The organism is Citrobacter sp. CK180 (assembly GCF_030333655.1).
Lineage (GTDB): Bacteria > Pseudomonadota > Gammaproteobacteria > Enterobacterales > Enterobacteriaceae > Citrobacter_B > Citrobacter_B koseri.
In genome coordinates this window covers 44,169-101,839 of record NZ_JAOWFM010000051.1, presented here as the reverse complement: position 1 = coordinate 101,839, position 57,671 = coordinate 44,169, and the positions used below count along the sequence as shown (strand labels likewise).

General features: G+C 55.5%; 52 protein-coding genes and 1 pseudogene (1 of these 53 only partly in view). 26 read left to right on the top strand and 27 right to left on the bottom strand.

The genetic code is table 11. From position 1 onward, the window contains the following. The 5 genes from OGV50_RS13085 to OGV50_RS13065 form a co-directional block, all read left to right on the top strand. Positions 1 to 761 carry the 3' portion of an ABC transporter permease subunit gene (locus OGV50_RS13085; protein ID WP_049011261.1) on the top strand. It extends 235 nt beyond the left edge of the window, so only the last 761 of its 996 coding nucleotides appear in the window; its start codon lies off the left edge, out of view; it ends in the stop codon at positions 759 to 761. Between the two features lie 101 nt (positions 762 to 862). Next, positions 863 to 1,804 (top strand): ABC transporter substrate-binding protein, encoded by a 942-nt coding sequence (locus OGV50_RS13080; RefSeq protein ID WP_115626246.1) that lies wholly within the window; start codon positions 863 to 865, stop codon positions 1,802 to 1,804. 125 nt (positions 1,805 to 1,929) lie between these two features. After that, complete coding sequence (locus tag OGV50_RS13075; protein WP_286488582.1) at positions 1,930 to 2,610, top strand: D-lyxose/D-mannose isomerase; 681 nt, start codon at positions 1,930 to 1,932, stop codon at positions 2,608 to 2,610. A gap of 14 nt (positions 2,611 to 2,624) precedes the next feature. Next, on the top strand, positions 2,625 to 3,485 hold the full coding sequence (locus OGV50_RS13070) for a ketose 1,6-bisphosphate aldolase (protein WP_200091065.1): 861 nt from the start codon (positions 2,625 to 2,627) through the stop codon (positions 3,483 to 3,485). After that, the gene (locus tag OGV50_RS13065; RefSeq protein WP_110494792.1) at positions 3,482 to 4,477 is read left to right on the top strand and encodes a carbohydrate kinase family protein; all 996 of its coding nucleotides are present in this window, start codon (positions 3,482 to 3,484) and stop codon (positions 4,475 to 4,477) included. Before OGV50_RS13070 ends, OGV50_RS13065 begins: the two co-directional genes overlap by 4 nt. Positions 4,478 to 4,545: 68 nt before the next feature. Here the strand turns inward: OGV50_RS13065 and OGV50_RS13060 are convergent, their stop codons facing one another. Continuing rightward, positions 4,546 to 5,277, bottom strand: a complete 732-nt coding sequence (locus OGV50_RS13060; RefSeq protein WP_153258694.1) for a response regulator transcription factor — start codon at positions 5,275 to 5,277, stop codon at positions 4,546 to 4,548. Between the two features lie 289 nt (positions 5,278 to 5,566). Between OGV50_RS13060 and fdhF the strand changes: the two genes are divergently transcribed. Then, positions 5,567 to 7,714, top strand: coding sequence for a formate dehydrogenase subunit alpha (fdhF, locus tag OGV50_RS13055; protein ID WP_077956844.1), 2,148 nt, complete (start codon positions 5,567 to 5,569; stop codon positions 7,712 to 7,714). Positions 7,715 to 7,896: 182 nt separating this feature from the next. Then, entirely contained in the window at positions 7,897 to 8,586 is a 690-nt protein-coding gene (gene yjcO, locus OGV50_RS13050) for a Sel1 family TPR-like repeat protein YjcO (RefSeq protein WP_286488581.1), read from the top strand. A gap of 103 nt (positions 8,587 to 8,689) precedes the next feature. Here yjcO and gltP read toward each other — a convergent pair whose 3' ends face one another. The 7 genes and pseudogenes from gltP to nrfA form a co-directional block, all read right to left on the bottom strand. Next, a complete protein-coding gene (gene gltP, locus OGV50_RS13045; protein ID WP_024130825.1) occupies positions 8,690 to 10,003 on the bottom strand; it encodes a glutamate/aspartate:proton symporter GltP in 1,314 nt (437 codons plus the stop codon). Between the two features lie 346 nt (positions 10,004 to 10,349). Next, entirely contained in the window at positions 10,350 to 11,081 is a 732-nt protein-coding gene (gene nrfG / locus OGV50_RS13040) for a heme lyase NrfEFG subunit NrfG (RefSeq protein WP_081353146.1), read from the bottom strand. Beyond that, positions 11,078 to 13,292: pseudogene (nrfF, locus tag OGV50_RS13035) on the bottom strand (heme lyase NrfEFG subunit NrfF). The gene nrfG and the pseudogene nrfF overlap by 4 nt, the downstream one beginning before the upstream one ends. Positions 13,293 to 13,310: 18 nt before the next feature. Continuing rightward, positions 13,311 to 14,267: a cytochrome c nitrite reductase subunit NrfD gene (nrfD, locus tag OGV50_RS13030; RefSeq protein ID WP_286488580.1), complete on the bottom strand. Its 957-nt coding sequence runs from the start codon at positions 14,265 to 14,267 to the stop codon at positions 13,311 to 13,313. Continuing rightward, positions 14,264 to 14,935 carry a cytochrome c nitrite reductase Fe-S protein gene (nrfC, locus tag OGV50_RS13025; RefSeq protein WP_012134582.1) on the bottom strand — a complete coding sequence of 224 codons (672 nt, stop codon included), beginning with the start codon at positions 14,933 to 14,935 and terminating at the stop codon, positions 14,264 to 14,266. The genes nrfD and nrfC overlap by 4 nt, the downstream gene beginning before the upstream one ends. Further along, a complete protein-coding gene (nrfB, locus tag OGV50_RS13020; RefSeq protein ID WP_024130827.1) occupies positions 14,932 to 15,498 on the bottom strand; it encodes a cytochrome c nitrite reductase pentaheme subunit in 567 nt (188 codons plus the stop codon). The genes nrfC and nrfB overlap by 4 nt, the downstream gene beginning before the upstream one ends. A gap of 112 nt (positions 15,499 to 15,610) precedes the next feature. After that, positions 15,611 to 17,047 (bottom strand): ammonia-forming nitrite reductase cytochrome c552 subunit, encoded by a 1,437-nt coding sequence (gene nrfA, locus OGV50_RS13015; RefSeq protein WP_012134584.1) that lies wholly within the window; start codon positions 17,045 to 17,047, stop codon positions 15,611 to 15,613. A gap of 435 nt (positions 17,048 to 17,482) precedes the next feature. On the opposite strand from nrfA, the gene acs reads away from it, so the two are divergent. The 3 genes from acs (at position 17,483) to actP (ending at position 21,538) form a co-directional block, all read left to right on the top strand. Continuing rightward, complete coding sequence (gene acs, locus OGV50_RS13010; RefSeq protein WP_012134587.1) at positions 17,483 to 19,441, top strand: acetate--CoA ligase; 1,959 nt, start codon at positions 17,483 to 17,485, stop codon at positions 19,439 to 19,441. Positions 19,442 to 19,577: 136 nt separating this feature from the next. Next, a complete protein-coding gene (locus OGV50_RS13005; protein WP_024130828.1) occupies positions 19,578 to 19,892 on the top strand; it encodes a DUF485 domain-containing protein in 315 nt (104 codons plus the stop codon). Then, positions 19,889 to 21,538 (top strand): cation/acetate symporter ActP, encoded by a 1,650-nt coding sequence (gene actP / locus OGV50_RS13000; RefSeq protein WP_012134589.1) that lies wholly within the window; start codon positions 19,889 to 19,891, stop codon positions 21,536 to 21,538. The genes OGV50_RS13005 and actP overlap by 4 nt, the downstream gene beginning before the upstream one ends. A 39-nt stretch (positions 21,539 to 21,577) precedes the next feature. On the opposite strand, the gene OGV50_RS12995 is transcribed toward actP, so the two are convergent. Together OGV50_RS12995 and OGV50_RS12990 are read right to left on the bottom strand one after the other, a co-directional pair. Next, on the bottom strand, positions 21,578 to 22,267 hold the full coding sequence (locus tag OGV50_RS12995) for an LrgB family protein (RefSeq protein ID WP_012134590.1): 690 nt from the start codon (positions 22,265 to 22,267) through the stop codon (positions 21,578 to 21,580). Next, a complete protein-coding gene (locus OGV50_RS12990) occupies positions 22,260 to 22,670 on the bottom strand; it encodes a CidA/LrgA family protein (RefSeq protein ID WP_012134591.1) in 411 nt (136 codons plus the stop codon). The genes OGV50_RS12995 and OGV50_RS12990 overlap by 8 nt, the downstream gene beginning before the upstream one ends. Positions 22,671 to 22,773: 103 nt before the next feature. Here OGV50_RS12990 and OGV50_RS12985 point away from each other — a divergent pair, with 103 nt between their 5' ends. Beyond that, the gene (locus OGV50_RS12985; protein ID WP_200091059.1) at positions 22,774 to 23,661 is read left to right on the top strand and encodes a LysR family transcriptional regulator; all 888 of its coding nucleotides are present in this window, start codon (positions 22,774 to 22,776) and stop codon (positions 23,659 to 23,661) included. 91 nt (positions 23,662 to 23,752) lie between these two features. Here the strand turns inward: OGV50_RS12985 and OGV50_RS12980 are convergent, their stop codons facing one another. The 5 genes from OGV50_RS12980 to soxR all read right to left on the bottom strand — a co-directional run bounded on the left by OGV50_RS12980 (position 23,753) and on the right by soxR (position 29,322). Further along, positions 23,753 to 24,247: an REP-associated tyrosine transposase gene (locus OGV50_RS12980; RefSeq protein WP_200091057.1), complete on the bottom strand. Its 495-nt coding sequence runs from the start codon at positions 24,245 to 24,247 to the stop codon at positions 23,753 to 23,755. A gap of 155 nt (positions 24,248 to 24,402) precedes the next feature. After that, positions 24,403 to 26,049: a Na+/H+ antiporter gene (locus OGV50_RS12975; RefSeq protein WP_012134595.1), complete on the bottom strand. Its 1,647-nt coding sequence runs from the start codon at positions 26,047 to 26,049 to the stop codon at positions 24,403 to 24,405. Positions 26,050 to 26,201: 152 nt separating this feature from the next. Next, the gene (ghxP, locus tag OGV50_RS12970; protein WP_024130830.1) at positions 26,202 to 27,551 is read right to left on the bottom strand and encodes a guanine/hypoxanthine transporter GhxP; all 1,350 of its coding nucleotides are present in this window, start codon (positions 27,549 to 27,551) and stop codon (positions 26,202 to 26,204) included. Between the two features lie 325 nt (positions 27,552 to 27,876). Next, the gene (locus OGV50_RS12965) at positions 27,877 to 28,545 is read right to left on the bottom strand and encodes a glutathione S-transferase family protein (protein ID WP_012134597.1); all 669 of its coding nucleotides are present in this window, start codon (positions 28,543 to 28,545) and stop codon (positions 27,877 to 27,879) included. Between the two features lie 318 nt (positions 28,546 to 28,863). Continuing rightward, positions 28,864 to 29,322, bottom strand: coding sequence for a redox-sensitive transcriptional activator SoxR (gene soxR / locus OGV50_RS12960; RefSeq protein ID WP_049011570.1), 459 nt, complete (start codon positions 29,320 to 29,322; stop codon positions 28,864 to 28,866). Positions 29,323 to 29,408: 86 nt separating this feature from the next. On the opposite strand from soxR, the gene soxS reads away from it, so the two are divergent. Continuing rightward, positions 29,409 to 29,732: a superoxide response transcriptional regulator SoxS gene (gene soxS / locus OGV50_RS12955; protein WP_012134599.1), complete on the top strand. Its 324-nt coding sequence runs from the start codon at positions 29,409 to 29,411 to the stop codon at positions 29,730 to 29,732. A 2-nt stretch (positions 29,733 to 29,734) separates the two neighbouring features. Here the strand turns inward: soxS and pdeC are convergent, their stop codons facing one another. Further along, positions 29,735 to 31,321, bottom strand: a complete 1,587-nt coding sequence (gene pdeC, locus OGV50_RS12950) for a cyclic di-3',5'-guanosine monophosphate phosphodiesterase PdeC (RefSeq protein WP_200091055.1) — start codon at positions 31,319 to 31,321, stop codon at positions 29,735 to 29,737. Positions 31,322 to 31,897: 576 nt separating this feature from the next. On the opposite strand from pdeC, the gene OGV50_RS12945 reads away from it, so the two are divergent. The 12 genes from OGV50_RS12945 (at position 31,898) to OGV50_RS12890 (ending at position 44,061) form a co-directional block, all read left to right on the top strand. Then, a complete protein-coding gene (locus OGV50_RS12945) occupies positions 31,898 to 32,179 on the top strand; it encodes a YjcB family protein (RefSeq protein WP_012134601.1) in 282 nt (93 codons plus the stop codon). 156 nt (positions 32,180 to 32,335) lie between these two features. Further along, positions 32,336 to 32,854, top strand: a complete 519-nt coding sequence (fecI, locus tag OGV50_RS12940; protein ID WP_286488579.1) for a ferric citrate uptake sigma factor FecI — start codon at positions 32,336 to 32,338, stop codon at positions 32,852 to 32,854. Beyond that, complete coding sequence (fecR, locus tag OGV50_RS12935) at positions 32,851 to 33,807, top strand: ferric citrate uptake sigma factor regulator FecR (RefSeq protein ID WP_115182205.1); 957 nt, start codon at positions 32,851 to 32,853, stop codon at positions 33,805 to 33,807. The genes fecI and fecR overlap by 4 nt, the downstream gene beginning before the upstream one ends. A gap of 97 nt (positions 33,808 to 33,904) precedes the next feature. Next, positions 33,905 to 36,220 (top strand): TonB-dependent Fe(3+) dicitrate receptor FecA, encoded by a 2,316-nt coding sequence (gene fecA / locus OGV50_RS12930; RefSeq protein ID WP_047459636.1) that lies wholly within the window; start codon positions 33,905 to 33,907, stop codon positions 36,218 to 36,220. A gap of 100 nt (positions 36,221 to 36,320) precedes the next feature. Next, positions 36,321 to 37,223 carry a Fe(3+) dicitrate ABC transporter substrate-binding protein FecB gene (locus OGV50_RS12925; RefSeq protein ID WP_114647569.1) on the top strand — a complete coding sequence of 301 codons (903 nt, stop codon included), beginning with the start codon at positions 36,321 to 36,323 and terminating at the stop codon, positions 37,221 to 37,223. Beyond that, positions 37,220 to 38,206, top strand: a complete 987-nt coding sequence (fecC, locus tag OGV50_RS12920) for an iron-dicitrate ABC transporter permease FecC (RefSeq protein WP_286488578.1) — start codon at positions 37,220 to 37,222, stop codon at positions 38,204 to 38,206. The genes OGV50_RS12925 and fecC overlap by 4 nt, the downstream gene beginning before the upstream one ends. Next, the gene (gene fecD, locus OGV50_RS12915; RefSeq protein ID WP_286488577.1) at positions 38,203 to 39,159 is read left to right on the top strand and encodes a Fe(3+) dicitrate ABC transporter permease subunit FecD; all 957 of its coding nucleotides are present in this window, start codon (positions 38,203 to 38,205) and stop codon (positions 39,157 to 39,159) included. Before fecC ends, fecD begins: the two co-directional genes overlap by 4 nt. Further along, on the top strand, positions 39,160 to 39,927 hold the full coding sequence (fecE, locus tag OGV50_RS12910; protein WP_286488576.1) for a Fe(3+) dicitrate ABC transporter ATP-binding protein FecE: 768 nt from the start codon (positions 39,160 to 39,162) through the stop codon (positions 39,925 to 39,927). A gap of 455 nt (positions 39,928 to 40,382) precedes the next feature. Continuing rightward, positions 40,383 to 43,112, top strand: a complete 2,730-nt coding sequence (locus tag OGV50_RS12905) for a cation-transporting P-type ATPase (protein ID WP_502873424.1) — start codon at positions 40,383 to 40,385, stop codon at positions 43,110 to 43,112. A 229-nt stretch (positions 43,113 to 43,341) separates the two neighbouring features. Next, positions 43,342 to 43,512, top strand: a complete 171-nt coding sequence (locus tag OGV50_RS12900) for a hypothetical protein (RefSeq protein WP_286488575.1) — start codon at positions 43,342 to 43,344, stop codon at positions 43,510 to 43,512. Beyond that, complete coding sequence (locus OGV50_RS12895; protein ID WP_286488574.1) at positions 43,509 to 43,856, top strand: hypothetical protein; 348 nt, start codon at positions 43,509 to 43,511, stop codon at positions 43,854 to 43,856. Before OGV50_RS12900 ends, OGV50_RS12895 begins: the two co-directional genes overlap by 4 nt. 70 nt (positions 43,857 to 43,926) lie before the next feature. Then, positions 43,927 to 44,061, top strand: a complete 135-nt coding sequence (locus tag OGV50_RS12890; RefSeq protein ID WP_286488573.1) for a hypothetical protein — start codon at positions 43,927 to 43,929, stop codon at positions 44,059 to 44,061. Here the strand turns inward: OGV50_RS12890 and OGV50_RS12885 are convergent. Continuing rightward, positions 44,058 to 44,489, bottom strand: coding sequence for a universal stress protein (locus tag OGV50_RS12885; protein WP_012134612.1), 432 nt, complete (start codon positions 44,487 to 44,489; stop codon positions 44,058 to 44,060). The genes OGV50_RS12890 and OGV50_RS12885 overlap by 4 nt on opposite strands. A gap of 260 nt (positions 44,490 to 44,749) precedes the next feature. Then, positions 44,750 to 45,286, bottom strand: a complete 537-nt coding sequence (gene ssb1, locus OGV50_RS12880; RefSeq protein WP_047459655.1) for a single-stranded DNA-binding protein SSB1 — start codon at positions 45,284 to 45,286, stop codon at positions 44,750 to 44,752. Positions 45,287 to 45,536: 250 nt separating this feature from the next. Here ssb1 and uvrA point away from each other — a divergent pair, with 250 nt between their 5' ends. Continuing rightward, positions 45,537 to 48,359 (top strand): excinuclease ABC subunit UvrA, encoded by a 2,823-nt coding sequence (gene uvrA, locus OGV50_RS12875; RefSeq protein WP_012134614.1) that lies wholly within the window; start codon positions 45,537 to 45,539, stop codon positions 48,357 to 48,359. 95 nt (positions 48,360 to 48,454) lie between these two features. Here the strand turns inward: uvrA and OGV50_RS12870 are convergent, their stop codons facing one another. From OGV50_RS12870 to dnaB, 5 genes are all read right to left on the bottom strand, one after another. Continuing rightward, the gene (locus OGV50_RS12870) at positions 48,455 to 48,811 is read right to left on the bottom strand and encodes an MmcQ/YjbR family DNA-binding protein (protein ID WP_012134615.1); all 357 of its coding nucleotides are present in this window, start codon (positions 48,809 to 48,811) and stop codon (positions 48,455 to 48,457) included. Positions 48,812 to 49,013: 202 nt separating this feature from the next. After that, on the bottom strand, positions 49,014 to 49,727 hold the full coding sequence (gene aphA / locus OGV50_RS12865) for an acid phosphatase AphA (protein ID WP_012134616.1): 714 nt from the start codon (positions 49,725 to 49,727) through the stop codon (positions 49,014 to 49,016). 306 nt (positions 49,728 to 50,033) lie between these two features. Next, positions 50,034 to 51,227: an aromatic amino acid transaminase gene (gene tyrB / locus OGV50_RS12860; RefSeq protein WP_200091036.1), complete on the bottom strand. Its 1,194-nt coding sequence runs from the start codon at positions 51,225 to 51,227 to the stop codon at positions 50,034 to 50,036. A gap of 148 nt (positions 51,228 to 51,375) precedes the next feature. Further along, positions 51,376 to 52,455, bottom strand: a complete 1,080-nt coding sequence (alr, locus tag OGV50_RS12855; RefSeq protein WP_049011986.1) for an alanine racemase — start codon at positions 52,453 to 52,455, stop codon at positions 51,376 to 51,378. Positions 52,456 to 52,573: 118 nt separating this feature from the next. Next, the gene (dnaB, locus tag OGV50_RS12850; protein ID WP_012134629.1) at positions 52,574 to 53,989 is read right to left on the bottom strand and encodes a replicative DNA helicase; all 1,416 of its coding nucleotides are present in this window, start codon (positions 53,987 to 53,989) and stop codon (positions 52,574 to 52,576) included. 81 nt (positions 53,990 to 54,070) lie between these two features. Between dnaB and OGV50_RS12845 the strand changes: the two genes are divergently transcribed. Continuing rightward, complete coding sequence (locus OGV50_RS12845; RefSeq protein ID WP_012134630.1) at positions 54,071 to 55,054, top strand: quinone oxidoreductase; 984 nt, start codon at positions 54,071 to 54,073, stop codon at positions 55,052 to 55,054. Positions 55,055 to 55,230: 176 nt separating this feature from the next. Here OGV50_RS12845 and pspG read toward each other — a convergent pair whose 3' ends face one another. The 4 genes from pspG to OGV50_RS23670 all read right to left on the bottom strand — a co-directional run. Beyond that, entirely contained in the window at positions 55,231 to 55,473 is a 243-nt protein-coding gene (gene pspG, locus OGV50_RS12840; protein WP_012134631.1) for an envelope stress response protein PspG, read from the bottom strand. Between the two features lie 162 nt (positions 55,474 to 55,635). Continuing rightward, complete coding sequence (gene dusA, locus OGV50_RS12835) at positions 55,636 to 56,673, bottom strand: tRNA dihydrouridine(20/20a) synthase DusA (RefSeq protein WP_286488572.1); 1,038 nt, start codon at positions 56,671 to 56,673, stop codon at positions 55,636 to 55,638. 214 nt (positions 56,674 to 56,887) lie between these two features. Beyond that, on the bottom strand, positions 56,888 to 57,574 hold the full coding sequence (locus tag OGV50_RS12830) for a DUF2931 family protein (RefSeq protein WP_286488571.1): 687 nt from the start codon (positions 57,572 to 57,574) through the stop codon (positions 56,888 to 56,890). Continuing rightward, the coding region (locus OGV50_RS23670; protein ID WP_502873425.1) for a hypothetical protein at positions 57,571 to 57,671 on the bottom strand (101 nt) is incomplete at its 5' end. The genes OGV50_RS23670 and OGV50_RS12830, both read right to left, overlap by 4 nt.

The window sequence follows — 57,671 nt, the reverse complement described above, 5'->3', positions numbered from 1 at the left end:
GCATCGACCTCTCCGTGGGGTCGATTCTCGGCACCACCGCCGTGGCGGCGATGGTGGTCTCTCTGATACCGGAGTTCGCCATGCTGTCGATTCCGGCGGCGCTGATGCTCGGCCTGGGGCTGGGGCTGGTTAACGGCGCGCTGGTGGCCTTCGCCGGGCTGCCGCCCTTTATTGTCACGCTCGGCACCTATACGGCGCTGCGCGGCGCGGCCTACCTGCTGGCGGACGGCACCACGGTGATCAACTCCAATATCAGCTTCGAGTGGATCGGCAATAACTATCTTGGCCCGATTCCGTGGCTGGTGGTTATCGCCCTCGCGGTGATCGTGCTGTGCTGGTTCATTCTGCGCCGCACCACGCTGGGCGTACATATTTATGCCGTGGGCGGCAACATGCAGGCGGCGCGTTTAACCGGCATCAAAGTGTGGCTGGTGCTGCTGTTTGTGTACGGCATGAGCGGCCTGCTCTCCGGGCTGGGCGGAGTAATGAGCGCCTCGCGTCTCTACAGCGCCAACGGCAACTTAGGCATGGGGTATGAGCTGGACGCCATCGCGGCGGTGATCCTCGGCGGCACCAGTTTTGTCGGCGGGATCGGCACGATCACCGGCACGCTGGTGGGCGCGCTGATCATCGCCACCCTGAATAACGGCATGACGCTGATGGGCGTCTCTTACTTCTGGCAACTGGTGATCAAAGGGGCGGTGATCATCATAGCGGTGCTGATCGACAAATACCGTACCCGACACCATCAAAGTGCATAGACAAGCTTGCCGGATGGCGGCGCAGGCCTGCCCGTTCGCAGGCCGGATAAGCGCAGCGCCATCAGGCTTATAACAACAATACCCTACGTGAGGAAAAGAGTATGCGTTTGAAACCATTAGTGACCGCGCTCTGTGCTGGCGCGTTACTGGCCGCATCGCCGTTTGTACAGGCCAAAGAACTGAAATCCATCGGCGTGACGGTGGGCGATCTTGCCAACCCGTTCTTCGTGCAGATAACAAAAGGGGCGGAGCTGGAAGCGCGCAAACTGGCCGGTGATGGCGTAAAAGTGACGCTGGTCTCCAGCGGCTACGATCTGGGTCAGCAGGTTTCGCAGATCGACAACTTTATTGCCGCGAAGGTGGATATGATCATCCTTAACGCCGCAGATTCGAAAGGGATCGGCCCGGCGGTGAAACGGGCGAAAGACGCCGGGATCGTGGTGGTCGCGGTTGACGTGGCCGCCGAAGGCGCAGACGCCACCATCACCTCTGATAACACCCAGGCGGGCGAAATGGCCTGTAAATACATTACCGATCGTCTGCAAGGCAAAGGCAATGTGGTGATCATCAACGGGCCGCCGGTTTCCGCCGTGCAGAACCGTGTCGAGGGCTGCCAGACCGAGTTCAAACGTCACCCGGATATCAAGGTGCTCTCCTGGAACCAGAACGCCAAAGGCAGTCGCGAAGGCGGGCTGGAAGTGATGACCGCCCTGCTGGCTGCGAATCCGAAGATCGACGGCGTATTTGCGATCAACGATCCGACGGCGATCGGCGCCGATCTGGCGGCGAAACAGGCACAGCGCAATGAGTTCTTTATCGTCGGTGTGGATGGTTCGCCCGATGGCGAAGAGGCGCTGAAGCGTGAAAATTCCCTGTTTGTGGCGACCCCCGCACAAGATCCGCAGGTGATGGCGGCAAAAGCGGTGGAGATCGGCTATGACATTCTACAGGGCAAACCGGCGCCTGGTGAACCTGTACTGATTCCGGTGACGATGATCGATAAAAACAACATCGGCAGCTACAAGGGCTGGACGGTGAAATAACGGAAAGCGGCCTCTGCGTAGGCCCGATAAGCGCAGCGCCATCAGGCAGTAAACTCATGCCGGATGGCGGCAAAAATGCCTTATCTGGCCTACAAGGCTACATCACAATAAGGAGAATTCTTTCAATGAAACGCTCCGAAATAAACGAAATTCTCGGCCACACGCGGCAATTCTTTTCCATGCATGACGTCCACCTGCCGCCTTTCGCCAGCTTTGCCCCATCGCAATGGCGTCAGCTTGATGCCGCCTGGAGCGAAGTATTCGATCTCAGACTCGGCTGGGATGTTACCGCATTCGGCGGGACAGATTTTGCCGCTCAGGGACTGACGCTGTTTACCCTGCGCAACGGCTCGCCCAAAGGTATGCCTTATGAGAAATGCTACGCGGAAAAAATTATGCATGTGCGCGACGCGCAGGTTACGCCGATGCATTTCCACTGGCGCAAACGTGAAGACATTATCAATCGCGGCGGCGGTAATTTAATCGTTGAGCTGTGGAACGCCGACTCCCGGGACCAGACCGACAATACCGACATCACCATTGTGATAGACGGCTGTCGACAGACCCATGCGGCAGGCAGCCAACTGCGCCTTTCGCCAGGAGAAAGCATTTGCCTGACGCCGGGCCTGTATCACAGCTTCTGGGCGGAAAAAGGGTTTGGCGACGTGCTGGTCGGCGAAGTTTCTTCCGTCAATGACGATGACCATGACAACCATTTTCTCCAGCCGATCGCCCGCTATAACGACATTGAAGAAGATGAACCGGCGCAACTGGTGTTGTGTAACGAGTACCGCCTGTTCTGCTGAACAAGGAGCACATTATGCCGTTGATTTCTCTTGCCGATGGACTCGGCCATGCCCGCAAGCATCGCTATGCGCTGGGGGCGTTTAACGTTCTGGATTCCCACTTTTTACGCGCGCTGTTCGCCGCCGCCAGGCAGGAACGCTCGCCGTTTATCATTAACATTGCCGAAGTCCATTTTAAGTATGTTTCGCTGGACTCGCTGGTCGAAGCGGTAAAATTCGAAGCCGCCCGACACGATATTCCGGTGGTGCTTAACCTCGACCACGGGCTGCATTTTGAATCCGTGGTGCGGGCGTTACGTCTGGGCTTCAGCTCGGTAATGTTTGATGGTTCCACGCTGGAGTATGAGGAAAACATCCGCCAGACCCGGGAAGTGGTGAAGATGTGCCACGCCGTTGGCGTGTCGGTAGAGGCGGAACTTGGCGCGGTTGGCGGCGATGAGGGCGGCGCGCTGTATGGTCATGCCGACGAGTCGCTGTTTACCGATCCGCAGCTGGCGCGCGATTTTGTTGACCGCACCGGTATTGATGCCCTGGCCGTCGCCATCGGCAACGCTCACGGCAAATATAAAGGCGAGCCCAAACTCGATTTCCCGCGTCTGGACGCCATTCGCCAGCAAACGGCGCTGCCGCTGGTACTGCACGGCGGTTCCGGCATCAGCGATGAGGATTTTCGTCGCGCCATTACGCTGGGCATTCACAAAATCAATTTCTACACCGGTATGTCGCAGGCTGCGCTGGCGGCGGTGGAATCACGGATGACTAACCGCCAGCCGCTGTACGATGAGTTCGCCGAACTGCTGCTGGGCATTGAAGAGGCGATCACCGATACGGTATCGGAACAGATGCGCATTTTTGGCAGCGCGGGGCAGATCTGATGGAACGCAAAGGCATTATCGCGGCGGGCAATATGCTGGTCGACCATGTGCACCAAATCGTACAGTGGCCGGAGCGCGGCTGGCTGGCGGAGATCACCCATAGCGAACGTTCGACGGGCGGCGCGCCGCTTAATGTCCTGCTGACGCTGGCAAAGATGCACACCGGACTGCCGTTGCAGGCTGTGGGATTAATCGGCCAGGACGCCGACGGAGACTACATTATGGCGATGCTGGAGCAGTATCACGTCAATCGCCAGCATGTCCAGCGCACCACGTTTGCCCCCACGTCGATGTCGCAGGTGATGACCGATCCCAGCGGGCAGCGCACCTTTTTCCACTCCCCCGGCGCTAACCGTCTGTTGGATCTGCCCGCGTTCGATGAGCTTGATGCCTCGATGAAGATTTTCCACCTGGGCTATCTGCTGCTGCTCGACAGTCTGGATATGCCGGATGATGACTACGGCACCCGCAGCGCACGGCTGATGGCGCAGATGCATGAGGAGGGCTTTGAGACTTCGCTGGATCTGGTGTCCCGCAAAGGCGATCCGCGCTATCAGCCGCTGGTTTTGCCCGCGCTACGCCATCTGGATTATCTGGTGATCAACGAGCTGGAGGCCGGGGAGTTCAGCGGCCTGGAGATCCGCCAGCCCAACGGCGAACCGCATATTCCGCACATCGCCGCAGCCGCCCGCGAATTGCTGGATGCAGGCGTCCGCCAGCGGGTGGTGATTCATTGCCCGGAAGGCGCCTGGGGCGAAACGCCGGATCAACCTGGCGTCTGGATACCATCGCAAAAGCTGGAGCAGAGGGAGATAGTCGGTAGCGTTGGCGCGGGAGATGCGTTCTGCGCCGGTTTTTTGTATGGCTGCCACGAAGCATGGCCGCTGGCCGAGAGCATTAAGCTGGCGCACGCCTGCGCGCGGGTCAGCCTGCTGTGCGCCAATGCGATTGATGGCGCGAAAACGCTTGAGGAGTTGCGAACGCTTTTGTAGCCATTTCGCCTGATGGCGCTGCGCTTATCAGGCCTACAAATACGCCGCCATCCGGCAACTGCGCCTGATTACGCGGCTTTATCGTGGTGCTGCACATCGGCGGCAAAAACATACCCGAGGCCGCGCAGGGTTTTGATCAACGTCGGCTGATGCGGATTGATTTCAATTTTGCGGCGCAGACGCATAATCAACACGTCAATGGTGCGATCAAACACCTCAACGCTGTCGCTGTGCGTTAATTCCAGCAACTGCTCACGGCTGAGCACCCGACGGGCGTTTTGCGCCAGCGCCAGCAGCAAACTGTATTCCCCCTGGGTGAGATCCACCGCCTGCTGCTGCGGATTGTGCAACTGACAGCGCGCGGTATCCAGATGCCAGCCATTGAAAGAGAGGCCGGACATCTGCACGCTTCCGCCTTCGGCGATCAGCACGCCAACCCGACGGAGTACGGCTTTCATTCGCGCCACTACCACGCGCGGGTTAAACGGTTTGCTGATGTAGTCATCAGCGCCCATCTCCAGCCCGACCACCACATCCGACTCGCTCCCCAGCCCCGTGAGCATCACCACCGGCAGCGTAGGCCTGATCTTCTGTACCTGCTGCAACACCATCAAACCGTTCGTGTCGGGCAGCATCATATCCAGCAACACCAGCGCAATCTCCGGCTGGGTTTCGACACACGCCAGCGCAGCCTGCCCGGTATGGCAGACCGTCACCGCAAAAACGTGCTCGTTCAGGACATCCTGCAACAATGCGCAGACCGCCGCGTCATCATCCACGACCAGTATGGCTGGTTTCATCACCCTTCCCCATTTCACATCCCCTACAGATGAGTGTGATTGATTCTGCCCGGAGTGACAGATATTGCGCAGCAGGAGATGCAGGAAACATAACCCTGGTCACACTGCCGGGCCGTCACCGCTTTTCCTGTTCGTCACGTCAAAACTGACGACAGCCTGTTTTTCGTCAGGGTTTTGACCAAATTTTACCCGTAATATCAGGGAAAGACCCCAATAAAAACATGGCATAAAAGATGCATAATGAGGCCGACAGCGCGTATGCGCGATTTGATTAACTGGAGCGAGACCGATGAAAAAAGTCGTCACGGTTTGCCCGTATTGCGCATCAGGTTGCAAAATCAACCTGGTAGTCGATAACGGCAAAATCGTCCGGGCAGAGGCGGCGCAGGGGAAAACCAATCAGGGTACTCTGTGTCTGAAGGGCTACTATGGCTGGGATTTTATTAACGATACCCAGATCCTGACCCCGCGCCTGAAAACCCCTATGATCCGTCGCCAGCGTGGCGGCAAACTGGAATCCGTTTCCTGGGATGAAGCGCTGAACTACGTCGCCGATCGCCTGAGCGCCATCAAAGCGAAGTATGGCCCGGACGCCATCCAGACGACCGGTTCGTCTCGCGGCACAGGTAACGAAACCAACTATGTAATGCAAAAATTCGCGCGCGCCGTTATTGGTACCAATAACGTTGACTGCTGCGCTCGCGTCTGACACGGCCCATCGGTTGCAGGTCTGCACCAGTCGGTCGGTAACGGCGCAATGAGTAATGCGATTAACGAAATTGATAACACCGATTTAGTGTTTATCTTCGGCTATAACCCGGCGGATTCCCACCCTATCGTGGCGAATCATGTGATTAACGCTAAACGCAACGGCGCGAAAATTATCGTCTGCGATCCGCGCAAAATTGAAACCGCGCGCATTGCCGACATCCACATCGCGTTGAGAAACGGCTCGAATATCGCGCTGCTCAACGCTATGGGTCATGTCATTATTGAAGAAAATCTGTACGACCAGGCGTTCGTCGCCTCCCGTACTGAAGGCTTTGAAGAGTACCGTAAGATTGTCGAAGGCTACACGCCGGAATCCGTTGAGGATATCACCGGCGTGAGCGCGCACGATATTCGCAAGGCGGCGCGTATGTACGCCGAAGCGAAAAGCGCCGCAATCCTGTGGGGCATGGGCGTGACCCAGTTCTATCAGGGCGTGGAAACCGTGCGTTCGCTGACCAGTCTCGCCATGCTGACCGGCAACCTCGGTAAGCCAAGCGTGGGCGTAAACCCGGTTCGCGGCCAGAACAACGTTCAGGGCGCATGTGACATGGGCGCGCTGCCGGATACCTATCCGGGCTATCAGTACGTGAAAGACCCGGCTAACCGCGAAAAATTCGCCAAAGCCTGGGGCGTGGAAAGCCTGCCAGCGCATACCGGCTATCGCATCAGCGAACTGCCACACCGTGCTGCGCATGGCGAAGTTCGCGCGGCGTACATTATGGGTGAAGATCCGCTGCAAACCGATGCGGAACTCTCTGCGGTGCGCAAAGGGTTTGAAGACCTGGAACTGGTCATCGTGCAGGACATCTTTATGACCAAAACCGCGTCGGCGGCGGATGTTATCTTACCGTCTACGTCGTGGGGCGAGCATGAAGGGGTGTTTACCGCTGCTGACCGTGGTTTCCAGCGCTTCTTTAAAGCCGTTGAACCGAAGTGGGATCTGAAAACGGACTGGCAAATCATCAGTGAAATCGCCACCCGTATGGGCTACCCGATGCACTACAACAACACCCAGGAGATCTGGGATGAGTTGCGTCATCTGTGCCCGGATTTTTACGGGGCGACTTACGAGAAGATGGGCGAACTGGGCTTCATTCAGTGGCCTTGCCGCGACACGTCGGATGCCGATCAGGGGACGTCTTATCTCTTCAAAGAGAAGTTCGACACCCCGAACGGCCTGGCGCAGTTCTTCACCTGCGACTGGGTCGCGCCGATCGACAAACTCACCGAAGAGTACCCAATGGTGCTGTCTACGGTGCGTGAAGTCGGCCACTACTCGTGTCGCTCGATGACCGGGAACTGTGCCGCGCTGGCGGCGCTGGCGGATGAGCCTGGCTATGCGCAAATCAACACGGCCGACGCCGCGCGTCTGGGCATTGAAGATGAAGCGCTGGTCTGGGTTCATTCACGTAAAGGCAAAATTATCACCCGTGCGCAGGTCAGCGATCGTCCGAACAAAGGGGCGATTTACATGACCTACCAGTGGTGGATTGGCGCCTGTAACGAGCTGGTGACGGAGAACTTAAGCCCGATTACCAAAACGCCGGAGTACAAGTACTGCGCCGTGCGCGTCGAGCCGATCGCCGATCAGCGCGCCGCCGAGCAGTATGTGATTGATGAGTACAGCAAGCTGAAAACCCGTCTGCGCGAAAGCGCAATGGGGTAATCTGCCGAATGGCGGCATGAGAATGCCTTATCCGGCCTACGACCTGTTTCCCCTGTAGGCCTGATAAGATGCATGGGCATCGCCATCAGGCATTTTCCTTGCAACAGCCTCCACCGGAGGCTGTTTTTTTATCCATACGATCTCTTTATACTGTCTACTCCGTACCCTAAATAAAACTCAAAATGAAACCACTTCTTGCATTGATGTTCTTAATGACATTCTTTGCCCATGCCACCGATACTGAGCCTGGCAGCCAGTATCTGAAGGCGGCGGAGGGCGGAGACCGACGCGCACAGTATTTCCTTGCCGATACCTGGTTCAGTTCCGGCGATCTCAGCAAAGCGGAATACTGGGCGCAAAAAGCCGCAGACAACGGTGATGCGGATGCCTGCGCATTGCTGGCGCAAATCAAAATCACCAACCCCGTCAGTCTGGATTATCCGCAGGCTAAAACGCTGGCCGAAAAGGCGGCACAAGCGGGCAGCAAAGCCGGAGAAATCACTCTGGCGCGCATTCTGATCAACACCCAGGCGGGGACGCCTGACTATCCAAAAGCCATTTCACTGTTGCAAAACGCCTCAGAAAACCTGGAGAGCGATTCTGCCGCCGATGCGCAGATGCTACTCGGGCTGATTTATGCCAACGGCGTGGGCATTCCTGCCGATGACGATAAGGCGACCTGGTATTTCAAACGCAGTTCCGCCATTTCCCGTACCGGCTACTCCGAATACTGGGCCGGAATGTTGTTCTTAAACGGCGAACAGGGCTTTATTGAGAAGAATAAACAGAAGGCGCTGCACTGGTTGAATCTGAGCTGTACGGAAGGGTTTGATACCGGCTGCGAAGAGTTTGATAAGTTAACCAACGGGTGAATGTAATATTGCCGGATGGCGGCGCAAGCGCCTTATCCGGCCTACAGACCACAGCTTCCCGTAGGCCGGATAAGCGTAGCGCCATCCGGCAATCTGTCATGAATTACTGATTCGCGGTCTTATCAAATTTGCCCAATACCTCGCGCTCATACGCCAGCGCTTTCTTACGGTCAAACTTGTGTTCCCACTTGGCGATAACCAGCACCGCCAGCGCATTACCCACCACGTTCAGCGCGGTACGCGCCATATCGAGGATACGGTCAACACCGGCGATAAACGCCAGCCCTTCCAGCGGAATGCCCACGCTACCCAGCGTCGCCAGCAGCACCACGAAGGAAACGCCCGGCACGCCCGCAATCCCTTTCGAGGTGACCATCAGCGTCAGCACCAGTATGATTTCCTGCCACAGCGACAGGTCGATACCGTACAGCTGCGCGATAAAGATCGCCGCAATACTCTGGTACAGCGTTGAGCCATCAAGGTTGAAGGAGTACCCGGTCGGCACCACAAAGCTGGTGATCGACGCCGGAGCGCCATAGGCCTCCATCTTCTCGATAATGCGCGGCAGCACGCTCTCAGAGCTGGCAGTGGAATAAGCCAGAATCAGTTCATCTTTCAGGATACGAATCAGAATCCAGACGCTCAGACCGCACAGACGCGCCACGATGCCCAACACCACCAGCGCGAAGAACAGAATCGCGAAGTGTACCAGCAGCACCAGTTTCGCCAGCGGCCACAGCGACGCAAAACCAAAGTTCGCCACGGTCACGGCGATCAGCGCAAACACCCCGACCGGCGCGTAACGCATCACCATGTGGGTCACTTTAAACATGGTTTCTGAGATGGAGCGGAACACGGTGACCAGCGGTTCACGGTGAGTCGCAGGCAGGGAAGACAGACCCAGACCAAACAGCACCGAGAAGAAGATAATCGGCAGCATGTCGCCCTTCGCCATCGACGCGACAATGTTGGTCGGAACCAGTGACAAAATCGTGCCCATCAAACCGTGCGCATGGCTTTGTACTTCCGCCGTCGTGCTTTGGTATTTCGAAATATCCACGGTCGCCAATTGCGACATATCAATCCCGGAACCGGGTTGAAACACGTTCGCCAGTGTAATACCGAGGATAATGGCGACGGTCGTGATCACTTCGAAATAGATAATGGTTTTGGCACCGATACGCCCTAACTGTTTCGCATCGCCGACACCGGCAATACCGACAATCAGGGTGGAAATAACAATCGGAACGACGATCATTTTGATCAGATGGATAAAGATATCACCCGCCGGTGACAGCAGGTTGGCAACCAGCCATTCGCGGCTGTCGCTGTGATAATGCAGATAACTGCCCAGAAGAATACCCAGCACCATGGCCAGCAAAATCTGCCAGGCCAGGCTGATTTTCAAGTTTTTCATAACAACAGACTTCCTCAATGAAGCGCCGTTCTGCATTCAAAAAAGGATGAGAACAGTACATACTGAAAGGGTATGAATTGTGTTGCGTTCGTTTGTGGAGTTTTTTAACGCGCATAATCAGTACCATTTGCATGGCATACTGCGCAACCCTTTCAGAACAGGGCATCTAACTGATTTTATGCATAATAACGCGAGTTTATCGCGATCATCATGAATAACTATTTGTTATGGAAAGATTTTTATTTCCTCAAAAACGAATAATACCTTTCTGGAATTATTTTAACGCCACCGTTCATTCGCTTACTTTTTAAACAGCAAAAACGACACAAATCACAAAAAAACAAAATTATTTCTGACGATTCTGCAACAACTTCGCCATATTAATAGCGTCAATGAGTTGCACGCGATTAACCCTTGGCGAGTTCAAATCCAGTAATTTTTGCCAGAATGCGATGGCCTGCACATAATCAGCCTGCATAAACGCATCAGCGGCCAGCAGCATTAACGCGGTGACTTCCGAAGCATCAAGCGCCAGCGCTTTATCGATCATTTCACGCGTTTCCGGCGTCATATGCTGCCCGGACTGGTAATAGCGCACCGTCGCCAGCGCCGAATAGAGCTCCGCGTTCTCTCCCCGCAGGCGCAGCGCCTGCTGATACGCCAGCAGAGCATTGTCATAGGCATTACGCCAGAGGTAGTACTCGCCCAGCGTCGCCCACTGCGCGCTGTCCTGTGGGTTTGCGCGAATCGCCGCCTGCAACGTCAGTAACTGCTTTTCCGCCGTCGGTTCATCGGTAAACGCCCGCAGCGGATCGGCCAGACGCTGCTGCTCCTGGCGAACGGCCTGCCATTTTGACGACGCCAGATAGCCGCCGACGCAAGCCATCACCATGACGATCGCAACGGCCAGCAGCGCTTTCACCGGCAGCGGGCGCGACGGCGCGTCCGAAGCCACAGGCTCCGCCAAATCATGATGCAATTCCTGTTGTAGCTGCGCCGTGTCCTGACCCGCCAGCGCCTGCTGCGCCTGGCGCTGGCTGTGACGCAGCAGCAGTACGCTCACCTGATGCAGACTCATTCACTCCCCTCCTCTTTACGCTGACGCGCTATCACTCGCCACAGCGCCACGCCCACCAGCAGCAACAGCAGGAAAGGCAGCGCCCATAGCAGCAACGTTTGCCCGGTTAGCGCCGGGTTGTAGAGGACGAACTCACCGTAGCGTTCGGTCATCCAGGCGGTGATTTCCTCTTCGCTTTTACCTTCCGCCACCATGGTATAGACCTGATGGCGCATACTGACCGCTACCGGCGCGTTGGATTCCAGCAAGTTTTGATTCTGGCACTGCGGGCAGCGCAGCTGGCTGGCAATAAATAGTGATTTTTCCTGCTGTTGCGCGTTTTCAAAGCGCCAGGTGTCCACAACCTGGGCATGCGCTGCAAAGGTGATGAAAAACAAAATGATAGCCAAGAGTAAACCTATTCTGCCGGATGGCGCTGCGCTTATCTGGCCTACAATGTGTTGCGCACCCCGTACGCCGCCATCCGGCAACGCGTTGATTAATTTACTCATCACGCTTCCTCCCACGCCAGCCGCTGAGCGCCGCGCCTGCAATCATCAACAGCCCTCCGCCCCAGATCCAGCGTACGCCGGTCTGGACATACAGGCGCATGGCATAGCGATCCTGCCCGGTTTTTTCGCCCATCACCGCATACCAGTCATGCAGCAGATTCCAGCGAATCCCCGGCTCCATCATCTGCTGACGGCGCGCCGCGTAAAAACGCCGCTCTGGCGTGACGCGCCCGATGTGCCGTTTATCCTGCTCAATGGCGATCTGCGCTTTCTCAGTGGTGTAATTGCCTTTCGCCTCCAGATCGAGACGTTCAAAACGAAACGTGTAGCCTGCCAGTTCCACCTGCTCTCCGGGGCGCAGATTAAGGCTGATTTCGTGCCGACTGCCGCTGGAGAAAATAATCCCGGCGGCGACAACCAATACGCCGGTGTGCGCCAGTAGCGCCGGAAGCTGACAACGCACAGACACTTTCCGGCTTCTGATTGTCGCCAGTACGATAACTAACAGCATCAGCAGCCCAAACGGCAGCGTGGCGCGATTAAAATAGGGCGCGCCGACGGAGAGTCGCCCCCAGCCGAACAGGCCGTAAATCATCGGATAGAGCGTCCCGATAAGCACAATCAGCAGCACGGCGCTAAAAAGCAGCAGCGCGGCCAGAATCATCATCTCACGCGACCAACTGCCAAAACGCGCATTCTGGCGGACTTGCTGGCCTCGCCACGCGTACAACCCGAGCGAGGCCAGGCTCAGGAGCGTAAACAGCGCGAACAGCGGCACCGCACGCACGTTGTCCAGCGCAAAGGCATGGACAGAGACCAGAATGCCGGAGCGCACAATCAGCGTGCCCAGCAGGGATAAAATCAGCGTCAGAATCGCCAGCAGCAAAGACCAGTGGCGAAAGATGCCGCGCCGGCGGGAAACGAACAGGCTATGCAGTAGCGCGCTGGCGGAAAGCCAGGGTAATAAAGAAGCGTTTTCCACCGGGTCCCAGAACCACCAGCCGCCCCAGCCCAGTTCGCAGTACGCCCACCACGACCCGAGAATGATGCCCAGCGTCAGCGCGCACCAGCCGGGGAGCGCCCAGCGCCAGCAGACCCAGGCGGTGGCCGCGCTAAAGCCGCCGCGCAGCAATGACGCCAGCGCAACGCCCGCTGCGACCATCAGGCCGCCATAGCCCAGATAAAGCAGCGGTGGATGGAGAATCAGCCCCAGGTGTTGCAGCATCGGATTGAGATCGCGCCCCTCAATCGCGGGCGGAAAGATACGCACAAACGGGTCCGACCAGACCACGACAAACAGCAGCAGCAGGGCGGTCATCATCGACAGAATACAGAGCGTTAGCGGAAAGAGCGCATCGCGCTCGCCTTTGCAACGCCAGGCGAACAGCGCGCTCCAGCCGGAAAGGAACAGCACCCACAACAGCAGCGATCCTTCATGACCGCCCCACACCGCCGCCAGTTTTAATCCCCACGGCAGCAGGCTGTAGCTATGCTGTGCAACGTAGACAACCGAAAAATCGCTGGTAAGAAAACAGAAAACCAGAATAGCGAACGCCAGTAATAACAGCGCGAATTGCGCCAGGACGCCGATTATCGCCAGACGTCTGATGCCCTGCCAGCGCTGGCGCAACCCCACCAGCGTGGCAAGTGGGGTCAACACGTTGACCCCAAGACTCAGCAGTAATGCCAGAAAACCGGCTTCAGGAAGGAATACGTCCAGAGATCACCCTGCCTAAGCTCACGCGACCGTTAGCTGTCCCGCATAAAGAATGAAAAAGCGCAGCAGCAGGACACCGGTCAGGCTGGCGACGCATACCGCCAGCACGCCGTGAAACGTCGAACCGCGATTCGCCCAGGGCTTCAGCAGCATTGGCACAATCAGCCCCAACCCCGCGACGCCAAGCCAGAACCACCATGTCCAGAATCCGCCGCCCAGCGCCGCAGTCAGCGCGCGCATTTTACCGTCATCGCCCAACGCCAGCCCAACGAAGAACGCCGCCAGCAGGAAGATTTCCAGCCAGACGACCGGCGTTTCCATGCGATGCACAAAATGCGCTTCAGTGCTGTGCGGATTGCTGCGATGACGCAAGGCCATCGCAATCAGCGCCACCGCCGCCCCGGAAGAGATCCCCGAGAACAGGAACAGCACCGGCAGGATCGGGTTATTAAGGAACGGATAGGACTTCAGCGCCGACAGCAGGAAGCCGGTATACGCCCCCAGCAGTACCGCCAGCACCAGCATTACCGTCTCAAGCAGGCGATGGAACGGCGTCAGCAACGTCAACGCTTTTTGCACCATCCCCAGACGCGGCAACCAGCGCTGTTGCAGGGCAAGCACCTCTTTTTCAAAGATTTTCGCCAGCCACAGAACCAGCACCACCATATAGAGCTGGAACAGCATGACGCCCATCGACATCACCGACGTGAAGCTGTAGTGGAACATCAGTTTCCAGAAGGTCCACGGGCGCGTCAGGTGAAAGATCAGGATCAGCAGGCCAAGAATAATTGCCCCCGGCCCCACCACCAGCGTCGTACGCAGCAGCGTGCTGTCCGCCCCGCCCGCTTCCGGGTGAATGCGACGCAGCAAAATAGCCAGCGTCACTAACCCGGCAGAAATACCAATCAGAAACAGATAGATGGCGATGGGCCAGTCCCACACCAGCGATTCAAAATGGAAAGCAGAAGCGTGCGTCATTGGCTCACCTCCCCAAATTTAAAGGGAACGCGGTAGACCTTCGGTTTCGTACCCAGCGCCAGCTTGTAGCGGTAGGTGGTTTTCTGCCGCAGCAGACGAGAGATATCGCTGTTGGGATCGTCCAGGTTGCCAAACGTCAGCGCCTTTGTCGGGCAGGACTCGACGCAGGCGGGCAACTTACCCGCTTTCAGGTTGGTTTTCCGGCAGAAATCGCACTTATCCGCCGTCTTGCTGACCGGATGGATAAAGCGTACGCGGTAAGGACACGCCGCAATGCAATACTGGCAGCCGACGCACAGATCCGGGTTCACATCGACGATACCGCTGGCGGCATCGCGGAATGAGGCCCCGGTCGGGCAAACGTCGACGCAGGGTGCATGATCGCAGTGCTGGCACGAATGACGGAAGAATTGATACTTCACGTCAGGAAACGTCCCCTGCGGCTCGCTGCGGATAATCGTCAGACGCGACACGCCCTCCGGCACCTGGTTCACTTCCCGACAGGCATCCATGCAGGCGGTACAGCCGATGCATAATGACTCATCATGCACCATGCCGTAACGCACGCCGTTGATATTCAACGTTTTCGCCACCACGCGTCCTGCTGTTCCGCTGACCGCCACCAGCGCGCCGACGCGGGTGATAAACTGGCGACGAGAGCAACTCATGGATGCTCCTTAAGCAAGGGAACGGACGCCGGGTTAAAGTGCGGATTGGTGCGCTGATCGCTGTGGCAATCGACGCAAATCTTAATCCGTCCTTTCTCATTGAGCGTCTGCATCGTGTCTTGCTGTGGATGCAGCGAATGACAGCTGGCGCACGCCACTTTGGTCACATGGACATCATGCGGCCAGAACGCTTTTTGCAGCTGCTCAGGCAGGTGGCAGGACATACAGACGCTGTTCTGCTGCTCTACCGTATACATCGGGTCATTAAAGCGCATCACATCTTTCACCCCTTCGCGGTGTTTAGGCGATGGCTGACCGTGACAGTTGGTGCACGTAACCGGCAGCTTGTTGTTCGGGTTAACGACAGAAGCGTGCTTACCGTGCATACCCTCGGTATCCGGCTTGTGGCAATCCAGACAAGCAGCATCTGGATTACGCTGCTGGGTGACCGTCCAGCGTTGCTCTGAGTCCTGCGGCGTTGGGGTAGCGGTTATCCCACACAGGCTCCAGAACAGACCTGACGCCAGCACCCCAGCAGTTAATAACGAACGTAATACGCTCATATTCACTCCGTTGCATAATGCCTGATGGCGCTACGCTTATCAGGCCTACAAGACTTCCGTAGGCCGGATAAAGCGCTTGCGCTGCCATCCGGCAAATTTGTCACATGTGAGGTTATTGGCTTAACAGACCGTTTTTACGCGCCTGATCTTCCCATTGCGGAATCACCGTCTTGATGAAGTCCTGCTTCTCGGCGTTGATTTGCTGCATGTTCAAACCAATCGCTTTCTGGGCTTTCTCTTTGGTGGAGATATCCGGCAGCGGGATTTCATGAGTGATGCCTTTACTGCCCAGCAGACGCACCAGTTTGGTACGGGCATCCGCCGCTTTATCCATCGCGCCGCCCAGCATACGCAGACCTTCATCCGGGGCATGCATATGGATGCCGTGCGAGGCAATCGCCAGATCCCAGCGCCACTGCGCATGACGGATATCGTCCAGAATCGGTTTCATTTCCGCTTCTGTCGCGCCCGCATCCCACGCGGCTTTCGCTTCGAAATGCGCGTGTACTAACTGATCTTCAACCTTGATTTTCAGGTCATGAATCGCCTGTTTACGCTCAGCAACCACTTTTTGCAGGGAGGCTTTATCCTGGGTGTGGCAGTTGGCGCAGGTCTGGGCGAAGTTATCAAACGGGTTGCCAATCTTATGGTCGGTGTAGAGTTTGCCTTCGGCGTTTTGCACTTTCGGCATGTGACAATCAATACAGGTCACGTTGTTCTTGCCGTGAATGCCCACGCTCCAGGTTTCATATTCCGGGTGCTGCGCTTTCAGCATTGGCGTTTTCGACAGCGGGTTTGTCCAGTCAGAGAAGGCGATGGCGTCGTAATATTTCTCCATATCCTCGACTTTTGTTCCCTCATCCCACGGGAATTTGACGGCTTTGTTTTTACCGTCAAAGTAGTACTCCACATGGCACTGCCCGCACACCATAGATTGCTGGTCAAAACGACTGGCTTTATCAAACGGTTTGCCGATGGTTTCCATCGCGCGCTCGGCATAAGGACGGGAGAGCGTTAACGCCGGTTTGCCTTTGGCGAAATCGTCTGAGGCGGTGTTATGGCAGTCGGCGCAGCCCAGGGCATTGACGATTTCCGGGCCGCCGCGCGCCCATTTACCGTGGAAGTAGCCGTCTTCGCCATCTTTCTGGATCAGACGCGCCACATCCGGGCTTTTACAGCTCCAGCAGGCCATCGGCAATGGGCCATCTTCGGCATTTTTCGGTGCGCCGGTACGCAGGGTTTCACGCACATCGGTAACCGCATAAGCGTGCCCGCGCGGCTTATTGTAGTCACGCGAGAAGGGGTATCCCGCCCACAGGATCACCAGACGTGGGTCTTCTGCCAGCGCATCTTCACGCGTTGACTGTTCTGACGTCGCTTTCCATGAGAGATATTGATCGGGATGCTGAGGGGCGAAGGTTTCATTCTTCGCTTCAACGGTGACGGTCTTTGCGGGAACGGACGTTTGTTCAGCGTATACAGAGGAAATGAAAAAAAACGGTAATATCAGGCTGAAGAAACGGCGTGCGCGTAATATTGTCCTTGCCATAGAGGTCTCATCCAGATTGCGCCATTGCCTTCAATGGCGGTTCTTTATTTTGTTTTTCCACAACAGCAACCGCACGAATACTGTCATGACATTGCTCCCCTCTATGTGTAACAAAAAACCACATTAAAAATGTTGTCTTTAATCAATTGTAAGTGCATGTAAAATACCACTTTAGAGTTATACCACCCTCCTTAAACCTACTCCTTTCGTTAGCATTCGACGCGGATCACTTTTTCAACAACTCGCCTGTAACTGCATGTTATCGCGGGTATTAATCCATTTTTGCGAGATTCCTTCAAAAATCACTTTGCCGTTTATTTGCACAGTTCCGTTATTGCGTGATCTGCCGCGCAAATACTAAACAAAACTGCCAAAGCCCCTACATTTAACTTTTGTGAGACATATTATTAACATCTTACAAGGAGAACAAAAGCCATGAGCCAAATACATAAACACGCTATTCCCGCAAACATTGCGGATCGTTGTCTGATAAACCCGGAGCAGTATGAGGCGAAATATCAACAATCTATTAACGAGCCAGATACCTTTTGGGGTGAACAGGGAAAGATTCTCGACTGGATTACACCGTATAAAAAAGTGAAGAACACCTCCTTTGCGCCCGGCAACGTGTCGATTAAATGGTATGAAGATGGCACGCTGAACCTGGCGGCAAACTGCCTTGACCGCCATCTGCAAGAAAACGGCGACCGTACCGCCATCATCTGGGAAGGCGATGACGCCACCCAGAGCAAACACATTTCATATCGCGAATTGCATCGCGATGTTTGTCGTTTCGCCAATACGCTGCTGGAGCTGGGCATTAAGAAAGGCGACGTCGTGGCTATTTATATGCCGATGGTGCCGGAGGCGGCGGTGGCGATGCTGGCCTGCGCGCGCATTGGCGCGGTGCATTCGGTGATCTTCGGCGGCTTCTCGCCGGAAGCGGTTGCCGGGCGAATCATCGACTCCAGCTCACGTCTGGTGATCACCGCCGATGAAGGTGTGCGTGCCGGACGCGGCATCCCGCTGAAAAAGAACGTCGATGATGCGCTGAAAAACCCGAATGTGAACAGCGTTGAACATGTGGTGGTTTTAAAACGTACTGGCGGGAAAGTCGACTGGCATGAAGGCCGCGATCTGTGGTGGAGCGACGTGATTGAGAAATCCAGCGCTGACCATCAGCCGGAAGAGATGAATGCGGAAGATCCGCTGTTTATCCTCTACACCTCCGGTTCAACCGGCAAGCCAAAAGGCGTGCTGCATACCACCGGCGGCTATCTGGTCTATGCCGCCACCACCTTTAAGTATGTCTTTGACTATCACCCGGACGATATCTACTGGTGCACCGCAGACGTAGGTTGGGTGACCGGGCACAGCTACCTGCTGTATGGGCCGCTGGCCTGCGGCGCAACCACCCTGATGTTTGAAGGCGTGCCAAACTGGCCGACGCCTGCGCGGATGGCGCAGGTGGTGGATAAGCACCAGGTTACTATTCTCTACACCGCCCCAACCGCTATTCGCGCTCTGATGGCGGAAGGCGATAAGGCGATTGAAGGCACCGATCGCTCTTCGCTGCGCATCCTCGGTTCCGTCGGCGAACCAATCAACCCGGAAGCGTGGGAATGGTACTGGAAGAAGATCGGTAACGAAAAATGCCCGGTAGTGGACACCTGGTGGCAGACCGAAACCGGTGGATTCATGATCACGCCGCTGCCCGGCGCGACTGAACTGAAAGCCGGTTCCGCCACGCGTCCGTTCTTTGGCGTGCAGCCCGCGCTGGTGGATAACGAAGGCCACCCGCAGGAAGGGGCGACCGAAGGCAATCTGGTGATTACCGACTCCTGGCCGGGTCAGGCGCGTACCCTGTTCGGCGATCACGAGCGTTTTGAGCAGACCTACTTCTCTACCTTCAAAAACATGTATTTCAGCGGCGACGGCGCGCGTCGTGACGAAGATGGTTACTACTGGATCACCGGGCGCGTCGATGACGTACTGAACGTTTCCGGCCATCGTCTGGGCACGGCGGAGATTGAATCCGCGCTGGTATCGCATCCGAAGATTGCCGAAGCCGCGGTGGTCGGTATTCCGCACAACATCAAAGGCCAGGCCATCTACGCCTATGTCACGCTGAATCACGGCGAAGATCCGTCGCCGGAGCTGTATACCGAAGTACGCAACTGGGTACGTAAAGAAATTGGCCCGCTGGCAACACCGGACGTGCTGCACTGGACAGACTCACTGCCGAAAACGCGTTCCGGCAAAATCATGCGCCGTATTTTGCGCAAAATCGCAGCGGGCGATACCAGCAATCTGGGCGATACCTCAACTCTCGCCGATCCTGGCGTGGTCGAGAAACTGCTCGAAGAGAAGCAGGCCATCGCAATGCCTTCATAACCCTAACCGTGAAATGCCCGATGGCGCGCTGCTTATCGGGCCTACAGGTTCAACATCGCTTGTAGGCTCGATAAGGCTTCAGCCGCCATCCGGCAAAATAAAAAAATCCCCCTACCTTATCTCTGGAGACTCTGTGATGAATGACAATATTTATCAACGGATAGAAGACAGTGCGCGTTTCAGGGAGTTAGTCGAAAAACGGCAACGGTTTGCCACCATCCTGTCGGTCATCATGCTGGCGGTTTATATCAGCTTTATTTTACTGATCGCCTTCGCGCCGGGCTGGCTGGGCACCCCGCTACACGCCGGCACCAATGTCACCCGGGGTATTCCAATTGGGGTGGGCGTCATTCTGATCTCCTTCATCCTGACCGGTATTTACATCTGGCGGGCGAATGGTGAATTCGACCGTCTTAACAACGCCGTACTGCACGAGGTTAAAGCATCATGAAGAGAGTCCTGACGGCGCTTGCCGCCACACTACCCTTCGCTGCAAACGCAGCGGATGCCATTAGCGGTGCAGTAGAACGCCAGCCAACCAACTGGCAGGCAATCGTCATGTTCCTGATTTTCGTGGTGTTTACGCTCGGCATCACCTACTGGGCCTCTAAACGCGTCCGTTCACGCAGCGACTATTACACGGCAGGCGGGAATATTACCGGCTTCCAGAATGGGCTGGCGATCGCCGGCGACTATATGTCCGCCGCGTCGTTCCTCGGGATTTCCGCTCTGGTGTTCACCTCCGGCTACGACGGGCTGATCTATTCACTCGGCTTCCTGGTGGGCTGGCCTATCATTCTGTTCCTGATCGCCGAGCGCTTGCGTAACCTGGGTCGCTATACCTTTGCCGACGTCGCCTCTTACCGACTGAAACAGGGGCCGATCCGCATTCTGTCTGCCTGTGGTTCGCTGGTGGTCGTGGCGCTTTACCTCATCGCCCAGATGGTGGGGGCAGGTAAACTGATCGAGCTGTTGTTCGGTCTGAACTACCACATTGCGGTCGTGCTGGTGGGCGTTCTGATGATGATGTACGTCCTGTTCGGCGGCATGCTGGCAACGACATGGGTACAGATTATCAAAGCCGTACTGCTGCTGTTCGGCGCCAGCTTTATGGCCTTTATGGTGATGAAGCACGTCGGCTTCAGCTTCAACAACCTGTTCACCGAAGCGATGGCGGTACACCCGAAAGGTTCAGCCATTATGAGCCCTGGCGGTCTGGTCAATGACCCGATCTCCGCGCTGTCATTAGGCCTGGGCCTGATGTTCGGTACGGCAGGCTTACCGCACATTCTGATGCGTTTCTTTACCGTCAGCGATGCCCGCGAAGCGCGTAAAAGCGTGTTCTACGCCACTGGCTTTATGGGTTATTTCTACATCCTGACCTTTATTATCGGCTTCGGCGCGATCATGCTGGTCGGCGCGAACCCGGAGTATAAAGATGCCGCAGGCGCGTTAATCGGCGGCAACAACATGGCGGCGGTTCATCTGGCGAACGCGGTAGGCGGCAACCTGTTCCTCGGCTTTATCTCTGCGGTGGCCTTCGCAACGATCCTGGCGGTCGTGGCCGGTCTGACGCTGGCAGGCGCATCGGCGGTATCTCACGACCTGTACGCGAACGTGTTTCGTAAAGGCGCGACCGAACGCGAAGAATTGCGGGTATCGAAAATTACCGTACTGGTGCTGGGCGTAATTGCCATCATTCTGGGCGTGCTGTTTGAAAACCAGAATATCGCCTTCATGGTCGGCCTGGCGTTTGCTATCGCGGCGAGCTGCAACTTCCCAATCATCCTGCTCTCCATGTACTGGTCGAAGCTGACCACGCGCGGCGCGATGATGGGCGGCTGGTTAGGCCTGGTGACGGCTGTCGTGCTGATGGTTCTCGGCCCAACGATTTGGGTGCAAATCCTCGGCCACGAAAAAGCCATCTTCCCGTATGAGTATCCGGCGCTGTTCTCCATCAGCGTTGCCTTTATTGGGATCTGGTTCTTCTCCGCTACCGATAATTCTGCGGAAGGTAATCGCGAGCGTGAGCAGTTCCGCGCCCAGTTCATCCGTTCCCAGACCGGGTACGGCGTTGAGCAAGGCCGCGCGCATTAATTCAGCGCACTCCTCCGGCCCTCGGGTCGGAGGACAACATCAGAACATCACTTTTGCGACCAGCGGCGCCGCCAGCACCATCATCACACCGGACAGCATCATCACCAGACTGGCGACGACGCCCTCCTGCTGACCCAGTTCATACGAACGCGCCGTACCTGCCCCATGTGATGCCGCGCCAAACCCGGCCCCTTTCGCCATTCCTTCACGAATAGACAGGCGCAAAAACAGCGCATCGCCAACCGCCATCCCGAACACGCCGGTCACCACCACAAAGAGCGCCACTAAATCCGGCTGACCGCCCAGCGGCTCTGCCGCCGCCAGCGCAAATGGCGTGGTGACGGAACGCACGGCCAGGCTGCGCTGAATCTCATCCGGCAGCGTAAACAGGCGCGCCAGCCAGACGGAACTGGTAACCGCCACCACGGTTGCCGTTACCACGCCCGCCGTCAGCGACATCCAGTGGCGTTTAATGATGGCGAGATTATCGTAAACCGGAACGGCAAACGCGATGGTCGCCGGGCCTAACAACCACAGCAGCCAGTGCGATTCGCCAATGTAGTTCTGCCAGGAGATATGGCCAAACACCAGTATCAATACCAACAGCGCGGGCGTGAGCACCAGCGGCATCAACGGCAGCTTACGAAAGCGACGGTACAGCCGCTTATTGACGAAATAGATCCCCAGCGTGATGACCAGGCACAGTACGCTTAGCTGAAAATTACTCACGGTTTACCCTGCTCATCTCATAGCGGTACACGTTATCCACCACCCATGCGGTTGCGCCAAGCACCATCAGCGTGCTGATCGCAATCACGGCGAAGATGCGCCAGCCGTCCATCAACAGCAGTTGCGCATAATTAACGACCGCCACCACGGCGGGGACAAAGAACAGCAGCATTTCCGCCAGCAGCCAGCGTGCGCCCGCGCGAACCCAGTTAAGCGGGATCACCCGACAGACAATCAGCGCCAGCATCAGCGCCATCCCAACCAGATTGGCGGGAAGCGGCAGATGCAGCCATGAAACAAGATATTGAGCAAAAACAAATAAACCTGCATACAGCAGTACCTGAACCGGTATCTGGAGTCGTTGCATAACAGCAGGCGTAACGCGGCTTATCGCCACAGCCATGAGGGAATGTCCTGAAAAATAAAACGGAACGCCAGTATAGAGAGCGCCCGTCCGCTACTGAAATGAATTAAACTCATTGCAGGCATAGTCTTAAGGAATAATCATGGATATCAGAACGCTGCGTTATTTTGTCGAGGTGGTGCGCCAGCAGAGTTTCACCCGCGCAGCGGAGAAGCTATTTGTCACTCAGCCCACCATCAGCAAGATGCTGAAGAATCTGGAAGATGAGCTTAATTGCACGCTGCTGATCCGCGATGGGCGACGTCTGCTGCTGACGGATACCGGGCGCGTGGTGTTCGAGCGCGGCCTGGCGATCCTCGCTGAATTTCGCCAGCTGGAAGCAGAGCTGGGCGATATTAACCATCTCAATAAAGGGCTGCTGCGGCTTGGTATCCCGCCAATGGTCGGCATGCTGATGGCCGGGCCGATTAGCCTGTTTCGCCAGCGTTATCCGGGTGTGGAACTGAAGATTGCAGAATTTGGCGGTTTGACGGTACAGCAGGCGGTAATGAACGGCGAGCTGGATGTGGCGATGACCGCGCTGCCGGTGGAGGAAGAGAGCGGACTGACGACCTTGCCGCTGTTCAGCCACCCGCTATGCGTGCTGGTGCCGCGTTCCGGTAAGTGGATGGCGTGCGAGTCGATTTCCCCCGAAGCGCTGGCGGAGCATCCTCTGCTTATCTACAACGAAGATTTTGCGTTGAATCGCCAGTTGATGCGGCTTTTTAAGCAGCATGATGTGAAGCCGCGTATTGCGGTACGCAGCGGTCAGTGGGATTTCCTGGCCGCTATGGTGCAGGCCGGCATCGGAATTGCGATTTTGCCGGAGCCGATTTGCCAACGGCTGGATAAACAAACCCTGCGTTGGCTCCCGCTGGAGAGTGATTTACGCTGGCAGTTAGGCATGATCTGGCGCGAAGGCGTTTATTTGTCCCACAGCGCCAGGGCGTGGTTGACGTGTTGTGAAGGGTTCTGGTTAACGCAGGAATAATACCTCGCTCGCCGGATGGCGGCGCAAGCGCCTTATCCGGCCTACGGGAATGCATTTTGTAGGCCCGGTAAGCAAAGCGCCACCGGGCAATTTAATCACCGCGTTCACCAACATTAAGCCCGGTAATCTCTCCCGCCCAATCCGCAGGGTATATCCCGTGGCGAACATCGCGATGAAATGTTGAAAAGGGCCAATCCTTTACCTGTTTAACCCAGGCATGTTTAACCGGATTGATATAACTATAATCAACATGCTGGCGATAATCGTATTCATCCCGAATCGTGTGTTCCCAGAATCGAGGTTGCCAGACCTGACGCAAACCCAGCGATTTAGAGAAATGTTTTTTAATTTCGCGCCAGCGAGAGGAGAAATCGAGCTCGTTTTCAGGAAGGGTCCATACACAATGCATATGTTCGGGTAATACAACCCAGGCGTTGATATGAAAAGGTTTACGCTGTTTAACGCTGGCGATGGCATGACGAAGCGCATGGATATGGGACGTAAGAAGACCGCTTTTACGATCCTGAAGATTAACGGTGAAAAACCACGTTCCACCATTAATGTAATAACGACGATAGTTGGACATGTTGGCTCCTTTTCTCCGAGCGTAGAGGGAAAAGGAGAAAGCCAGCAATGAGCAGAGGTAAATTCAGGAAAACGGCTCGCAAAATTGTTGCGCCGCCAGGCAATATCGCCCCCTGTAGGCCCGGTAAGCGAAGCGCCACCGGGCGATACGGGTGCTTACTGATTCTCGATCAACAATGCTTCCAGCAAATCCAGGTCATGCAGCAGTTTTTGCAGGGTTTCGTTACTTATCTCACGCGTCGCGCGCAGGTGGTACAACTCTGCACGTTCCGAGCGTAGCGCCGCCAGGCGGAAGCGCCGTTCGAGGTTCTCTTCCTGCATTGAGCTTTCCACATCGTTACGCCCATCGGCGCGGCGACGCAGGTTACCAATCACACGGGAGCTGACCTCGGTGAGCAACTGGTTATCGATGTTCTCTTCGGTATCTGCCGCCAGACGCTCTTCCATCTTCTGAATCGCGACAATCGCCACTTCCGCCGTGGCGGCGCGGGCGATTCGCTCCTCTTTCTGCTGCTGTGAGTGATCGCCCACTTCCAGATGTTGCAGCAGAATCGGCAGCATCACGACCCCTACAAACAGCGAGAACAAAATCACGCCCGCCGCAAGGAATACCAGCTCATAGCGCGCCGGGAAGCCGTTACCATCCGGCAACAATAGCGGGATAGAGAGCACACCGGCCAGCGTAATCGCCCCGCGTACCCCCGCAAAGGAGGCGATGAGGACTTCACGCATCGTCCAGGCGCCAAACTCCATCGGCTTTTTCTTCAGGAAGCGATTACTGAAGTTCTTCATCGTCCACAGCCAACCAAAGCGCACCAGCATCAGCGCGGCATAAATCAGCACGATATCGGTGAACAGCATCCAGGTTTCAACGTTGGGATCGGCTTCCGCCGCCACCAGCGACGACTCCAGAATCCCTGGCAGTTGCAGACCCAACAGCAGAAAGACCATGCCGTTAAAGACAAACTCCAGCATCGCCCAGGTGCTGTTGGCGCGCAGACGCATCGCCAGCGGCGCGCGACGCATAACGCCGGAGCGGGTGATGGTCATCCCGGCCGCCACAGCGGCAAGAATGCCGGATACGCCGATATGTTCCGCAATCAGGTAGGAGGCGAACGGCAGCAGGAACAGCAAGACGATTTGCGTCGCTGGTTCATCCCCACCCCAACGGCTCAGGAAACGCAGGGAGCGACCGTATAACCAACTGACGACAAAGCCCGCCAGAATACCGCCCACTGCGACTTTGAAGAACTCCACCGTCGCCCCGCCGACGGTAAACACCATCGTCCCCATCGCCACAGCGACGGCAAATTTCAACGACACCAGGCCGGACGCGTCGTTCATCAACGCCTCGCCTTGCAGGATGCCCATAATTTTCTTCGGAATGCGCCCCTCGCCGACAATGCCGGAAAGCGCAACCGCATCGGTCGGCGACAGCACGGCAGCCAGCGCGAAGGCCGGTATCAGCGGAATGCCCGGCACCAGCCAGTAAATCATAAAGCCAATTCCGACCACCGTGACCAGCACCAGCGCCAGCGCCAGACCGAAAATCTCTCGCCCATGTTCGAGAAACTCCCGGGTCGGCGTTTTCCAGCCGTCTGCGAACAACAGCGGCGGAATAAACAGCACCAGGAACAGTTCAGGGTCAAATTCCACATGCAAACCAAACGTCGGCCATGCCAGCAGCGCGCCAATGGCGATTTGCATGAGGGGTAAAGGAAGCTGGAAGGGCAATACACGAGTAAATACCCCCGACAGCGAGACCACAAGGGTCATGATGAGTATTGTGAAGAAGATTTCCATGCGTTCCCTGTTTGCGATATTTCTTATGTTTTAAAACGTGAGGCGTCGTGCCTCAATTCTATCTTCCTCAGAGTAACGCAAAAGACAACGGGATGTGTCCTGAAAATAAAAACGGGCGGCAAAAGCCACCCGTTTTTAGAGGACGCCAGGAATCAGATAGCCCAGCCGCCCGCATAGAAGGCGACCAGCGCTACGGCAATCACCACGGTGCCGACGTTCAGCTTACGCCATTCGCCCGACACAATACGGCCGATCACCAGCGTAGCAAAACCAATCATAATGCCGGTTACGATGTTGCAGGTCAGGACGATAAACACCGCCGTGATCAGACCCGCCATCGCATCCACAAAGTCAGCGAAGTCGATTTTCGCCACGTTGCTCAGCATCAGCAGGCCGACGTACATCAGCGCGGGCGCGGTCGCGTAGACCGGAACCAGATAAGAGAGCGGAGAGAGGAACAGGATCAGCAGGAACAGGACGCCGACGGTGATCGCCGTCAGACCCGTTTTACCGCCTGCCGCCGTACCCGCCGCCGATTCAATGTATACCGCCGCAGGCGCTGCGCCAACCAGACCAGAGAACACGCTGCTCAGGGAGTCGGTGGTCAGCGCTTTGCCGCCATCGATAATCTGCCCGTCTTTATCCAGCAGGTTCGCCTGGCCAGCGACTGCGCGAATCGTGCCGGTGGCGTCGAAAACAGCGGTCATCACCAGCGCCAGCACGCTCGGCAGGACGATCGGGTTCAGCGCGCCCATAATATCCAGGCTGCCAATCAGCGAGTTGCCGTGTTCATCACTTAAAGACGGCATAGCAAAAAAGCCGGAGAAATGGACGGATGGATCGAAGATCAAACCCACAACCGAAATACCAATAATGGTCAGCAGAATGCCGCCCGGCACCTTCAGTTTTTCCAGGCCGATAATGACCGCCAGACCAATCAGCGACATGATAACCGGGAAAGAATCAAAGTTACCCAGCGCGACCGGCAGACCGTCCAGCGGGTTCTTAATCACCAGACCCACGCCATTCGCGGCGATCAGCAACAGGAACAGGCCGATACCGATGCCGGTGCCGTGCGCCACGCCATGCGGCAGATTGCGCAGGATCCAGCTACGGATACCGGTCGCCGAGATGATGGTAAACAGCACGCCCATCAGGAATACCGCACCCAGCGCAACCGGAACGCTAATGTGCTGACCCAGCACCAGGCTAAACGCGGTGAAGGCGGTCAACGAGATGGCGCAACCGATAGCCAACGGCAGGTTCGCCCACAGACCCATAACAATAGAACCGACGCCAGCCACCAGGCAGGTCGCCACAAATACGGCGGCAGGCGGGAATCCGGCTTTACCCAGCATCCCCGGAACCACGATAACGGAGTAGACCATCGCCAGGAAAGTCGTTAATCCGGCAACCACTTCCTGACGGACGGTGCTTCCACGGTGTGAAATTTTAAACCAGGCGTCGAGTGAACCGCCGGTACGCGCTGAAGGCGTAGACATAGAAAACATCCCCTGAGAGTTTATTTTTCGTCGAGTATGCGTGGTGGACAATCCACTGCCAGCGAAACGTCATCTCCTTGTGCTACGTTTGCAACAATAAGGGGTGTCGCAAAAAAGCAAACGTTTAACTCCGCGCATACAAAACGGGTAGTAAAAAAAAGCAAACGATTATCCAGCGATAATACGGGGCTTTTCAACAAAACTTTGCGGCTTTTTGCTTATTTCTTTTCATCACGGTCAATAAATCGCCAGTCGATGCGCAAACGTTATCGTCAATGCGCAATCTGATAACATTTTTTCTCGGGCGGACGACTGACACATCCGTCTATCCGCCAGGGATCTCAAAAGGGCCGCCTTGCTGGATAGCCCTTTGCCACGCCGGGCGCATCTCTACGCGCTTCTTCCAGGCGCTAATGTGCGTCAGGTCGTTAATTCCGCCTCGGCTCAGTAACGCAAACAGAGGAAAACTCATCTGGATATCCGCCATGCTGATATGTTCCCCGGCAAACCAGGGCTGCGCGGCAAGATGCGCATCAATGTAGCGCGCATGCGTCTCCAGTTGCGGGTTGAGATACGCTTTTTGCACGCCCTGCCCCAGAATGCCGCCCAGCGTGCGTAACCCAAATGGCACCGGCGGTTTACCCAGGCTGACAAACACCAGTTTCATTAACAGCATTGGCATTAACGAGCCTTCCGCATAATGCAGCCAGAACCGATACTGCCGTTTTTGCCGGGCATCGGCAGGTTTAAACTGCCCTGCGTGGTCATAGGTTTCCTGCAAATACTCCAGGATGGCGCCGGATTCGGCGAGGATCTCACCGTTATCTTCAATAACGGGCGATTTTCCAAGCGGGTGGATTTTTTTCAGCGCCGGTGGCGCAAGCATGGTTTTTTCACGCTGGTAGCGAACAATCTGGTAGGGCAGCGACAGCTCCTCCAGCGCCCAGAGCACGCGCTGGGAACGAGATTGATTCAAATGATGCACCGTCAGCATGGCTGTCTCCTGTTTTTCATTCAAATTAACTATAGAAAAGAGCGAGAGATGGCGTAAAAATTTCGGCTAAAAAACAGACAATACACTGGCAAACGGGCGGGCATGGCATACAATTACAGTATCAACACAAACCGGAACCTCCACCACGTGCTCGACTGAGGGGTGTTGATGTCGGGGGAAACCCTCCCGTGAACCAACGGGATAGAGCGAAAGACAAAGACCGGAAACAAACTAAAGCGCCCTTGCGGCGCTTTAGTTTTATGCGCGGCGATATGGCGCTCGCCTATCCGGCCTACGCGCGTCCCGGCGAAACGACATTTAATCATCTTCCAGCAATCGCGCCCCTGTTCCCTGCGTACCGAGCTGATCGCCGGGGTTGCGCAGCGGGCAATCGCTACGCGACAAACAGCCGCAGCCGATGCAGCCGTCCAGCTCATCACGCAACGCCACCAGAGTATGAATACGTCTGTCCAGCTCCTCGCGCCATTGCGAAGAAAGCTGCTTCCACTCCTTTGCGCTCAGCGTATGCCCCTCAGGCAATACGCCAAACGCTTCGCCAATGGTCGCCAGTGGAATGCCAATACGTTGAGCAATCTTGATGATCGCCACATAGCGCAGCACATCGCGCTTATATCGCCGCTGATTGCCGCCGTTACGGACACTGCTGATAAGCCCTTTGCTCTCATAAAAGTGCAGCGCCGATACCGCCACACCGCTACGTTTCGCCACCTCACCCGGCGTAAGCAAGGACTTTATACGCGGTAATTTCTTTTCCATAAATCGCTTTACCTCAAGTTAACTTGAGGAATTATACTCGCCCGCAGACAAAACGACGAATCGAACACTGAGAAAGAGGCAGCAATATGTCCCATCAGCAGATAATTCAGACCCTTATTGAATGGATTGATGAACATATCGACCAACCGCTGAACATTGATGTGGTCGCAAAAAAATCAGGTTACTCGAAGTGGTATTTACAGCGGATGTTCCGCACGGTGATGCATCAGACGCTGGGCGACTATATTCGTCAGCGCCGACTCCTGCTGGCCGCCGTAGAGCTACGAACGACCGAGCGCCCCATTTTTGATATCGCGATGGATCTGGGATATGTGTCGCAACAGACATTTTCGCGCGTCTTCCGCCGCGAGTTTGACCGCACGCCCAGCGACTACCGTCATCGTCTGTAACCTTACTGCCCGCGCTGCATCAGGAGTGCGGGCGACTGTTGCAGCCACTGAATAAACGCCTGCGGCGGCATCGCCTTCGCAAAATACCATCCCTGACAATACTGAACGCCGCGCTTGAACAGCCAGTTCACCTGATCTGCCGTTTCCACACCTTCGGCAATGGCCTTCAGGTGTAAACTTTGCGCCATTTCGATGATATGTTCCGCGATCAGATGGCTGGTGCTATTGGTGGTCAGCGTATCGATAAAGGATTTATCAATCTTCAGAATATCGACATTCAATGAATACAGGTTGTGCAGGTTTGAATACCCTGTTCCAAAATCATCAATCGCCACTTCAAAACCCGCCTGACGAAATGCCTGAATAACCGGTGTGGTTTTCGGCACGTCAATAAAGCCGCGCTCCGTCACTTCCACCTTAATTTGTTGCGCAAGAACGGAATGCTGGCGGGCTTTCTCCGCAATTAACGCGATAAGCCGGGAGGAGTGGAAATCAGAAGCGGAGAGATTAATAGAGATATAAAGATGAGGTTGCGAGGCGAGAAAATGTCCCAGATCGTTGAATACTTCTTCCACCACGTAATCGGTAATCTGCGCAATCATCCCCTCTTTTTCAGCCAGCGGGATAAACTCTGCCGGGCTCATCACCTGCCCTTCAAAACCAGGCCAGCGCAATAGCGCCTCCGCCCCCACGCATTTTTCATTTTGAATATCAATAATGGGCTGATAATAAAGACGCAGTTGACGTTTATCGATCGCTCGCTGCAACAAACGGCGCGGTGAATGATATTCCTCGCGCGTACGCGACCACATCAATAACACAATGATACTACAGATAATGCCTAACGGCAGCGTTAACGTCGCCTGATGGTACAGGTTCTGATAGAAACGCGCGTTATCAGTGGAAACAATTATCGCGATCGGACGTTTTTCTGAATGGGCAATAGTATAGAAGCGATTATTTTGCTGAAAGGTAGATTCATCACGGTGCAGCAACGGTAATAATTGTTCGACGTTTGCCTGCTCGCTCACGGAGAAAAAGGAGTTCGTCACCGTATCATATACGCCCCAGGCCAGAGTGGGATCGTCTGACATCACCTCGCTGTAAGACAACGGATTTATTACCGCGACATAGTGTCCTCTTTGCATATACGTCATTTTGTAGCCAGCAAAGAACGGCGTATCACGATAGTAATAAATAGAAACGTCTGGTTCTCGTTTATAATCTGCGGCAGGGATAATATAAGGACTGGCGGTCGCCATTACCGTAGAGCATAAAAAATGATCGTCTTGCGCATAAATTAACTCGCTGATATACAGACGACCACGAATAATATCCTGCATTCGTTTTTGATGCGCAGGAGTACAGGCTTTTCCCTGATACTGCTGTATCGCGTCGCGGGCCAGCTCCACCTGCTGGACAACCAGTTCCGTTTTTTCTAATGCCAGCTCGGCAAAAGAGTGCAGTTGATTACGGGTTTCAGACACCGCCCGCATGTGGGCAAACCATAGCGCCAGCATCACGGGGAGTAATACCACCATGATTGTTCCAAGGAATCTCAGCAACTTTCGTTGCGCGCTATGATTCATTTCGGCCCTGTATCCCTGAATTGTCTGTGCCTGTCATCATCAAGGCGGATGCTATAACAAACAGGTGATTACGTTGCATGAATTAAGCGACATTAGCAACAGACTTTTCCTGGTAAAAGTCTGATATTGACGGATGACGATAATATTTTCCCGTAAGGCAAACTTAAAGTTATGCTTATTTTTATTAGGGAATATTCTAATCCAAAAGGAGTAAGAATTTTCCAGGGTTTTTTCCGATTAATGCAGAAAAATTAAGTTAAATTTCCAGGCTGGTTAATTTTCCGGCGCTAATAAAATGGTAATAAAAATACATCTTCAATAACCAGCCCCATAATCTTCCGGTATAGCCCCCTTCAGATACCCATGTTTAATTTGTGGTTATAAAGCGCACAAAAAAGGGTGCCCTGCACTGGCTAACAAACAATTTATTGTGATATAGTTCACAAAAATGATGAAACAGAAACGTTGTTTCATTCAGTGTCGATGTCATGCCCGTCGATAGCCAGAGTGTACCACGCCTTCCGTGAGCAACGCCGCGCTGTCCAGGGCACCTGCTATTCTCAGAGGAAATGTTTCATGGCTACCATAACCACTGGCGTGGTTCTTCTCCGCTGGCAACTGCTGAGCGCTGTGCTCATGTTTTTAGCCAGCACGCTCAATATTCGCTTTCGTAAATCCGACTATATCGGACTCGCGGTGATCAGTAGCGGCCTTGGCGTCGTATCGGCCTGCTGGTTTGCAACCGGGTTACTCGGCATCACTCTGATGGATGTCTCCGCAATCTGGAACAATATCGAAGCCGTGATGGTGGAAGCCATGAGCCATACCCCGCCAGAGTGGCCGATGGTGTTGACCTGATGCTGATATAAGCCTCCGCCCGGAGGCTTTTTTATTCTCTCAAAAACAGCCAGTTAACCTTTCTCCCGCTAAAATCGCCGTATCATTTATTGTAATGAGAACTATTCTCATATTAACATCCCCGCCGTGATGATTAACTTTTGATACTTTTCCGCTATGCCGACTCCAGTTCAGTGCGCTCCTTTAACGTTTGAATCGCTGTATCGCGCGCATCACGGCTGGCTGACGCACTGGCTGGCGCGAAAGTTACAGTCGGCGTTCGACGCCGACGACGTCGCCCAGGACACCTTCCTGCGTATTATTAACGGTGAATCTCTGACGGCGATTCGCGACCCAAAGTCGTTTCTCTGCACCGTCGCCAAACGGGTGATGATCGACCTTTTCCGCCGCAATGCGCTGGAAAAAGCGTATCTGGAGATGCTTGCGCAGTTACCCGAAACGCTGGCGCCTTCCGCTGAAGAAAAGCAGTCGCATCTCGAAACGCTGCAACTTGTCGACAGGATGCTGGACGGGTTGAGCGCCAAAGCGAGAACGGCCTTCCTGCTTTCTCAGCTTGACGGGCTGACCTACAGCGCCATCGCGCAACGTCTGAATGTTTCCGTCAGCTCGGTGAAAAAGTACATCGCGAAAGCCACGGAACACTGCCTGCTGTTCCGCCTGGAGCATGGCCTGTGAAAACCTCCCTCACCGATGCCCGCCGCCAGGCGCTACGTTCAGCCTCACACTGGTATGCCGTTTTAAGCGGGGAGCGCGTAAGCCCCCAGCAGGAAGCGCGCTGGCAGCAGTGGTATGAACAAGATCAGGATAATCAATGGGCCTGGCAGCAGGTCGAAAACCTGCGCTGCCAGATGAGCAGCGTCCCCGGCAAACTCGCCAGCCACACGCTGAAAGACAGCCGCCTGACGCGCCGCCACGTACTGAAAGGGTTGCTGTTGCTGGTCTGCGCGGGCGGCAGCTGGCAGCTCTGGCGATCGGAGTTGGGCGAAGGCCTGCGTGCTGATTATCGTACCGCCCGGGGGCAGACTCGCCAGCAGACGCTGGAGGATGGCACGTTGCTTTCGCTGAATACCGACAGCGCGGTTAACGTGCGATTTGACAGTAGCCAGCGCCAGATCCAGCTCTGGTACGGCGAGATCGCCATTACCACCGGTAAAGACGCGCTGCAACGCCCGTTTCGTGTACAGACGCGCCAGGGCCAGCTCACCGCATTGGGTACGGAATTTACCGTACGCCAGGACGGCGATGAAACCGTCCTTAGCGTCCGCCAACATGCCGTCGAAGCGATTCTCGCCGGAGATCCACAACAAAAACGGGTTATTCAGCAAGGTGAAACGGTGCGCTTCAGCGCCTCACAGTTTGGCGACGTCGCATCATTGAATGATGAGTCTGCAAGCTGGACGCAGGGCGTATTAAGTTTCAGCGACAAACCTCTGGGCGACGTCATCGCCACACTCTCGCGCTACCGGCACGGCATACTGCGTTGTGACCCGGCCGTTGCCGGATTACGCCTGACAGGGACGTTCCCGCTCGGCAACACCGATGCCGTACTGAATGCGATCGCGAAAACGCTTCCTGTGAAAATTCATTTTGTTACGCGCTACTGGGTCACACTGTCTCCCGCCATTTAAACGATAACGAAAAAAATTATCATTTTTATTGTCCCTTTTGCCCCGCTCGTTCGACTTCATAACTGAATACAAATAAAGAAATGATGATGGAGACGTGATGGCCTTTCATAACACAGCACCTCTGGTGATGGCGATTCGTTTAAGCCTGCTTCCGCTTGCCGGACTGGCTTCACTGCCTGCATTTGCCACGCAGTTCGATATTGCCGCCGGAGACTTAGACAAAGCACTTAATCAATACGCTGCCCGCAGCGGCATTATTATGTCAGTGGATGCTTCGCTCACGCGGGGCAAACACAGCGACGGACTGCACGGCGACTACGCGCTTGAAGATGGCCTGCGCACGCTGCTAAAGGGGAGCGGCCTACAGGAAAAATCGTTAGGCGATAACACCTGGACGCTGGAAGCCGCCCCGGTTGCCAGCGAGGACTCGTTGACCGTAGTCGGCGACTGGCTGGGTGAAGCCCGGGAAAACGACGTGTTCGAACATGCCGGCGCGCGTGACGTTATCCGTCGGGATGATTTCACCAAAACCGGCGCGACGACCATGCGCGAAGCGCTGAACCGTATCCCCGGCGTCAACGCCCCGGAAAACAACGGCACCGGCAGCCATGACCTGGCAATGAACTTCGGTATTCGCGGTCTTAATCCACGCCTGGCCAGCCGCTCGACGGTATTGATGGACGGCATCCCCGTACCTTTTGCGCCATACGGTCAGCCGCAGCTGTCGCTCGCGCCGGTCTCTCTGGGCAATATGGATGCCGTTGACGTGGTGCGCGGCGGCGGCGCGGTGCGCTATGGGCCGCAAAGCGTGGGCGGCGTGGTGAACTTCGTGACCCGCGCGATTCCGCAGGATTTCGGTATTGAAGCCGGCGTTGAAGGGCAACTCAGCCCCACCTCGTCGCAAAACAATCCAAAAGAGACGCACAACCTGATGGTAGGCGGAACGGCGGATAACGGTTTCGGCACGGCCCTGCTCTACTCCGGCACGCGCGGCAGCGACTGGCGCGAACACAGCAACACCCGTATCGACGACGTGATGCTGAAAAGCAAATATGCGCCTGACGAGGTACACACCTTCAATAGCCTGCTGCAATACTATGACGGTCACGCCGATATGCCCGGCGGCCTGTCCCGCGCCGACTACGACGCCGATCGCTGGCAGTCCACGCGCCCGTATGACAGCTTCTGGGGCCGCCGCCAGCTTGCCAGTCTGGGATATCAATACCAGCCCGACAGCCAGCACAAATTCAATATTCAGGGTTTCTACACCCGCACCCTGCGCAGCGGTTATTTAGAGCAAGGAAAACGCATTACGCTCTCACCGCGCTACTACTGGGTTCGCGGCATTGAACCACGCTACAGCCAGAGCTTTATGATTGGCCCGTCTGCGCATGAAGTCGGCGTAGGCTATCGCTATGTCAATGAATCCACGCATGAAATGCGCTACTACACCGCAACCACCAGCGGTCAGTTGCCGTCAACATCCAGCCCTTATGACCGTGATACGCGTTCAGGGACCGAAGCTCACGCCTGGTATCTCGATGACAAAATTGATATCGGCAACTGGACCATTACGCCAGGTATGCGTTTTGAGCACATTGAATCCTACCAGGACAACAACGTTAAAGGTACGCACGAAGAGGTGAGCTACAACGCCCCGCTTCCGGCGCTTAACGTCCTCTACCACCTCACTGACAGCTGGAATCTTTATGCCAACACTGAAGGCTCGTTCGGCACCGTACAGTACAGTCAAATTGGCAAGGCTGTGCAAAGCGGCAATGTGGAACCGGAAAAAGCGCGAACCTGGGAAGTCGGAACCCGATTCGACAACGGCGCGCTGACGGCGGAAATGGGGCTGTTCCTGATTAACTTTAATAATCAGTACGACTCCAACCAGACTAACGATACGGTCACCGCCCGTGGCAAAACCCGTCATACCGGGCTGGAAACGCAGGTACGTTACGATCTCGGCGATATGACGCCCACGCTGGAAAATGTCGCCGTTTACGCTAACTACGCGTACGTTAACGCCGAAATTCGCGAAAAAGGCGACACTTACGGCAATCAGGTGCCGTTCTCACCAAAGCATAAAGGGACGCTGGGCGTGGATTACAAACCCGGCAACTGGACGTTCAACCTGAACAGCGATTTCCAGTCCAGCCAGTTTGCCGACAACGCCAATACCGGGAAAGAGAGCGCAGACGGCAGCACCGGGCGTATTCCGGGTTACATGCTGTGGGGCGCGCGCGTGGCGTATGACTTCGGCCCCGAGATGGCCAACCTGAACCTCGCGTTTGGCGTGAAGAATATCTTCGACCACGAGTATTACACCCGCTCGTATGACGACAACAACAAAGGCATCTATGCCGGACAGCCGCGAACGCTGTATCTGCAAGGGTCACTGAAGTTCTGATTGTTCATTTGTTGCCGGGTGGCGGCGTAAATGCCTTACCTGGCCTACAGAGTGACGTAGGCCAGGTAAGCGCAGCGCCATCCGGCAACCGGAGTTGACTATGTTTGCTTTTATTCGCGTTTATTTTTTCAGCCTGATCGTCCTGGCTGCGCCGGTTTTTGCCGTGACGGTGCAGGATGAACACGGCGCCTTTACCCTGAATAAAACGCCGCAACGGATTGTCGTACTGGAACTGTCGTTTGCCGATGCGCTGGCGGCGGTGAACGTCAGTCCGGTGGGGATCGCCGATGACAACGATCCCACGCGTCTGCTGCCGGAAGTGCGCCAGATTATCGGGCAATGGCAGTCCGTCGGCACGCGCGCTCAGCCGAGCCTTGAGGCGATCGGCGCGCTAAAGCCTGACCTGATTATCGCTGACAGCAGCCGCCACGCAGGGATTTACGCCGCGCTGCAAGAGATCGCCCCCGTGTTGTTGCTCAAATCCCGCAATGAAACGTACGCTGAAAATCTGCAATCCGCCGCGATCATCGGGAAAGTATCAGGTAAAGATGCTGAAATGCAAAAACGGCTGACGTTGCATCGGGAACGTATGCGCGCGTTTGCCGCCCACTTGCCGAAAGGGGCCAGCGTGGTATTCGGCACCTCACGCGAACAGCAGTTTAATCTGCACAGCCGCGAATCGTATACGGGCGGCGTGCTCGCTGCGCTGGGTCTGCGCGTGCCGGAGGCAATCAACTCTGCGCCAATGACCACGATTAATCTGGAGCGGCTACTGGCGCTCGATCCGCAGTGGCTGATTGTCGCGCACTACCGCCAGGAGAGCATCGTTAAACGCTGGCAGCAGGATACGTTGTGGTCCATGCTCCAGGCGTCGCAACACCACCAGGTTGCCGCTGTCGATAGCAATAGCTGGGCGCGGATGCGCGGGATTTTCGCTGCGGAACGCATTGCCGGCGATACGGTGAAAATCTTTCATCACCAGACGCCTGATACCACGCAATGAGGACATTGATCATTTGGGGAGCGCCCGTACTGGCGCTCCTGGCGGCGTTCTGGCTGAGCCTGTTCTGCTACTCGGCGATCCCGATTTCACCCGTCAGTGCTCTGCATGCCCTGTTTCCTTCTTCAACGCCTCCGCTTTCGGAGGCGTTGGTGCGTAATTTACGTCTGCCGCGCAGCCTGGTGGCATTGCTGATTGGCGCCAGCCTTGCCCTGGCGGGAACATTGCTGCAAACCCTGACGCATAACCCGCTGGCCTCCCCTTCTCTGACCGGCATTAACAGCGGTGCGGCACTGGCGATAGCGTTAACCAGCGCATTCAGCCCCATGCTGCTCAGCGGGTATTCCATCGCGTTTATCGCCGCCGCAGGCGGAGGCCTCGCCTGGCTTCTGGTGATGCTGGCTGGCGGCGGCTGGCGACAGGAGCCCGACCGCAACAAACTGATTCTCGCCGGAATCGCGCTCTCCGCGCTGTGTATGGCGCTGACCCGCATCACGCTGTTATTGGCGGAAGACCACGCTTACAGCATTTTTTCATGGCTGGCGGGCGGTATTGCCCATGTGCGCTGGGCTGAGTTCTGGCAGCTCTTTCCTTTTGTTCTGGTGATTATTCCCGCCATGCTGCTGCTGGCGAACGCCCTTAATCTGCTCAACGTCAGCGATGTCGCCGCACACACGCTCGGCGTAAACCTGTTTCGGCTGCGGCTTACCGTCAATATCGGCGTGCTGGTGCTGGTCGGTGCCTGCGTCAGCGTGGCGGGGCCGGTGGCGTTTATCGGCCTGTTAATGCCGCATCTGGCCAGGGCGTGGTCGGGTCACGACCAGCGTAAGTTGCTGCCGATGAGCCTGCTGATGGGCGCAACGTTTATGCTGCTGGCGGATATTCTGGCGCGAGCGCTGGCCTGGCCGGGCGAGCTTCCGGCAGGCGCAGTGCTGGCGCTGATTGGCGCGCCGTGTTTTGTCTGGCTGGCAAGGAGGCGTGGATGAAAGCCTTTATTCTGCTCATCACGTTGCTCCTGCTGAGCATCACCGCGCTGCTGTCATTGCGTCTGGGCGTGGTTCCCCTACCCTGGTCCGCGCTGATCGATGGCTGGCATACCGGTCACGAGCACCACTATGTTCTGACCCAGTATCGTCTGCCGCGACTGCTGCTGGCGATATTCGTCGGCGCCGCCCTGGCGATTTCCGGCGTACTGGTGCAAGGCATCGTGCGTAATCCGCTGGCCTCGCCGGATATTTTAGGGGTGAACCATGCCGCCAGTCTGGCGACGGTAAGCGCACTCATGCTGCTGCCATCGCTGTCGGTCGTCTGGCTGCCGCTGCTGGCATTTGTGGGCGGGCTTTGTGCGCTGATCTTGCTGCGTGCGATTGCGGGTCGCTCCTCCCCCCTGCGTCTGGCGTTAATCGGCGTGGCGTTGTCGGCAACCTGGGCCAGCCTGACGGATTACCTGATGCTCTCCCACCCGCAGGACGTTAACAACGCGCTGCTGTGGCTGACCGGCAGTTTATGGGGACGCGGCTGGTCGTTTGTGTATGTGGCGCTGCCGGTAATGCTGGCGCTTATTCCACTCAGCGCCTGGTTTTGCCGCGATCTGGATCTGCTGGCGCTGGGCGATGATCGCGCCAGCACGCTCGGCGTCCCGGTCAGTCGGGCGCAGCGCCTGGGATTGCTCCTCGCCGTCGCGCTGGCAGCCACCAGCGTGGCAGTTTGCGGGCCGATAGCTTTCGTCAGCCTGGTCGTGCCCCACCTGACCCGACGCCTGCTGGGAGGGCGCCATCACTGGCTGCTGCCCGGCGCTGCGCTAATCGGCGCATTTGTCTTAACGCTGGCCGATTTGCTGGCAAGGATCATTACCCCTCCCACGGAGCTTCCGGCAGGCATGCTCACCGCCATTATCGGCGCGCCGTGGTTCATCTGGTTGCTTGTGAGGATGCGCTAAATGGATATCAGATGTGAAAACCTGACTGCCGGATACGGTGATAAACGCATTCTTGACGGCCTGTCGGTTACGCTACCCGCCGGGCAGATCACCGCATTACTGGGGCCTAATGGCTGCGGCAAATCGACGCTGCTGAAATGCCTTGCCCGCCTGCTCATACCGCAATCCGGTACCTTGCACATTGCGGGTAAGCCACTGTCGGCCTTCTCACCCCGCGCGCTTTCGCGTCACCTGGCGCTACTGCCGCAACAGCACATGACGCCGGAAGGGATCACCGTGCGGGAACTGGTCAGCTATGGCCGCAGCCCGTGGCTGCCGCTGTGGGGGCGGCTTTCTCGCGACGACCATCAGCATGTCAACCGGGCAATGGCGCAGACGCACACTGACGCGCTGGCAGACAGGCGGCTGACGGAGCTGTCCGGCGGTCAGCGGCAGCGCGTCTTTCTGGCGATGGTGTTAGCGCAGAATACGCCCATTGTATTACTGGATGAACCCACCACCTGGCTCGACATTAATCATCAGGTGGAGTTGATGGCGCTCATGCAGATGCTAAAACAGGCGGGAAAAACGGTTGTGACGGTACTGCACGACCTGAATCAGGCAAGTCGCTATTGTGATCATCTTGTCGTGCTGGCGCAGGGGAATGTGATTGCGCAAGGGCAACCTGTTGATGTGATGCAACCAGAATTATTACGCAAGGTATTTCAGGTTGATGCGGAAATTCACCCTGAACCGCTGACAGGAAAACCAATGTGTATTATTCGTTAGTCTGCTAGCCATATTTTTACCTGTCCAGAGCAGTCTGTTCATCCTGTCAGACTGCTCATCAAAAATATATTCTTATGCCCTTTATTTTTATTCTCTGTCATTAACCTTAAGTATTTAAAAGTTATGTAAGGAACACTATATTTAGTGTTTTTCAACCCAGATATTTAACGAAGGCGTAGGTTGAAATCCCGCTAATTACCGCGATGATGATTGCAAAAATAACCAGTAACATCAATCGCCTACCGCTATATATTCCTAACATAATTACCTCCTTTACTAAATTTACACTTCCATCAAAACACTGAAAATATACGCTACAAGCGTTATCTAACCATCAAGATAAAATAATCTTTAACGAAACGCCATTGATTAATGTCAATAATTCAGACTCTTTATTTTAATAGTATAAGCGCGATTCAAAACATTATGCATTTTATACTTCGAGGAATTTTAAATTGACCAGAATGCCGAATAAAAATCGTCTCCATTCTGCGCCATGCGTTGAAAAAAAACCGTACCAGCAATCTGTTAACGAGGTACTTGAAAAAAAGCAGAGTCAGCCTTCCGGGCTGACGCAAAATGAAGCCAGCGCGCGCCTCGCGCAGCATGGGCCTAACGCGCTGCCAGAAAAAGCAGACAAACCGGCATGGTTACGCTTCCTGGCGCATTTCCACGATGTTCTGATTTATGTCCTGATCGCTGCGGCGGTGCTGACTGCTGTCATGGGTCATTGGGTGGATACGGCCGTCATTTTGGGTGTTGCCATTATCAACGCGCTGATTGGCCACATTCAGGAAAATAACGCGGAAAAATCGCTGAAAAGCATCCGCAATATGCTGTCGAACTCAGCGGTCGCTATCCGCAACGGTCAACATGAAACCGTCCCCACAACCGAACTGGTGGTGGGCGATATCGTCGTGCTGCGCGCAGGCGATCGCATCCCGGCAGATCTTCGCGTTATGGAAGCCCATAACCTGCGGGTTGAAGAGGCCATCCTGACGGGCGAGTCTACCGTTATCGATAAAACAGCCGACACCCTTACCGGCGAACTGCCGTTAGGCGATCGTAAAAATCTGCTGTTCTCCGGCACCACCATCAGCGCAGGCGCCGGGCTGGGCGTGGTTATCGCCACCGGTGAAGAGACTGAACTCGGCCACATCAACCAGATGATGACGGGCATTGAGAAGCACCGTACCCCGCTGCTGGTTCAGATGGATAAACTCGGCAAAGCCATTTTCGCCATTATCGTCGCCATGATGGCAGGACTATTTGTGTTCAGCCTGCTGCTGCGCGATATGCCGATGGGCGAACTGCTGCTTTCTCTGATTAGCCTTGCCGTCGCGGCCGTACCGGAAGGGCTACCCGCGATCATCTCGATTATTCTGTCGCTCGGCGTACAGACGATGGCCCGCAAACGCGCCATTATCCGCAAGCTGCCGACGGTCGAGACGCTGGGTGCGATGTCCGTGATCTGTTCCGATAAAACGGGCACCCTGACCATGAATGAGATGACGGTAAAAGCCATTATTACGGCGGACAAAAATTATCGCGTTCAGGGCAACAGCTATGAGCCAATGGGCGAGATCCATACTGAGGAGAGCGACGCTGCGGTAGAGATCCTGCCCGGCAGCCTGCTGGAGAACTACCTTCGCACTATCGACCTGTGTAATGACAGCCAATTGATTCAGGACGAAAACGGTCACTGGGGCATCACCGGCGGGCCAACGGAAGGGGCCTTAAAAGTGCTGGCGGCAAAAGCGCGCCTTCCCGCCATTGAAACTGAACTGCGCAGCAAAATCCCGTTCGATTCGCAGTACAAATACATGGCGACGCACCATCGCATTGGAAATGAAGAGCGCGTACTGGTGACCGGCGCACCAGATGTGTTGTTTAAACTGTGCCAGCTACAGCAAACCGCTACCGGTACCGGTACCGGTACTGAAGCCCTTACGCAAAATCACTGGGAAGCGGAGATCGCACGCTATGCGAAAGAAGGTCTGCGCATGGTTGCGGCAGCCTGGAAGCCAGGGCGTGCAGAAGCCGCCTCTCTCACCCATGAGTGCCTGAATGACGGTCTGATCTTCCTGGGCATCGCAGGTATGATGGACCCGCCGCGTCCAGAGGCCATTGACGCAATCCAGGCCTGCCAGCAGGCGGGGATTCGCGTGAAGATGATCACCGGCGATCACCCGCAAACGGCCATGAGTATCGGCGGCATGCTGGGGATTCATAACAGCACCCACGCGGTAACGGGCTACGAACTGGAGCAGATGGACGATGCGGCATTAGCCGAAGCTGCTGTCACTTACGACATCTTTGCCCGCACCAGCCCTGAACATAAACTGCGTCTGGTGAAGGCGCTGCAAAACAAAGGCGAGATTGTCGGTATGACCGGCGACGGAGTCAACGACGCCCCCGCGCTGAAGCAGGCGGACGTCGGCATCGCGATGGGCATCAAAGGCACGGAAGTGACAAAAGAAGCCGCGGACATGGTACTGACGGACGACAACTTCGCCACCATCGCCAGCGCCGTGCAGGAGGGGCGTCGCGTTTACGACAACCTGAAGAAAACGATTCTGTTCATCATGCCCACCAACCTGGCACAGGGTCTGCTGATCATCATTGCCCTGTTGGCTGGGAACCTGATTCCGCTCACGCCGGTACTGATTCTGTGGATGAACATGGCGACCTCCGCCACGCTGTCGTTCGGGCTGGCATTTGAAGCCGGTGAGCGCAACATCATGCGACGCCCGCCACGCCAGAGTAATGAGAACGTCATGGATGCCTTTGCTATCTGGCGCGTCGGTTTTGTCGGAACGTTAATTGCGGCCTGCGCCTTTGCGCTGGAAGCCTGGTTGCAGCCTCGCGGCCACAGCCCGGAGTTTATCCGTACCGTGCTGTTGCAGACGCTGGTCACCGCACAGTGGGTATATATGCTCAACTGTCGGGTTTCGGATGGTTTCTCGCTGGGACGCGGGCTGCTGATGAATAAAGGCATCTGGATGGTCAGCGGCATTCTGTTGCTGTTACAGCTGGCGATTATCTATATGCCTTTCATGCAGATGCTGTTTGGCACAGAAGCGCTGCCGCTGCGTTACTGGGGCATAACCTTCGCTATCGGCGCAGTGCTGTTCTGCATTGTGGAGATAGAGAAACCGCTCACCCGTAAATTCCGCCGGAAATAGCCGGCGGTTCACCGCGAAGAAAAAAGCCACCCGTAGCGGAGGCTTTTTTTTTGCCGATGGGAGAGGGGTTTTGTCGGCCCGGTAAGCGAAGCGCCACCGGGCATGACGCCGGATGGCGGCACAAACGCCTTATCCGGCCTACGGGAGAGGGATTTTGTAGGCCCGGTAAGCAAAGCGCCACCGGCATAACACCGGATGGCGGCGCAAGCGCCTTATCCGGCCTACGGGAGTGAATCTTGTAAGCCCGGTAAGCAAAGCGCCACCGGGCATGGCGCCGGATGGCGGCGCAAGTGCCTTATCCGGCCTACGGGAGAGGGATTTTGTCAGCCCGGTAAGCGAAGCGCCACCGGGCATGACGCCGGATGGCGGCGCAAGCGCCTTATCCGGCCTACGGGAGTGAATTTTGTAGGCCCGGTAAGCGAAGCGCCACCGGGCATGGCGACGGATGGCGGCGCAAGCGCCTTATCCGGCCTACGGGAGAGAGGTTTTGTCGGCCCGGTAAGCGAAGCGCCACCAGGCATGACGCCGGATGGCGGCGCAAACGCCTTATCCGGCCTACAGGAGAGAGGTTTTGTAGGCCCGGTAAGCAAAGCGCCACCGGGCATGGCACCGGATGGCGGCACAAGCACCTTATCCGGCCTACGGGAGAGAGGTTTTGTTGGCCCGGTAAGCAAAGCGCCACCGGGCATAACACCGGATGGCGGCGCAAGCGCCTTATCCGGCCTACGGGAGTTAATCTTGTAGGCCCGGTAAGCGAAGCGCCACCGGGCATAGCGCCGGATGGCGGCACAAACGCCTTATCCAGCCTACGGGAGTGAATTTTGTCGGCCCGGTAAGCGAAGCGCCACCGGGCATGACGCCGGATGGCGGCGCAAGCGCCTTATCCGGCCTACGGGAGAGAGGTTTTGTCGGCCCGGTAAGCAAAGCGCCACCGGGCATGGCAGATTAACGAATGACCATCACCGGAATTTTCGCGTATCGCAAAATATTCGCCGCAGCCGAACCGAGCAAATGCGTTGCAATACCCGGCTTGCGCGAACCGATGATAATCATCTCGGCGTTATGCGCTTCTACCGCGTTATTTACTTCATCACGAATATTGCCATGACGGACTTCAAAACGAATATTCTCCAACGGCGTTTTGAATTTTCTCGCAAGGTTAAGCATTTTTTCTTGCGCGTCATTCGTCATGTATTCCTCGTATTTTCTGATATCCGAGGCAAAACCACGCATTGGGGAGGTACCCAGTTTAGGGAACACATGCAGCAGATGGATCACGCCGTTTTCTTTGTCCACCATATGATCAGCGTAGGCAATGGCTTTGTCAGAGAGATCCATCGCCAGAATATCAACGGGCATTAAAATGACTTTATTCATGATGATTTCCTTAAGTTAGCTGACAGGCTAATCACATATCCCTGAAAAGACCTGGCAAGATTCAGCATTCATTCGACCAAAATAACGGGGGAATAATAATCAATAATACCCTGTCTTTTTTGATCATAAGCAAGAAAGGAAATAACCCATAAAGTCTGTAGATATATTTACGTCCGGTGACAAAACTGACAAGCCTGCTATTTAATTGCACGCTATTTCAGCCAAAAAAAAGCTCCCGTGAAGGGAGCTTTTTTAATTCATCAGAACGGGATGTCGTCGTCGAAATCCATTGGCGGTTCGTTAGACGGTGCCGGAGCGGATTGTTGCTGTGGACGGGACTGCGCGCCGCCGCTGAACTGGTTGCCGCCCTGCGGTTGCTGAGGCTGACCCCAACCGCCCTGCTGCTGACCGCCGCCCATATTGCCGCCAGCCGGAGCGCCGCCGCCCTGACGGCCACCCAGCATCTGCATGGTGCCGCCAACGTTGACCACCACTTCAGTGGTGTATTTGTCCTGACCGGACTGATCGGTCCATTTACGGGTACGCAGCTGACCTTCAATGTAAACCTGAGAACCTTTACGCAGATATTCGCTGGCCACTTCCGCCAGTTTGCCGAACAGCACAACGCGGTGCCATTCCGTCTGCTCTTTCATCTCACCGGTCTGCTTATCACGCCAGGATTCGGAAGTAGCCAGCGTAATGTTGGCAACTGCGCCACCATTTGGCATGTAGCGTACTTCCGGGTCCTGGCCCAGATTACCGACGAGAATCACCTTGTTTACGCCTCTGCTGGCCATGATCGAGTCTCCTGAAAAACGTTTCTGAATAAGTGTAAACGCGCGATTGTAGCATTACCAATAGCGTTTTTACTACGATGCGAGGCTGATTCCAGTAAACAACCTTGGGCGGACATTGTTACACAGTAGCCTGTGTTTTGCATTCCAATACTGTATATCCATTCAGGTTGAGTTGTGTCATAATTAACCGTTTGTGATCGCCGGTAGCGCCATGCGGCCGGGAAAAAGCGTTTTAATCCGGGAAAGGTGAATGGATAAGATCGAAGTTCGGGGCGCCCGCACCCATAATCTCAAAAACATCAACCTCGTCATCCCGCGCGACAAACTGATTGTCGTCACCGGGCTTTCGGGTTCTGGCAAATCCTCGCTCGCTTTTGACACCTTGTATGCCGAAGGGCAGCGTCGTTACGTTGAATCCCTTTCCGCATATGCGCGTCAGTTTCTGTCTTTGATGGAAAAACCAGATGTCGACCATATTGAGGGGCTGTCGCCCGCTATCTCAATTGAGCAGAAATCGACATCCCATAACCCGCGCTCTACGGTAGGTACAATTACCGAAATACATGACTATCTGCGTCTGCTGTTCGCCCGCGTGGGTGAACCGCGCTGCCCAGATCATGACGTCCCGCTGGCGGCGCAAACCGTCAGCCAGATGGTGGATAACGTGCTGTCTCAGCCGGAAGGCAAACGCCTGATGCTGCTGGCGCCCATTATTAAAGAGCGCAAAGGCGAGCACGCCAAAACGCTGGAAAACCTGGCCAGCCAGGGCTACATCCGCGCCCGTATTGATGGCGAGGTCTGCGATCTCTCCGATCCGCCGAAGCTGGAGCTGCAAAAGAAACACACCATTGAGGTCGTGATCGATCGTTTCAAAGTCCGTAGCGATCTGTCCCAGCGCCTGGCGGAATCTTTTGAAACCGCGCTGGAACTCTCCGGCGGCACCGCGATCGTCGCGGATATGGACGATACGAAAGCGGAAGAGCTGCTCTTCTCCGCCAACTTCGCCTGCCCAATTTGCGGCTACAGTATGCGCGAGCTGGAACCGCGTCTGTTCTCGTTCAACAACCCGGCGGGAGCCTGCCCGACCTGCGACGGCCTCGGCGTACAGCAATATTTCGATCCCGATCGCGTGATCCAGAACCCGGAGCTTTCTCTGGCTGGCGGCGCGATTCGCGGCTGGGATCGCCGTAACTTCTATTACTTCCAGATGCTGAAATCGCTGGCGGAACACTATAAGTTCGACGTGGAAGCGCCGTGGGGAAGTCTGAGTCAGAATGTGCATAAAGTCGTTCTGTACGGTTCCGGCAAAGAGAGCATCGAGTTCAAATACATCAACGATCGTGGCGACACCTCCGTGCGTCGCCATCCGTTCGAAGGCGTGCTGCACAACATGGAGCGCCGTTACAAAGAGACGGAGTCCAGCGCGGTACGTGAAGAGTTAGCTAAATTCATCAGCAACCGTCCGTGCGCCAGTTGTGAAGGCACGCGTCTGCGCCGTGAAGCACGTCATGTCTTCGTCGAGAATACTCCGCTGCCTGCGATCTCCGACATGAGCATCGGCCATGCGATGGACTTCTTCAACAATCTCAAGCTCGCAGGCCAGCGTGCAAAGATTGCGGAGAAGATCCTCAAGGAGATTGGCGACCGCCTCAAGTTCCTGGTAAACGTCGGCCTCAACTACCTGACGCTGTCCCGTTCGGCAGAGACCTTGTCCGGCGGCGAAGCCCAGCGTATCCGTCTGGCCAGCCAGATTGGCGCGGGGCTGGTAGGCGTGATGTATGTGCTGGATGAACCGTCTATCGGTCTCCATCAGCGCGATAACGAACGTTTGCTGGGAACGCTGATTCACCTGCGTAACCTCGGCAATACCGTGATTGTGGTGGAGCATGACGAAGACGCCATCCGCGCCGCCGACCATGTGATCGATATCGGCCCCGGCGCTGGCGTACACGGCGGTCAGGTCGTGGCCGAAGGGCCGCTGGAGGCGATTATGGCGGTGCCGGAATCCCTCACCGGCCAGTACATGAGCGGCAAACGCAAGATTGAAGTGCCGAAACAGCGCGTTCCCGCGAACCCGGAGAAAGTGCTGAAGCTGACCGGCGCGCGCGGCAACAACCTGAAAGACGTCACCCTGACGCTGCCGGTTGGCCTGTTTACCTGTATTACCGGCGTATCCGGGTCGGGTAAGTCTACGCTTATCAACGACACGCTGTTCCCGATTGCCCAGCGCCAGTTAAACGGGGCGACCATTGCGGAACCTGCGCCGTATCGTGATATTCAGGGGCTGGAGCATTTCGACAAAGTCATCGACATCGACCAGAGTCCGATTGGCCGTACGCCGCGCTCTAACCCGGCAACGTATACCGGCGTGTTTACGCCCGTACGTGAGCTGTTCGCTGGCGTGCCGGAATCACGCTCACGCGGCTATACGCCGGGACGTTTCAGCTTTAACGTGCGCGGCGGGCGTTGCGAAGCCTGTCAGGGCGACGGCGTCATCAAGGTTGAAATGCACTTCCTGCCGGATATTTACGTACCGTGCGACCAGTGCAAAGGCAAGCGCTATAACCGCGAAACGCTGGAGATTAAGTACAAGGGCAAGACTATCCACGAAGTGCTGGATATGACCATCGAAGAAGCGCGCGAATTTTTTGACGCCGTTCCGGCGCTGGCGCGTAAGCTGCAAACGTTGATGGACGTGGGTCTGACCTACATCCGTCTCGGTCAGTCCGCCACCACGCTCTCCGGCGGTGAAGCACAGCGCGTGAAGCTGGCGCGTGAATTGTCGAAACGCGGCACCGGGCAGACGCTGTACATTCTGGATGAACCGACCACCGGTCTGCATTTTGCCGATATTCAGCAACTGCTGGACGTGCTGCACCAGTTGCGCGACCAGGGCAACACCATTGTGGTGATTGAGCACAACCTGGACGTCATTAAGACGGCGGACTGGATTGTCGATCTCGGCCCGGAAGGCGGCAGCGGCGGCGGCGAAATTCTTGTTTCCGGGACGCCGGAGACGGTCGCAGAGTGTGAAGCATCACATACTGCCCGTTTCCTCAAACCAATGCTGTAATAATGCCCGATGGCGCTGCGCTTATCGGGCCTACAGAATATGCGTAATAGTTTGTAGGCTCGATAAGGCGCTTGCGCCGCATCCGGCAAAACGGCTCACGGCTGCACCAACAGCTTACGCTTGTCCTCCGGCAGGGTACTTACCGCCAGTTGATAAGAGGCATCCACCAGATAATAGATTTGCGAATCCGGTAGCGAACCGTCCAGGTAGACGGTGCTCCAGTGCGCTTTATTAAGATGTCGGCTTGGTCGCACATCGCTGTGTTGCTGGCGCAGCAACTCCGCCAGTTCAGGGCTGGTTTTCAAAGATACCGCCGGGCGATTTTCCACCTCTTTCACCATGGCAAAAAGCACATCTTCAACCTTGATTTGTGTGGCTTTCCAGTCACTGTGAACGCTCTGTTCCGCGCCTGTTTTTGCCATGCAATATTGCAGTAACTCCGAATTGGTCATCTTCTTATTCCCCTTTTAAGCATATTGCCCCACTGAGAACGTCTCTTACTCAGTTTGCAGCAAGTCCGCCAAAGGTAAAAGCCAGCAGCTCAATTTTGTTCAAAAAAACAGCGATTGAGAATCTTGCCGGATGATGCCACTGTAGGCCGGATGGCGACGCTAATGCGTTTTATCAGTCCTGGGGCAAAAGGTTCCGCCGGTTTTAATATTCCGAGTTCACAATCACCTCTTCCCCAAACGCGCCGGCCTGCGGCAACGGTTTATAGGTAGAGTTGGAGGCGCGCAGGATGCGGATGCCACGAATGCCCGCGTCACGGGCTGCCGTAATGTCATTGTCGGAGTCGCCGTAGAAGATGCGGATATTTTTCTCCTGTAGCCACTGCGTTTTGGTGTTCTGGCCCGGCTTGTCGCCTGCAAAAATCACAGGATTCATATTGGCTGCGGGAATGTGGAAATCATCAGCCAGCGTTTTCGAGACGGTTTCGGTTTTCGTCTGGCTCCGCCCCGTGACAAAAAAGATGCTGTCGCCACGCCGGACGTGCATATCGATGAGCAGACGCGCCACCTCTTTCGGAATGCTGAACTCATCCCAGCCGTTGTTCATCTTCTCCCAGAATGCCGGATTTTTCAGATAATCCTCGCTTTCTGGCGAATAGACTTTTTTGCCGCGCCAGAAGCCAGGGCTGGAAAACAGCACGGTGTCATCAATATCAAACCCGACAGCAATGGGAGGACGACCCGCCAGGCTATTTTCGATCTGCGCGACAGAAACCCAGTGGATGGGAGACTGCTCGGCGAGTTTCGCAACATTGGTGCCAGGATTTAGCGGCGACGGCGAGGACGCCAGGGCGATTGCTGAATTATTTAACGTGAAAAGTAAACAAAAGGCGCTCAAGGCCAGGGTTATCTTGCGCATATTTTTCCCTAAATAGTCAGTTAGTTATGATTTTTAATTATATTGACTGGTCAAAAAACTCTCTGACCATAACCCCAGCGGCAGGTGAAAGGAAGAATTTTCTGCGGTTTTGTTACAGAAAAAGAGGATGATCACATATGAATGGAAGGGGCAGCGCTACCGCTTACCGGGCCTACGAGTTGCTTTGTAGGCCGGATAAGGCAACGCCGCCATCCGGCAGGTCGCCCGGTGGCGCTACCGCTTACCGGGCCTACGGGCTGCTTTGTAGGAGGATAAGGCAACGCCGCCATCCGGCAACACAATCACTTACATCACCGCAGCAAACGCCTTCGCCACGCGCTGGACATTGCCGGAATTCAGACCCGCCACGCACATGCGTCCGCTGGCGATCAGGTAGACGCCGAACTCATCACGCAGACGGTCCACCTGTGCAACGCTCAGGCCGGTATAGCTGAACATGCCGCGCTGTTGCAGCAGATAATCAAAGTTACGGCCCGGTATCTCGGCGTTCAGGACATTCACCAGTTCCTGACGCATCGCCAGGATACGCGTGCGCATTGCTTCCACTTCCGCCAGCCAGCTGGCTTTGAGCGCCTCATCGTTCAGTACGGCGGCAACCACCTGCGCGCCAAAATTCGGCGGGCTGGAGTAGTTACGGCGCACGGTGGCTTTGAGCTGACCCAACACGCGGCCTGCGGCCTCAGCGTCTTCACAGACCACCGAAAGCCCGCCCACACGTTCGCCATACAGCGAGAAGATCTTCGAGAAAGAGTTACTGACCAGCGCGGGTAATCCGGCGCTGGCAATGGCGCGAATCGCGTAGGCATCATCTTCCATACCGGCGCCAAATCCCTGATAGGCAATGTCGAGGAACGGAATCAACTCGCGCGCTTTCAGGATCTCAATAACCGCATCCCACTGCGAATGGGTTAAATCAGCACCGGTCGGGTTATGGCAGCACGGATGCAGCAGCACAATGCTGCGGGCAGGCAAGGTGTTGAGGGTCGCCAGCAAATCGTTGAAACGTAAGCCGTTAGTGGCGTTGTCATACCAGGGGTAAGTACTTACTTCGAAACCAGCGCCTTCAAAAATTGCGATGTGGTTTTCCCAGGTCGGGTCACTGACCCACACGGCGGATTCAGGAAAATAACGCTTCAGGAAATCCGCCCCTACCTTCAGCGCGCCGGAACCGCCCAGCGTCTGAATTGTCGCCACGCGTTGCTGCTGAAGAACCGGATGATCGGCGCCAAACAGCAACGGCGCAATGGTATGGCGATAGGTATTGAGACCTTCCATTGGCAGGTACAGCGACGCGCCGTGCGGCTGTGCATTAATCCGGGCTTCCGCTTCGGCAACGGCTTTAAGCTGAGGAATGATGCCCTCTTCGTTGTAATACAGACCGATGCTGAGATTCACTTTGTCGCTACGCGAATCCTCTTTGAAACGCTCCATAAGCGAAAGAATCGGGTCGCCAGCGTAGGCGTCAACTTTTTGAAACACGCTGTGGTTCTCCAGGTTTACAGGCAGGGGGTTAAAACACAATAAACCGGAAGTGAGAGAAGATCGAGAGGATGTTGATGTGAATATCGCCGGATGGCGGGGTATCCGCCTTATCCGGCCTGGGATCAATGCGCCACCCGGCACGCATTTAATCGATGTACTTCATCGCAACCCTTGATGTCAGGCGCGTGATAAGTTCGTAAGCACTCACTTTTGTTATTTCCGCAATGCGCTCAACGGGCAGGCCTTCCCCCCACAAAATGACCGGATCGCCTGCTTTGTCCTGCGCCTGAGGGCCTAAATCGACGCAGATCATGTCCATCGCCACGCGACCGACAATCGTCACTTCCCGACCGTTAACCAGCACCGGCGTACCGGACGGCGCCGCACGCGGATAACCATCGCCATAGCCCATAGCAACCACGCCCAGACACGTATCACGCTCGCTGATCCATGTGCCGCCGTAACCCACCGGTTCGCCCGCTTTATGCTCGCGAACGGCAATGAGGCTGGAGATTAGCGACATGACCGGCTGGCAGCCAAAATCTTCGCCAGTGGACTGATTTTCCAGCGGCGAGACGCCGTAGAGGATGATGCCCGGTCGCGCCCAGTCAAAATGAGACTGCGGCCACAGCAGGATGCCGCCGGAAGCGGCGATGGAGCGTTGCCCCGGTTTACCTTCGCAGAAGGTATTAAAAATATCGAGTTGCTGCTCGGTCGCACCGCATTCTGGCTCATCGGCGCGGGCGAAATGGCTGACGATATTTACCGGCTGGCGCACGTTTTTACACTGCGTAAGCCGTTGATAAAACGCTTCGGCTTTTTCAGGACGCACGCCCAGACGATGCATTCCCGTATCCAGTTTCATCCACACCGTTACCGGCTCATCCAGCCCGGCAGCTTCCAGCGCGGCAAGCTGTTCTTCGTTATGCACGGCGGTATGCAGATGCTGTGCAGAGATGACTGGCAGATCGGTGGCTTCAAAAAAACCTTCCAGCAACAGAATGGGCTGCGTGATCCCGCCCGCCCGCAGGCGCAGGGCTTCTTCAAGGCGGGCGACGCCGAAAGCGTCGGCATCAGGGAGCGTTCGCGCGGTCTCCAGAAGACCGTGTCCGTAAGCGTTCGCTTTCACGACCGCAACCAGCTTGCTGGCAGGCGCCAGTTCACGCAGACGTTGCAGATTGTGTCGCAGAGCGCGGCGGTTAATGACTACAGTTGCCGCTTGCATTTGAATTCCTTATAAAAAGAATCGCCAAAATCATTCGCGTTGCAGGACAAAACGCGCTGTCCCCGAAGGGGTAAGCGGGCGCAGTCAACGCATCTGCGGCGTGAATGATGAAGGAGATTTACTCGTCGTCGTATTGCGGTCCCGCATAGTTATCAAAACGCGACCATTGCCCGTTAAACGTCAGACGTACCGTACCGATTGGGCCGTTACGTTGTTTACCAATAATAATTTCTGCGATGCCTTTTAAGTCGCTGTTTTCGTGATAAACCTCGTCACGATAGATAAACATGATCAAGTCGGCATCCTGCTCGATGGAGCCGGATTCACGCAGATCCGAGTTGACCGGGCGTTTATCGGCGCGTTGTTCCAGAGAGCGGTTAAGCTGCGACAGCGCCACCACCGGCACCTGTAGCTCTTTTGCCAGCGCTTTCAGCGAGCGGGAGATTTCCGCGATTTCCAGCGTACGGTTATCGGAGAGCGACGGCACGCGCATCAGTTGCAGGTAGTCGATCATGATCAGGCTTAACCCGCCATGTTCACGGTAGATACGACGGGCGCGCGAGCGAACTTCCGTCGGCGTCAGGCCGGATGAATCGTCAATATACATATTGCGCTTCTCCAGCAGGATGCCCATCGTACCGGAAATACGCGCCCAGTCTTCGTCATCCAGCTGACCCGTACGAATGCGCGTCTGATCCACGCGCGACAGCGACGCCAGCATACGCATCATAATCTGTTCGCCGGGCATCTCCAGACTGAAGATCAGTACCGGTTTCTCCTGCAACATCGCGGCGTTTTCGCAGAGGTTCATCGCAAATGTCGTTTTACCCATCGACGGACGCGCCGCAACGATGATCAGATCCGAGCGCTGCAAACCGGCGGTTTTTTTGTTTAAGTCCTGATAACCGGTATCGACCCCTGTCACACCGTCATGCGGCTGCTGGAAAAGGGTTTCAATGCGCGCCACGGTCGCATCGAGGATTTGATCGATGCTTTTCGGGCCTTCGTCTTTATTGGCGCGGTTTTCCGCAATCTGGAAAACGCGAGATTCCGCGAGATCCAGCAGCTCGTCGCTGTTGCGCCCCTGCGGATCGTAACCCGCATCGGCAATTTCATGGGCGACGGAAATCATATCGCGAACAACGGCACGTTCGCGGACAATATCCGCATAAGCGCTAATGTTCGCCGCACTTGGCGTATTTTTGGATAACTCCGCCAGGTAAGCAAAACCGCCAACGCTGTCCAGTTGCCCCTGAATTTCCAGCGACTCCGCCAGCGTGATTAGGTCAATGGGTTTCCCCATCTCCTGCAAACGGTGCATTTCGGTAAAAATATGCCGGTGCGGCCGGGTATAAAAGTCATCCGCCACTACGCGTTCGGCGACATCGTCCCAGCGTTCGTTATCCAGCATTAAACCGCCCAACACCGACTGTTCCGCTTCAATCGAGTGCGGCGGTACTTTCAGCCCGTCAACCTGCAAATCACGGTCACGCGCATCAGTCTGTTGTTTGTTGAAGGGTTTATTTCCTGCCATAGTGAATGGAGTTACCGAGATAAAGAATGGGTCGAAACTTTACCATATAAGTGGACCCTTACGATACGTTCTGGAGGAAGCATGGCAACACGAATTGAATTTCACAAGCACGGTGGCCCTGACGTCCTGAAAGCAGTGGACTTTACCCCTGTAGACCCGGCGGAAAACGAAATCCAGGTCGAAAATAAAGCGATTGGCATCAACTACATTGATACCTATATTCGCAGTGGGCTCTATCCACCGCCATCCCTGCCCAGCGGGTTGGGCACCGAAGCGGCGGGCGTGGTGAGTAAAGTCGGCAGCAACGTTAAACATATTAAAGCGGGCGACCGCGTCGTTTATGCCCAGTCTGCGCTCGGGGCTTACAGTTCGGTACACAATGTTCCCGCCGATAAGGCCGCCATTCTCCCTAAAGCGATCTCTTTCGAGCAGGCTGCCGCCTCTTTTCTGAAAGGATTAACGGTCTTTTATCTGCTGCGCAAAACCTATGAGGTTAAACCCGACGAACCGTTTTTGTTCCATGCCGCCGCCGGGGGCGTGGGCCTTATCGCCTGCCAGTGGGCTAAAGCGTTGGGCGCAAAACTTATTGGCACGGTAGGCAGCGCGCAGAAAGCGCAAATTGCCTTACAGGCTGGCGCATGGAAAGTGATTAACTATCGTGAAGAAAATATCGCTGAACGGGTGAAAGAGATTACCGGCGGCAAAAAAGTACGGGTGGTTTACGATTCAGTCGGGAAAGATACCTGGGAAGCGTCGCTGGATTGCCTGCAACGCCGGGGGCTGATGGTAAGTTTTGGTAACGCTTCCGGCCCTGTGACCGGCGTTAACTTAGGCATCCTGAACCAAAAAGGCTCGCTGTACGTCACTCGCCCTTCTCTTCAGGGTTATATCACCAGTCGCGATGAATTGACCGAAGCCAGCAACGAGCTGTTTTCACTGATTGCCAGCGGCGTGATAAAAGTCGAGGTCGCGGAGAATCAGAAATACGCGTTGAAAGATGCGCAGCGCGCGCATGAGGTGCTGGAAAGCCGGGCAACGCAGGGATCGAGTCTGCTCATTCCGTAGTATGACAGGGAAAAGAATTAGGGCTTCCACATGGGAAGCCCTTTCTTTTTTAGTTCGGCTGTATGTAGGGTACAGCTCGATGAATTCATTAGCCGCGCAATAGTGACAGATTTGATAATCAATTCCTATTTGCTTCTAAGAAGAAAGTTACAGGTTGTGATCCTCTGCACAATACCTTAGTAAAACCGACGGTTATTGCGCTGATACTGTGGGATTTTTGGCGTTTTTACCGCTTTGATGACCCACACCACGGCAACAGCCAACAGCAACCACGGCAGCAGTTTGATCACCAACGCAAACATCCCGCCCAGGAACATCACGGCGGTCGCCACCATCAGCGCGGCCAGAATTCCCAACAATGACACGCCGGTGGCCATCAGCATGATAAAAAAGCCCATCACAAAAAGTAGTTCCAGCATGATTCCCCCTGAATATGGAATGCCCGGTGGCGTAGCGCTTTGCGGGCCGACATATTCAGACCATTACAAGAAACATGCCAAAATTAATCTATTGATTTGCAAACAAAACGCCCCGCGACTGTGCGCAGGGCGTGGTGAAATTGACTAACTTTTAGTGAGAACTTAACGCTTATCCGCCACCCGTTTCAGCGCATGTTCCAGCACGTCAATGTCGGCGCCTGCTTTATGGGCATTTTCGCTCAGATAACGGCGCCACTGGCGCGCGCCAGGAATCCCCTGAAACAGCCCCAGCATATGACGGGTAATATGCCCGAGGTATGTCCCCTGGCTCAGTTCACGCTCAATGTACGGATACATGGCGCGAACGACAGCCACAGGATCGGCATCCGCCGTGGTCGCGCCAAAGATTTCACGGTCAACGGAGGCCAGAATACCCGGGTTTTGATAGGCTTCGCGCCCGATCATCACGCCATCCATATGCTCCAGATGCGCTTTCGCCTCTTCCAGCGACGTAATACCGCCGTTGATGGACATGGTCAGATGCGGGAAGTCACGCTTTAACTGGTAAACGCGCGGGTAATCCAGCGGCGGGATCTCGCGGTTTTCCTTCGGACTGAGCCCGGAGAGCCATGCCTTGCGCGCGTGGATAATAAACATCTCGCATTCGCCTTTACCGGCGACCGTATTGATGAAGTCACAGAGAAATTCATAGCTGTCCTGATCGTCAATACCGATACGGGTTTTGACCGTTACCGGGATCGACACTACGTCCCGCATCGCCTTCACGCAATCCGCCACCAGTTGCGCATTTCCCATCAGACAGGCGCCAAACATGCCGTTTTGTACACGGTCAGACGGGCAGCCTACGTTAAGGTTAATTTCGTCATATCCTCGCGCCTGCGCCAGTTTCGCGCATTGCGCCAGCGCAGCCGGATCGCTGCCGCCAAGCTGCAACGCCACCGGATGCTCTTCCTCGCTGTATGCCAGATAGTCGCCTTTACCATGAATGATCGCCCCGGTAGTTAGCATCTCGGTATAGAGCAACGTCTGGCGAGACAGCAGACGCAGGAAGTAGCGACAATGTCTGTCCGTCCAGTCGAGCATCGGCGCGATAGAAAAACGATGAGCAGGATACAGGGCTAACTTCTCTGGCATCACGTTGGTTTGCAACGTGTTTTGTGACTCTTTATTTTGATGCATTTTTAAACTTTTTAACGTATTTTTGCATTCTCGGTACCTCTGACAGCCCCCTAAAAATGGGAGCCTACAGAGGAGAATGGAATGAGATATGGCCTACTATAGCATAGAGAAACACCCGCACGCAGATGGCACATTGAGGTTAAAAAGATGCCATGAGAAATAATGCCTGAATCATAACTGTTCGTGTGTTCATCATTGTTTCCCATCCACGTTATTACCACTCCCCGTAGGGGTAGGTTTTTCCTTTGATAAACGCTTCTGTATCGCTGGAATAACGGTATTCGCGCAGAAAGCCGCTGTTTGCCCCCTCCTTACAGATCGTCAGTTCATTACCCGACAGGGTGTGGATTTTCCGGGGCGTTACGGGGATGGCAGGATAATCGCCCACATCAGGGAACCAGATCCTGACCTTGCCACCAGGCGCAAGGCCGAACAGAATATTGTTGTACCAGAAAGGATCTCCTGAACGATCAGTATGGTCTGCTGGGGTCTTCATCCTCTGCCATATGGCAGGAGAAAACATCACGCGGGTTTCGTAGGTCTGATGGTCAATGAACGAATCCCAACAGAAGATCATATACTGTGGTGGTTTATTAACTTTATTAAAAGTCACCCCTCCCCGATGGAGATTTGTCTTCCATTTGTTAACTGAATCCGGATCTTTGTCCGTATGGTCAACCGTGTTAAAAGTATAGAGATACCCGTCTGTATCAATCACCCGAGCCTGCCTCACCCGTGCTGGAAGTCGCCAGGGAGTGATAAAAGAAAAACTCCATTTCCCGTAGGGTAAAGACCAGTCGCCGCTGGCGGCCTGCTTCGACTGTAAGGGGTACGTCTGTGGGTGACTGCACCCCGCCAGCGCCAGCAGGACTGCCAGAATACGTAACCATCGTGTGCTCATCGTTGTTTCCCGTCCATGTTATTACCACTCCCCGTAGGGGTAGGTTTTTCCTTTGATAAACGCTTCTGTATCGCTGGAATAACGGTATTCGCGCAGA

What these genes read in the sequence shown, in the direction of transcription:
- soxS (WP_012134599.1), top strand. Translation starts at nt 29,409, where the DNA reads ATGTCCCATCAGCAGATAATTCAGACCCTTATTGAATGGATTGATGAA.
- OGV50_RS12990 (WP_012134591.1), bottom strand. Translation starts at nt 22,670, where the DNA reads ATGGCTGTGGCGATAAGCCGCGTTACGCCTGCTGTTATGCAACGACTC.
- aphA (WP_012134616.1), bottom strand. Translation starts at nt 49,727, where the DNA reads ATGCGCAAGATAACCCTGGCCTTGAGCGCCTTTTGTTTACTTTTCACG.
- OGV50_RS13080 (WP_115626246.1), top strand. Translation starts at nt 863, where the DNA reads ATGCGTTTGAAACCATTAGTGACCGCGCTCTGTGCTGGCGCGTTACTG.
- pdeC (WP_200091055.1), bottom strand. Translation starts at nt 31,321, where the DNA reads ATGAATCATAGCGCGCAACGAAAGTTGCTGAGATTCCTTGGAACAATC.
- OGV50_RS12980 (WP_200091057.1), bottom strand. Translation starts at nt 24,247, where the DNA reads ATGTCCAACTATCGTCGTTATTACATTAATGGTGGAACGTGGTTTTTC.
- alr (WP_049011986.1), bottom strand. Translation starts at nt 52,455, where the DNA reads ATGCAAGCGGCAACTGTAGTCATTAACCGCCGCGCTCTGCGACACAAT.
- OGV50_RS13005 (WP_024130828.1), top strand. Translation starts at nt 19,578, where the DNA reads ATGAATGACAATATTTATCAACGGATAGAAGACAGTGCGCGTTTCAGG.
- OGV50_RS12830 (WP_286488571.1), bottom strand. Translation starts at nt 57,574, where the DNA reads ATGAGCACACGATGGTTACGTATTCTGGCAGTCCTGCTGGCGCTGGCG.
- OGV50_RS12845 (WP_012134630.1), top strand. Translation starts at nt 54,071, where the DNA reads ATGGCAACACGAATTGAATTTCACAAGCACGGTGGCCCTGACGTCCTG.
- nrfA (WP_012134584.1), bottom strand. Translation starts at nt 17,047, where the DNA reads ATGGCAAGGACAATATTACGCGCACGCCGTTTCTTCAGCCTGATATTA.
- yjcO (WP_286488581.1), top strand. Translation starts at nt 7,897, where the DNA reads ATGAAACCACTTCTTGCATTGATGTTCTTAATGACATTCTTTGCCCAT.
- soxR (WP_049011570.1), bottom strand. Translation starts at nt 29,322, where the DNA reads ATGGAAAAGAAATTACCGCGTATAAAGTCCTTGCTTACGCCGGGTGAG.
- nrfD (WP_286488580.1), bottom strand. Translation starts at nt 14,267, where the DNA reads ATGACGCACGCTTCTGCTTTCCATTTTGAATCGCTGGTGTGGGACTGG.
- OGV50_RS12985 (WP_200091059.1), top strand. Translation starts at nt 22,774, where the DNA reads ATGGATATCAGAACGCTGCGTTATTTTGTCGAGGTGGTGCGCCAGCAG.
- ssb1 (WP_047459655.1), bottom strand. Translation starts at nt 45,286, where the DNA reads ATGGCCAGCAGAGGCGTAAACAAGGTGATTCTCGTCGGTAATCTGGGC.
- pspG (WP_012134631.1), bottom strand. Translation starts at nt 55,473, where the DNA reads ATGCTGGAACTACTTTTTGTGATGGGCTTTTTTATCATGCTGATGGCC.
- fecC (WP_286488578.1), top strand. Translation starts at nt 37,220, where the DNA reads ATGAGGACATTGATCATTTGGGGAGCGCCCGTACTGGCGCTCCTGGCG.
- OGV50_RS13075 (WP_286488582.1), top strand. Translation starts at nt 1,930, where the DNA reads ATGAAACGCTCCGAAATAAACGAAATTCTCGGCCACACGCGGCAATTC.
- nrfC (WP_012134582.1), bottom strand. Translation starts at nt 14,935, where the DNA reads ATGAGTTGCTCTCGTCGCCAGTTTATCACCCGCGTCGGCGCGCTGGTG.
- dnaB (WP_012134629.1), bottom strand. Translation starts at nt 53,989, where the DNA reads ATGGCAGGAAATAAACCCTTCAACAAACAACAGACTGATGCGCGTGAC.
- uvrA (WP_012134614.1), top strand. Translation starts at nt 45,537, where the DNA reads ATGGATAAGATCGAAGTTCGGGGCGCCCGCACCCATAATCTCAAAAAC.
- nrfG (WP_081353146.1), bottom strand. Translation starts at nt 11,081, where the DNA reads ATGAGTCTGCATCAGGTGAGCGTACTGCTGCTGCGTCACAGCCAGCGC.
- dusA (WP_286488572.1), bottom strand. Translation starts at nt 56,673, where the DNA reads ATGCATCAAAATAAAGAGTCACAAAACACGTTGCAAACCAACGTGATG.
- OGV50_RS13060 (WP_153258694.1), bottom strand. Translation starts at nt 5,277, where the DNA reads ATGAAACCAGCCATACTGGTCGTGGATGATGACGCGGCGGTCTGCGCA.
- OGV50_RS12885 (WP_012134612.1), bottom strand. Translation starts at nt 44,489, where the DNA reads ATGAATAAAGTCATTTTAATGCCCGTTGATATTCTGGCGATGGATCTC.
- nrfB (WP_024130827.1), bottom strand. Translation starts at nt 15,498, where the DNA reads ATGAGCGTATTACGTTCGTTATTAACTGCTGGGGTGCTGGCGTCAGGT.
- actP (WP_012134589.1), top strand. Translation starts at nt 19,889, where the DNA reads ATGAAGAGAGTCCTGACGGCGCTTGCCGCCACACTACCCTTCGCTGCA.
- OGV50_RS12965 (WP_012134597.1), bottom strand. Translation starts at nt 28,545, where the DNA reads ATGCTGACGGTGCATCATTTGAATCAATCTCGTTCCCAGCGCGTGCTC.
- fecD (WP_286488577.1), top strand. Translation starts at nt 38,203, where the DNA reads ATGAAAGCCTTTATTCTGCTCATCACGTTGCTCCTGCTGAGCATCACC.
- OGV50_RS12945 (WP_012134601.1), top strand. Translation starts at nt 31,898, where the DNA reads ATGGCTACCATAACCACTGGCGTGGTTCTTCTCCGCTGGCAACTGCTG.
- OGV50_RS13070 (WP_200091065.1), top strand. Translation starts at nt 2,625, where the DNA reads ATGCCGTTGATTTCTCTTGCCGATGGACTCGGCCATGCCCGCAAGCAT.
- fecI (WP_286488579.1), top strand. Translation starts at nt 32,336, where the DNA reads ATGCCGACTCCAGTTCAGTGCGCTCCTTTAACGTTTGAATCGCTGTAT.
- fecE (WP_286488576.1), top strand. Translation starts at nt 39,160, where the DNA reads ATGGATATCAGATGTGAAAACCTGACTGCCGGATACGGTGATAAACGC.
- ghxP (WP_024130830.1), bottom strand. Translation starts at nt 27,551, where the DNA reads ATGTCTACGCCTTCAGCGCGTACCGGCGGTTCACTCGACGCCTGGTTT.
- acs (WP_012134587.1), top strand. Translation starts at nt 17,483, where the DNA reads ATGAGCCAAATACATAAACACGCTATTCCCGCAAACATTGCGGATCGT.
- OGV50_RS12925 (WP_114647569.1), top strand. Translation starts at nt 36,321, where the DNA reads ATGTTTGCTTTTATTCGCGTTTATTTTTTCAGCCTGATCGTCCTGGCT.
- OGV50_RS12870 (WP_012134615.1), bottom strand. Translation starts at nt 48,811, where the DNA reads ATGACCAATTCGGAGTTACTGCAATATTGCATGGCAAAAACAGGCGCG.
- gltP (WP_024130825.1), bottom strand. Translation starts at nt 10,003, where the DNA reads ATGAAAAACTTGAAAATCAGCCTGGCCTGGCAGATTTTGCTGGCCATG.
- fecA (WP_047459636.1), top strand. Translation starts at nt 33,905, where the DNA reads ATGGCCTTTCATAACACAGCACCTCTGGTGATGGCGATTCGTTTAAGC.
- OGV50_RS12975 (WP_012134595.1), bottom strand. Translation starts at nt 26,049, where the DNA reads ATGGAAATCTTCTTCACAATACTCATCATGACCCTTGTGGTCTCGCTG.